Source organism: Algibacter sp. Ld11 (genome assembly GCF_045066735.1).
Taxonomy (GTDB): Bacteria; Bacteroidota; Bacteroidia; order Flavobacteriales; family Flavobacteriaceae; genus Algibacter.
Genome location: NZ_JBISHH010000011.1, coordinates 1 through 57671, shown reverse-complemented (window position 1 = coordinate 57671; position 57671 = coordinate 1). Strand labels below are relative to the sequence as shown.

Below are 57671 nucleotides of genomic sequence, written 5' to 3'. Positions count from 1 at the left end.
AGCTAATTAATTTTCCTAAAAAGCCTTCTTCGGCAGCGGCTTTAATTACCGTAGTAAAATCATCTCCTCCACCAAGTAAAGTTGCAGTTAAAATTAAGCCAACAGCGTTTGCTATTAAACCAACGAGCATGCCTATAAAAATGTCTTTTTTCATCTATTTTAAATTCCAAGTATTTAGTTGTTGTATAAAGTGATGTGCCGTTAGATCGAATTGTACAGGAACCACAGAAACATAATGGTTTGCTAACGCCCATTCATCGGTGTCTTCACCACCGTCTAGATTTACAAATTGTCCCGAAAGCCAATAATAATCTTTGCCTTGTGGGTTTTTGCGTTTATCAAAAGATTCTACCCAATTAGATTTCGCTTGTCTGCAAATCTTAATACCCTTAATATGTCCACTTTTTACATTTGGGATGTTTACGTTTAAAACAACACCTTTAGGTAAACCTGATTTTAGTACATTTTCTGCAACCGTTTTTATGTAGGGTTTAGAGGCTTCAAAACTAGCGTCCCAACTATAATCTAATAATGAAAAACCAATAGCAGGAATACCTTCAATTCCAGCTTCAATAGCAGCGCTCATGGTGCCAGAATATATAACATTTATAGCAGAGTTAGATCCATGATTTATTCCCGAAACGCAGAGGTCTGGCGTTCGTGGTAGTAGTTCTCTAATGGCTATTTTTACGCAATCGGCAGGGGTGCCAGAGCAGCTAAATTCCTTTTGCGGACCTTCGCTAATTTTAACGTTTTGGGCAAAGAGCATGGCATCTAGAGTAATGGCGTGCCCCATACCGCTTTGTGGGCTGTCGGGAGCGACTACAAAAACATCGCCTATGTTAACCATAACTTCAATTAATGCTCGAATTCCTGGGGCAGTAATACCGTCATCATTCGTGATTAAAATAAGGGGTTTGTCTGTCATAATTTGTTCTTAAATTATAATGCTAAAATACATAATTTCGGCTGTAAACGCCTTATTTCTTCTGTTTAACAAAAAATTAGTATCAAAAACAGATTGTTGGCATAGTTTTTTCTCTATTTTAGTAAAATGATATAAAATTCCCTAAAGAATTTTTAAATACAGAAGATGAAGAATATTATGAAAAAGAATTTCAAAGTGCTATCGTTGTTAATGGTTTTGGCTTTTGCCTCGTGCAGTTTCACTTCCAAGAAATTCGATAATCCAGATAAAGATAAAAAATTAATTGAACTTATAACCTTTGTTATTGAACGCGGTCATTTTGATCCTATCGCTTTTGATGATACCTTTTCGGAAGAGCTATTTTCTGATTATTTAGAGATTGTTGATCCGGTAAAAAGATATTTTTATGCATCAGATTATAAAGAATTTGAAAAATATAGAACAAGTTTAGACGATCAATTAAAATCTGTAGACATCTCATTTTTTAATTTAGTGCACGAGCGCGTATTAGAGCGTATAAGTGAGGCGAAAGTAATTTATAGAGAAATATTATCAGAACCTTTTGATTATACTATCGATGAGGATTTCGACACGGATTATGAGCATACTAGTTATGTTAAAAATAAGAGAGAGATGAAAACTCGTTGGAGACAGCAATTAAAGTTTTCGACGCTTTCTAATTACGATGATATTTATGAGGAAGAAAAACGTGCTAAAGAAAAAGATCCGGAGTACGTTATGAAAACCGATGAGGTTATAGAAAAAGAAGCTCGTGAAGCCACTTTAAAATCGATAGATATTTACTTTAATGATAGTGTTGACGATTTAGAGCGTGATGATTGGTTTGCGGTATATGTAAATACAATTGTAGAAGAATTTGATCCGCACACATACTATTTAGCGCCAAGAGGGAAAGAGAATTTCGATCAACGTATGTCTGGTAAACTAGAAGGTATTGGAGCGCGATTACAAAAAAGAATGGATTACATTAAAATTGTAGAGTTAATTTCTGGGGGACCAGCTTGGAGAAGTAAGCTTTTAGAAGTTGAGGATGTTATTTTAAAAGTAAAGCAAGAAAATGAAGATGTAGCCGTGGATATAGTGGGTATGCGTATAAATGATGCTATTAAATATATAAAAGGCCCAAAAGGAACGAAAGTTACACTTACTATTAAAAGTATGGATGGTACGGTTAAAGATGTTACCATTACTAGAGATGTAGTTGAGCTCATGGAAACTTATGCAAAATCGTCGGTTGTTGAAAAAAATGGTGGACGTTTTGGTGTGATTGATTTACCTGCGTTTTATGCAGATTTTCAAGATTATAAAAATATAAATGCAGCTAAAGATGTAAAAGAAGAAATTCTACGTCTTAAAAAAGAAGGAATTGAAGGATTAGTGCTAGATTTAAGAAATAATGGTGGCGGATCTTTGCCTACTGTTGTTGATATGGCAGGATTGTTTATTGAAGAAGGTCCAGTGGTTCAGGTGCGTTCAACAGGACAAGCAAAAGAAGTTTTAAAAGATAGTGATAAATCTATTGTTTGGGATGGGCCTTTGGTTGTTTTGGTAAACGAAATTTCAGCTTCTGCATCAGAGATAATGGCAGCAGCCATGCAAGATTATAAGCGTGCTATTATTATTGGAAGTAAACAGACTTATGGTAAAGGTACCGTGCAAAATGTAATAGATCTTAATAATGTTTTACGCAGTAATACCGGTGGAGATCTTGGTGCAATAGCATTAACCACAAAAAAGTATTACAGAATTAATGGTGGTTCGGTGCAGTTGGAAGGTGTTAAAAGTGATGTGCAAGTTCCTGGCAGATTTAGTTATATTGATGTAGGTGAAAAGGATAAAGATAATCCGTTACCATATGATGAGATTGATGCAGCCGATTATAAGCCTTGGACGGGATATTTTGATTACAATGCCATTGTAGCAAATAGTAAAGGGCGTATGGCTAATAACGCACAATTAAAACTTATTGATGAAAATGCCAAATGGGTGAAAAGTAAAATTGATGATACTAAGTTTTCTTTAAACTTCGAAAAGTACAAATCGCAATTAGATAGAAATGAAGAAGAGGCAAAACGTTTTGATGCGATTTCAGATTATAAAACCAACTTAACTTTTAATTCAACAAGGTACGAGCAATCTCTTTTTGATAATGATACTACTGATTTAAAAGAGAAAAGAGTACGTTGGCACGAGAGCTTAAGTCAAGATGTTTATGTTGAAGAAGCTTTAAACGTTTTAGAGGATTTAAAAAGCTTTCCAATAGAAAAAGTAGCGCTAATAAAACCTCAACCAAAAAATTAGAAGCAATAAAATATATGAGTTCAAAATCTAGCTCACTAAAACAGTTGGCACTCCAAAAATTTAAAAAGAATTTTTGGGGTGTTTTTAGTTTGTGCTTTATTGGTCTTGTTGGGTTCGTGTCGGTTTTTGCCTATGTGTTTGCACCCGATAATTCTCAATACGCCAACCAAATGCATTTAGCCATACATTCTAAAAAACCAGGATATACGGCAACTATGCTTACTATTCCTTCGGAGTTAGAAGTAAGTCAGAATATATTTGATCAACTATTTTTTGGAAAGAAAAATACCGATTCAGAAATTCCAATTTCAGAATATCATATAGGTGCCGAAACTTTAGTTTATACCGAATATGCATCCGATGGGTTAGAAGGGGTTAAAAAAACAATAGCCTTAAGTCGATTTTTGAACCAAGATGCTACGCCATTTATAAAAGAAAAAACGTTTCTTTTCGGAACAGATAAATACGGACGTGATTTGTTGAGTCGAGTTTTGGTCGGTGCTAGAATTTCGTTTTTTATTGGGTTTGTAGCCGTTTTTATTTCTTTAGTTATCGGTGTTTTTATGGGAAGCCTTGCTGGTTACTTTGGGGGCAAAGTAGATGCGGTTATCATGTGGATTATAAATGTAACTTGGTCTATCCCGACATTATTGTTGGTTATAGCAATTACTTTAGCTCTAGGTAAAGGATTTTGGCAAGTGTTTATAGCGGTAGGTTTGACTATGTGGGTAGAAGTGGCTAGAGTAGTGCGCGGACAAATAATTAGTGCCAAAGAAATGCAATACGTAACAGCGGCTAGAGCTTTGGGTTTCAATGATTACAGAATAATAACAAAACATATTCTGCCAAATATTATGGCCCCAGTAATTGTAATTTCGGCAGCAAACTTTGCTGCAGCTATTTTAATAGAAAGTGGTCTTAGTTTTTTAGGGATAGGAGCACAGCCACCTATGGCAAGTTGGGGTGCTATGATTAAAGATCACTATAATTATATAATATTGGGGAAGCCTTATTTGGCTTTAATACCAGGGCTTTGCATTATGAGTTTGGTGATGGCTTTTATGCTTATAGGTAATGCGTTACGCGATGCGTTAGATGTGAAGGCGTAAGTTTGTTTAAGTAAAAACTAAGAATTGCTAAATGGGTAATTAGCCATCATATTTCATGTTAGCATTTAGCTCGTCAATATAGCCTAGAACTTCATCTTTACCAATGTCTTTAGAAGATGATGTAATAAAGTAGTTCGGCATTTCTTCCCATGTCTCTAAAAGAATAGCTTTGTAAGCATCAACATGATCTTGAATGGCTTTGGGTCTTAGTTTGTCAGCTTTTGTAAAAATAATAGAAAAAGGGATGCCGTTTTCGCCTAGCCAAACCATAAAATCAGAATCTACAGGTTGAGGCGTATGGCGAATATCAACTAAAACGAAAGCTGTAACAAGCTGTTCGCGTTGTCCAAAATAATTGGTGATAAATTTTTGAAATACTTTTTTAGAGCTTTTAGAAACTCGTGCATAACCATAACCTGGTAGATCGACTAAATGCCAGTTTTTATTAATTAAAAAATGATTAATAAGTTGAGTCTTTCCTGGTCGTCCCGAAGTTTTAGCTAAGCTTTTTCGACTAGTTAACATATTAATCAACGACGATTTCCCTACGTTACTTCTGCCAATAAAGGCGTATTCTGGTAGTCTGCTTTTTGGGCATTTTTCAACTTCAGAATTGCTCATTACAAATTCGGCCGATTTAATATGCATCTATTTTTTAATATTTAAAAGTTGGGAGTGTTTTGCTAGAAAAGTAGTTAGAATTGTCTTTTTTCTAGCCAGGCATCCATGATTTTGTTGAATTCAATAGGGTGTTCCATCATGGCAGCATGGCCACATTTGTCAATCCAATGTAATTCAGAATCTGGTAAAAGTTCGTTGAATTCTTCAGCGACTTCTGGCGGTGTTACGCTATCATTTTTACCCCAAATTATACAAGTTGGAGTTTCCATGTTAGGTAAATCTTTTGCCATATTATGCCTTATAGCACTTTTTGCAATTGCTAAAGTTTTTATTAATTTATTACGGTTATTTACAGTTTCGTAAACTTCGTCTACAATTTCTTTGGTGGCAACTGCAGGGTCGTAAAATACATCTTGTGCCTTCTTTTTGATAACCTCGTAATCACTACGTTTTGGATAGCCACCACCCATGGCGCTTTCATAAAGTCCAGAGCTACCTGTTATTATTAAGGCTTTTACAGTGTTGGGAAACATTTTTGTGTGGTAAAGTCCAATGTGTCCGCCAAGTGAATTTCCTAATAAAATAACTTCATCATAACCTTTGAAAATTATAAATTCATGTAGGTATTTGGCGAAGCTTTTTACGTTAGTTTTAAGCAGTGACATGCTGTATATTGGGAGTTCTGGAATAAGAATTTTATATCCTTTTTGGCTAAAAAAATCAGTTACGGCATCAAAATTACTCAATCCGCCCATTAAACCGTGTAGCACAATAATTGGTGTACCCTCTCCGGCTTCAATATAGCTGTAATTACCTTCTTTTTTTAAACTATGCGTCATTAATCAGTGTTCATTGCATGAAAAACAAATATAGTTATTTCATTGATATTTCAAAGGTTTTAATTCCTTCACAAAAAAGAATAATTTTTATCCTTCAAGTTTAGTATTTCAAATCAAGAATTTTCTTATAAAACTAATTAAAAAGTCGTTGTGTTTGCTTACATGTTTTATTAATCTCGTCGATTCTGGAACGCATTTCATCAAAAACTTGTTAACAAAGTGGGGTAAAGTGGTAAAATGTGGTAAAATTTTCAATATATTTGAATCTTAAACGTTTAAACCATAGCGAAATACTATTGGACTTAATTACAGGGACATACGATTGTAAAGTTGATGCCAAAGGCAGACTTATGATGCCTGCTGCGATAAAAAAGCAGTTGGCCACGGTGTTGCAAGATGGTTTTGTGCTGCGAAGATCGGTTTTTCAGCAGTGTTTGGAGCTATATCCAATGCAAGAATGGCAAGCGTTAATGCAGAAAATGAATAAGCTTAATAAGTTTAAAAAAAAGAATAACGATTTTATTCGAAGATTTACTGCAGGAGCAAAAATTATTGAAGTGGATGTTAATGGGCGTTTATTGGTACCTAAAGATTTAACTGTTTTTGCTAATATCTCAAAAAATATTGTAGTGGCTTCGGCAATCAATATTATTGAAATTTGGGATAAAGATTTATATGAACAAGCCATTGATGATGCGGCAATTGATTTTGCAGATTTAGCCGAGGAAGTTATGGGGCAAGATGATGAAGATTATGGAATATCATAACCCGGTATTGTTAAAAGAAACGGTAGATGGTTTAAATATTAAGCCAGATGGTGTATATGTTGATGTCACTTTTGGTGGTGGCGGGCACAGCAAGGAGATTTTAAAGCGTCTTGGTGAAAACGGAAAACTATTCGCTTTCGATCAAGATTTGGATGCGCTTGAAAATACCATTGATGATCCTCGATTTACATTAATAAATGAGAATTTTAGATTCATAAAACGTTTTTTGCGATTTCATGGTGTGAAAAAGGTAGATGGTGTTTTGGCAGATTTTGGCGTATCGTCGCATCAGTTTGATGTTGCAGAACGTGGTTTTTCTACTCGGTTTGAAGCAGATTTAGATATGCGCATGAATCAAGAAAAAGCGCTTTCGGCATTTCATGTTATAAATGAATATGAAGAAGAACAATTGAAAGATGTGTTTTTGCAATACGGAGAGTTGCGTGCGGCTCCTGCAATGGCAAGCCTAATTGTTGCGCATCGTGAAAATGAACCTATTGTTACGAGTGAGCAGTTAAAATCGGTTTTGAGAAAGTTTTTACCGCCGAGACATGAGAATAAAGTATTGGCGCAAATATATCAGGCAATTAGAATTGAAGTGAACCAAGAAATTGAAGCTTTAAAAGAGTTTTTGTCTCAAACGCCTGAGATTTTGAACGAAAATGGAAGGCTAAGTTTTATATCGTACCATTCTTTAGAAGATCGATTGGTAAAGCGTTTTATTAGAAATGGACTGTTTGAAGGGGAGCCGGAGCGAGATATGTTTGGCAATTTTGAGGTTCCGCTAAAAAAAGTTGGTGGTTTGGTTGTGCCAAACGCTGCAGAAATTAAAATAAATAATAGAGCAAGAAGTGCAAAATTAAGAATTGCAACTAAAGCTTAATTTAAAGACGGATAAGGCGAGGTTATATAATAAAAAGGATACTGAATTGTTAAACGAAGAATCCGTGTCTTAATTAAAAGAACGGTTTTCTTGTTTTTAGGAGAAGGTAGAATTGTGTGCTATGGGTGTTAAAAACAATATATACGACATATTAAAAGGAACGTTTCTCGTTAGTGATGATTCGTTTAAAAATTGGCGTATGATTTTGTTTGTGTCTGGTTTGGCGATAGTAATGATAGCGAGCTCGCATAGTGCAGATAAAAAGGTTTACGAAATATCTAAACTTAATAATGAAGTAAAAGAAATGCGGTCGGCATTTGTGGATGGTCGCTCTAAATTACAACGATTAAAAATGGAATCGACGGTATTAGCAAAAATGAAAGAAAAAGGTTTGGCAACTTCCACAACGCCAGCAAAAAAGATAAAAGTAAAATCTCAAAATAATTAGAAAACCTTGGCTGTAAACGATAAGGGCATATTAAATAGACTATATTTTGTAGCGGGATGCATGTTTGTGTTCGGGCTTGCTGTGCTGTTTAAATTGTTTAGCATTCAGTATTTGCAAGGTGATAAATATAGAGCGCTGGTTGAAAAACGTGATGTTCAAAATATTACTATTCCTGCAAATCGTGGTAATGTGTATTCCGATAATGGTGGTTTGTTAGCAACATCGATCCCTAAGTATAATATTGCTATAGATGCAGTGGTGTCGCCAACTAAAAAGTTTGAAGAATTTGTTGGGCCTTTGTCCGATTCGCTTTCGAAATATTCAGGGAAATCATCATCGTATTACGAGAAGTCTATTAGAAAAGCACGTGCTAATAAAAATCAATATTTGCTATTAGCAAAAAATATTAATTATACAGATTATGTACGTTTTAGAGGGTTTCCCCTTTTAAAATTAGGAGCTATACCTGGTGGGCTTATAGTGAGTCAAAGAACCAAACGGGAATTCCCAATGGGCGCTATTGCACAACGTTCTATTGGTTACGAACGCTTTGATGAAGATGGAAACGTTACTCGTGCTGGAATCGATGGTGCTTTTGGCGTGAAGTATTTGCGAGGAACAGATGGTAAGCGTTTAAAACAAAAAATAGGAAAAAATAAATGGAAACCACTTACCGATTATAACCAAGTGGAACCAAAAGATGGTTATGATGTTTACACAACTATCGATGTAAATATTCAAGATATCGCACATCATTCATTGTTGGGGCAGTTAGAGTATTACGAGGCTGAGCATGGTTGTGTTGTGGTTATGGATGTTAAAACTGGCGAAATTAAAGCTATTTCGAATTTAGCAAAGACCAAAAGTGGCGAATATTACGAAAAACGAAATTATGCCGTTTGGGAGTCGCACGAGCCGGGGTCTACTTTTAAAGTTATGGCGCTTATGGCTGCTTTGGAAGATAAGGTGATTGATACTTCGACTGTTGTCGATACTAAAAAAGGTGCTAAGCGTTTTTATGGAAGAACAATTTATGATTCGCATCATGGAGGTTTCGGTAAAATTTCTGCGGCAAGAGCTTTAGAAGTGTCTTCAAATATTGGTTTAGCGACAATTATTGATGAAAACTATTCAAAAAAACCTGAGAAATTTATAGATCATATTAAGGATTGGAATTTGGATAAACCTTTAGGGGTTTCTATTAAGGGCGAGGGTGATCCAGATATTCCAGAACCAGGGGATAAAAAATGGAGTAGAAATGCTTTGCCATCTATGGCTTATGGTTACAACTTGAGTTTAACGCCGTTGCAAACATTAGCTTTTTATAATGCTATTGCTAATGATGGCGAAATGGTGAAGCCAAGATTTATAAAAGCAGTTAAGGAGTTTGATGAGGAAATTGAGGTTTTTGAAAAAGAAGTGATTAATAGAAAAATTTGTTCTGATAAGACGCTCGGTGAAATTAGAGAAATACTAAAAAATATTGTTGTTAGAGGAACGGCAAGTAAGTTGTATTCTCCAAATTTCTCAATGGCAGGAAAAACGGGTACAGCGCAAACAGAATATTGGATGGCAGATTGGAAAAACAATAAAAGATATATCTCGTCTTTTGCAGGTTATTTTCCAGCGGAAAACCCAAAATATTCTTGCATTGTAGTTATTCATAAACCAAGTACTAAAAAAGGGTATTACGGGGCCGATGTTACAGGGCCGGTTTTTAAACGTATTGCTCAAAAAATATTTACAGATACACCTTTAATAGATGAAGTGAAATCCTTAAATGTGAAAGTAGCTTCTGTAGAAGATGAGTATAATAAGTTTTACGAAACCACAAAAACATACAAAACTATTATGCCAAATGTGGTAGGCTTGCCTGCTATGGACGCATTAGCCCTTTTAGAAAATATGGATGTGAAGGTTAAGGTGAAACTTAACGGAAACGGCGTTGTGAAAGAGCAATCAATAAATAAGAGTACCAAGTTAAAAAACAATCAAACGGTTACATTAAAAGCATCATGAGTGTATTAAAAGACATATTATATAAGGTTACTTTAAATGCTGTTGTTGGAAACACGAGCATGGATGTAAACAACATTCATTTCGATTCGCGCAACATTGTTAAAGGTGATGTGTTTGTGGCTATCCGTGGCAGTGTTGTTGATGGGCATAAATATATAGATGTGGCTATTAAAAGTGGTGCTACTGCAATAGTTTGTGAGGAGACTCCAAAAAATGTTGCTGACGGTATAACTTATATTGAAGTTGATAATTCCAGCAAAGCTATGGCTATTATGGCATCCAATTTTTACGGTGTGCCGTCCGAGAATTTAAAACTTGTTGGTGTTACCGGTACTAACGGAAAAACGACAGTTGCTAGTTTGTTATTTCAGTTGTTTAAAAATGCCGGTTTTAAGGTCGGTTTGCTTTCAACAGTAAAAATCATGGTCGATACCGTGGAATATAAAGCTACGCATACCACACCAGATTCTTTAACTATTAACAAGTATTTAAAGGAAATGAATGCGGCAGGTGTCGAGTTTTGTTTTATGGAAGTTAGCTCGCATGGTATTCATCAATTTAGAACAGAAGGTTTGCATTTTGAAGGCGGGATATTTACCAATTTATCGCACGATCATTTAGATTATCATAACACTTTTGCAGAGTATCGCGATGTTAAAAAACGTTTTTTCGACGGTTTACCATCAACAGCTTTTGCGTTAGTGAATACCGATGATAAAAATGGAGCAATTATGCTTCAGAATACAAAAGCTAAAAAACAAACATATGCTTTAAAAGGCTATGCTGATTATAAAGCGCAGATTCTAGAAAATAGATTAAGCGGTTTATTGCTTAAGGTTAATGATAGTGAGGTTTGGACACGGTTAATCGGGAATTTTAATGCTTACAATGTATTGGCTATTTACGCTACAGCGGAATTGTTAGGGCTCGAAAAAGTAGAGATTCTTCGTTTAATTAGTGATTTGAAAAGTGTGAGCGGACGCTTTCAGTATTTTATTTCAGATGAAAAAATAACAGCTATTGTTGATTATGCGCACACACCCGATGCATTGAAAAATGTATTAGAAACTATAAATAGTATTCGAACTAAAAACGAAGAACTGATTACGGTTGTTGGTTGTGGTGGAGACAGAGATAAAACCAAGCGTCCAAAAATGGGGTACATCGCTTCGGCGTTAAGTACAAAAGTGATTTTTACTAGTGATAATCCAAGAAGCGAAGAACCACAAGCTATTCTGGATGATATAGAAAAAGGTGTAGAGCCTCAAAATTTTAGAAAGGCCTTAACAATTTCAGATAGAAAACAAGCTATTAAAGCGGCTTGTCAAATGGCGCAACCTAACGATATTATTTTAATCGCAGGAAAGGGGCATGAAGATTATCAGGAAATTAAAGGAGAACGTTTTCATTTTGATGATTATGAAACCGTACAAGAGTTATTAAAGCAATTACAGAAGTAGTTAAAACAATAAAGAATGCTGTATTACTTATTTGAATATTTAGAAAAACAGTTCCAGTTTCCTGGAGCCTCACTCTTTGGGTTTTTAACTTTTAGAGCCGCATTGGCTATGATTTTTGCTTTGCTTTTTTCAACAATTTACGGTAAAAAAATAATTAGCTTTTTATCTAGAAAGCAAATGGGAGAAACCATTCGTGATTTGGGTTTAGATGGTCAAAAAGAAAAAGCCGGTACACCTACAATGGGTGGTATTATTATCATTCTTGCTACGTTAATTCCTGTGTTGCTATTAGCAAAACTTTCAAATATTTATATCATTTTATTGATTGTTACTACCATTTGGATGGGGATTATTGGTTTTATAGACGATTACTTAAAAAAGTTTAAAAATGATAAAGACGGTTTAAAAGGGCGCTTTAAAATTTTAGGGCAAGTTGGTTTAGGTATTATTGTTGGGAGTACATTGTTTTTTCATCAAGATGTTACCATGAAGGAAAAATTACCTATAGAACAACAACGTGTTTTATTGGCAGAAAATCCGGATATAGCACCTTCAAAGTTATTCGCGGCCGAAATGAAATCAACTAAAACAACCATTCCGTTTGTTAAAGGTAATGAAATTGAATACGCAAAGTTAATCACTTGGATTAGTCCGGATTTAGAAAAGTATGCTTGGATAATTTTTATTCTAGTTACCATTTTTATAATCGCAGCCGTTTCAAACGGAGCTAATTTAACCGATGGAATTGATGGTCTCGCAGCAGGTACATCGGCCATTATAGTGCTTACGTTAGGCATATTCGCATGGGTTTCTGGTAATATTATTTTCTCGGAATATCTTAATATAATGTATATCCCACGTGTTGAGGAAATCACAATTTATATCGCGGCTTTTGTTGGTGCGCTAATTGGTTTTCTTTGGTATAATACCTATCCGGCGCAGGTTTTTATGGGCGATACGGGGAGTTTAACTATTGGAGGTATTATTGCTGTAATTGCTATCGCGGTGCGCAAGGAATGGTTAATACCTGTGCTTTGTGGAATCTTTTTAGCCGAAAATTTATCGGTAGTAATGCAAGTAAGTTGGTTTAAGTATACAAAGAAGAAATATGGTGAAGGTCGACGCATTTTTAAAATGTCGCCGTTACATCATCATTATCAAAAATCGGGGTATCACGAAAGTAAAATTGTAACACGATTTTGGATTGTTGGTATTTTGCTAGCTATTCTCTCAATTGTAACACTAAAAATTAGATAGTATATGTATTATTTCCGCGAAAGCGAAGGTGGTATAAAAAGTATAAAAATGGCAAAACAAAGATTAGTCGTATTAGGTGGAGGAGAAAGTGGTGTAGGAACTGCGCTTTTGGCTAAAACTAAAGGTTATGACGTTTTTGTTTCCGATAAGGGAAAAATAAAAGAAAATTATAAACAAGTTCTTGTACAAAATGATATTGAATGGGAAGATGAGAAACATTCTGAAGAAAACATTCTGAATGCTAATATCGTCATGAAAAGTCCTGGTATTCCTGATAAAGCGCCTTTGGTAAAACAGATTCGTGAAAAGGGAATTAAGGTAGTTTCGGAAATTGAATTTGCAGCCAAATATACCAACGCAACAATTATTGGTATTACAGGGAGTAATGGTAAAACAACAACGGCAACGCTGGCGCATCACATTTTAAAAGAAGAATTAAATGTAGGGTTAGCAGGTAATATTGGCGATAGTTTTGCTAAGCAGGTTTTGGAAGAAAATTTTGATAATTACGTTCTTGAAATTAGCAGTTTTCAGTTAGATGATATCATCGACTTTAAGCCTAAAATTGCTGTAATAACGAATATTACTCCAGATCATTTAGATCGATACGATTATAAATTTGAAAATTATATTGCGTCTAAATTTCGAATTGCCAAAAACCAGAGTAAGGACGATTATTTAATTTATGATGCTGATGACGAGGTGATTGTGGATTATTTAAAAAAGAACCCCGTTCAATCAACATTATTGCCGTTTTCATTAGTGAAAACAATAGAGAATGGCGCGTATTTAGACAAAGAAAATATTAAAATAACAATAGATAACACCCAAATAATTATGCCAACAAATAAAATAGCATTAGAAGGAAAACACAACGTAAAGAACGCTATGGCGGCTTCTACTGTTGCGCATTTACTAAAAATAAGAAAACAAACCATTCGCGAAAGTTTAGAGAATTTTCAAGGAGTAGAACATAGATTGGAAGAAGTTTTAAAAATAAATAAAGTACAGTACATAAATGATTCTAAGGCAACTAATGTAAACGCGACGTATTTTGCTTTGGAGAGCATGAGTGCCCCAACGGTTTGGATTGTTGGTGGTGTAGATAAAGGTAATAATTACCAAGAGTTGTTTCAGTTTGTAAACGAAAAAGTGAAAGCTATTATTTGTTTGGGTGCTGAAAATGAAAAGTTAATAAGCACTTTTGGAAATATGGTTGATATTATTGTTGAAACTCAATTTATGAGCGAAGCCGTAAAGATAGCCTACAAAATTGCTGAATCTGGAGATAATGTATTATTGTCACCAGCATGTGCAAGTTTTGATTTATTTGAAAATTACGAAGATAGAGGGCGTCAGTTTAAAAATGCTGTTAGAAATTTATAACAGACAATCTCATATAAGTTGCAAAAATAATAAAACAAAAAAAGTAAGGTAAAAGTAAATGCAAGCGTTATTTAAAAACATAAAAGGAGATCGGTTAATTTGGGCCATTGTAGCACTACTCGCTATATTGTCCTTCTTGCCTGTTTACAGTGCGGCGAGCGATTTGGCGTATAGTAGATACGACGGAAATACATTTATCTCATTTGTGAAACACTTTATGCATTTGTTTTTAGGTTTTGCAATTATGTATGGTGTACATAAAATACCATATAGATATTTTAAGGGCTTGTCTTTAGTAATGATTCCTGTGGTTTTAGTTTTATTAGGTATAACCATGGCTCAAGGAACGGTAATGGGCGGTGCAAGTGCTAGTAGATGGATAAAAATACCGGTTGTTGGGTTGTCTTTCCAAACATCAACTTTGGCTTTCGTGGTTTTAATGGTTTATGTGGCTCGATATATGTCGAAAATTAAAGACGAAGTGGTATCTTTTAAAGCATCAATTTTACCGCTTTGGTTGCCTGTGTTTTGCGTGTTAGCGTTAATTTTGCCGTCCAATTTTTCTACCGCTGCTATTATGTTTTTAATGGTTATGATTTTAGTTTTTTTAGGTGGTTATCCTATACGTTATTTAGCTGTTATTTTGGGTTCTGGCTTAGTTGCTTTAGTGTTGTTTATTATGGTGGCTAAATTAACAACAGGGCCGCTCCATGTAAAAGTAACAACTTGGGAAAATAGAATTAAAAACTACTCAAATAACGAAGATACCGATGCGGATTATCAAATAGAAAAAGCTAAAATAGCAATTGCTTCTGGTGGAATTAGCGGTGTAGGACCGGGTAAAAGTATTCAGAAACATGCTCTGCCTCAATCGTCTTCCGATTTTATTTTTGCTATAATAATAGAGGAATACGGATTAATAGGAGGTTTTTCAATCATGATTTTATACATGTGGTTATTGTTTAGAATTGTAATAGTATCGCAAAAGTCCGATACTATTTTTGGTAAACTTTTAGTATTAGGTGTGGGCTTACCAATAGTTTTTCAGGCCTTAATAAATATGGCTGTTGCAGTAGAGTTATTTCCTGTAACAGGGCAAACTTTGCCATTAGTTAGTAGTGGAGGAACATCTATTTGGATGACTTGTTTAGCGATAGGTATTATACTTAGTGTAAGTGCTAAACGTGAAGAGATGAAAGAGAAAGAAATAAATGAAGATAATCCGTTAGAAATCCTTTCGGAAGCGATATAAATATTGAATTAAAAAAGAGAAGTAACTTTCCCTTAAGGGGAAGAGTCTAAGAAGAATGAAACCATATAAAGTTATATTATCAGGAGGTGGAACAGGCGGACATATTTATCCGGCTATCGCTATTGCGAACGAATTAAAGTTGCGTTATCCTGATGCTGAGTTTTTGTTTGTTGGTGCAAGCGATCGTATGGAAATGGAAAAGGTGCCACAAGCGGGTTATGATATAAAAGGGCTTTGGATTTCGGGTATTCAGCGTAAGCTAACCTTTAAGAATTTAATGTTTCCGTTTAAGTTAATTAGTAGTTTGTGGAAAGCTAATACAATTGTGAGACGTTTTAAGCCCGATGTGGCTATTGGAACGGGCGGATTTGCAAGCGGGCCATTATTGCAAATTGCAAATTCTAAAGGAGTGCCTACTTTAATTCAGGAGCAAAATTCGTATCCTGGAATTACAAATAAATTCTTAGCTAAAAAAGCTAAAAAAATATGCGTAGCTTATGATAATTTAGAACGCTTTTTTCCTCAAGATAAAATTATTAAAACAGGGAATCCGGTACGACAAGGTTTGTTGGATATTGATACCAAAAGAGACGAGGCAATAAAATATTTCGATTTAAAACCAGGTAAAGTAACGCTTTTGGTGATAGGTGGAAGTTTAGGTGCGCGACGCATTAATCAGTTAATCGAGAAGAAATTAGATTTTTTAGATACGCAAAACGTTCAAATTATATGGCAATGCGGGAAACTATATTACCAACAATATAAAATTTGTGGTAATATAAAAAATGTTCAAGTTCATGAGTTTTTAAATAACATGGATTTGGCTTATGCTGCTGCAGATGTCGTGATTTCAAGGGCCGGAGCTAGTTCTGTTTCAGAACTTTGTATTGTTGGAAAACCAGTAATTTTTATTCCATCACCAAATGTTGCTGAAGATCATCAGACCAAAAACGCTATGGCCGTCGTAGATAAAGATGCGGCTATGATTATAAAAGAGGAAGATTTGGATGCCGATTTTCAAAATAAGTTTTCTCAACTTATTGCATCGTCAAATCGCCAAGCAGAGTTAGGTCGAAATATTAAAAAATTAGCATTAGTAAATGCAACAAAAGATATAGTCAATGAGGTTGAAAAGCTTCTAAAGAAATAAATGAATTTAAACAACATACATAACATCTATTTTATTGGCATTGGCGGTATTGGCATGAGTGCTTTAGCACGCTATTTTAATGCTAATAAGAAGCTTGTGGCTGGTTATGATAAAACACAAACTGCAATTACTGATACTTTGGTAGAATTAGGTATGCAAGTGCATTTTGATGATGATGTAAAAAATATAGATTCAGCTTTTCTAAATTCAGAAAACACATTGGTGGTTTACACACCAGCAGTGCCGAAAAATCATTCGGAATTAAATTATTTTAGAGCTAATAATTTTAAAGTCTTAAAACGGTCGGAAATTTTAGGTTTAATTACCGAGAATACGGTGTGTTTAGCTGTTGCAGGAACGCATGGTAAAACAACAACAACAAGTATTCTTGGGCATTTAATGCATGAGTGTCTTGTACCACTTACTGCTTTTTTAGGAGGGATTAGTGAAAACTATAATTCTAACTTAATTTTAAAAGGAACGGAAGTTTCTGTGGTAGAAGCCGATGAGTTTGATCGTTCGTTTTTAACGTTGTCGCCAGATTTTGCAGGAATAACATCTATGGATGCAGATCATTTAGATATTTATGGCGATGCGTCAGAATTAAAAAAGACTTTTGAAGATTTTACAAAACGATTAAAACCAAACGGCAAATTGTTTATTAAAAACGGATTGCCATTAAAAGGAATTACATATGGTATTGAAGATAATTCTGATTATACTGTTCAAAATATAAAAATTATAAATGGCGCTTATGTTTTTGATGTAAAAACACCAACTATAGTGCTGGAAAATTTGGAGTTTAACCTACCAGGAAGACATAATTTGTCTAATGCATTATTGGCTTTGGCGATGGCTGTAGAATATGGTTGCCCGTACCAACAGCTCGCCAAAGCATTAGCATCCTATAAAGGAGTGAAACGCCGGTTTACTTATCAAATTAAAACGAATAATTTGGTGTATATTGATGATTATGCCCATCATCCGGAAGAAATTAATGCGGTACATCAGGCTGTTCGCGAAATGTATCCGAATAAACGTGTATTGGCCATTTTTCAGCCGCATTTATTCAGTAGAACAAAAGATTTTATTGACGAGTTTGCTCATAGTTTATCACAGTTCGACGAGTTATTGTTGTTAGATATATATCCGGCGCGAGAATTACCTATAGAAGGTGTAACATCGGAATGGTTATTGGGTAAGGTTAAAAGTAAACAAAAACAGCTAGTGAGTAAAGCAAACTTACTTTCCGAAATTAAAAAAAGTACTGCTCAAGTTGTTTTAACCATTGGAGCTGGAGATATAGGAGAACAAGTAAAACATATTAAAAAAGAGTTAAGTTTTGAAAGTTAATTGGAATTACATAAAAATGGTAGCGTTGTTCTGCTTGGTAGTTTTTCTATTTGCTTTTGCATCGGGAAGAAACAGTGCTAGATTGGTTACGGAGCCTGCAATAACTTTTACAGGAGAAGATAACTTATTTATTACTAATGAGACTGTTAGTAAATTGTTAATACAAAATTACGGCGGTGTTAAAAACGTTGCTAAAGAAACTTTAGATTTGAATAAGTTGGAAAATACGCTCAAATCGAACCCCATGATTAAGAGTGCCGAAGTGTATGTTGCAGTAAACGGAACGCTTAACGCGGAAATAGAACAAAAAACACCAATAGCTAGAGTTAGTACAAATGCGTCTTATTATATTGATGATAGAGGTTTTTATATGCCTTTATCTAGTAATTATTCGGCCAGAGTGCCACTCGTTACAGGTTTTGTAGAAAAAAACAACTTAGAAAACATTTTTAAAATAGCGACAAAAATTAAAAACGATGAATTTTTAAAAATGAATGTTATAGAAATTCATCAAAATGCTAATAATAGATTGTTTTTAAAATTAAGACAGTGTAAGTTTTTAGTACAATTAGGTGATTTAAACTTATTAGATAAAAAAATAAATAATTTGAAGGCGTTTTATCAAAAAAACATCAAAGAAAAGACGCTAGATAATTATAGCAAAGTAAATTTGCAATTCGATAACCAAGTAGTATGTACCAAAATATAAGCCATGGAGCATAACATATCAGTAGGATTAGATATAGGAACCACAAAAATTGTGGCTATGATTGGTCGTAAAAATGAATACGGCAAACTTGAAATTTTAGGCATAGGTAAGTCTAAAAGTTTAGGCGTGCACCGTGGTGTTGTAAATAATATTACACAAACCATACAGTCTATTCAACAAGCGGTTCAAGAAGCAGAAGCAGCAGCCGAATTAAAAATTGACGGTGTAACGGTTGGTATTGCAGGGCAGCATATACGTAGTTTACAGCATAGCGATTACATAACTCGACCAAATTCCGATCATGTTATTGATGATGAGGATATTGATCGTCTAATAAATCAGGTTCATAAATTAGTAATGCTTCCTGGTGAAGAAATTATTCATGTTTTACCGCAAGAATATAAGGTAGATGGTCAAGCCGAAATTAAAGAGCCAATTGGAATGTATGGTGGCCGTTTGGAAGCTAACTTCCATGTGGTTGTTGGTCAAGTATCATCCATTCGTAATGTTGGCCGTTGTATACAAAGTGCCGATTTAAACCTAGAAGGTATTACATTAGAGCCGTTAGCTTCCGCTAATGCCGTTTTAAGCCAAGAAGAAAAAGAAGCCGGTGTTGCTTTGATTGATATAGGTGGAGGAACAACAGATTTGGCTATTTTTAGAGATGGAATTATCCGTCATACAGCAGTTATACCTTTCGGAGGAAATGTAATTACAGAAGATATTAAAGAAGGTTGTTCAATAATTGAAAAACAAGCCGAATTATTAAAAATAAAATTTGGTTCAGCGTGGCCAGGGGAAAATAAAGATAATGAAATTGTATCTATTCCTGGTTTACGCGGTCGTGAACCAAAAGAAATTACATTAAAAAACTTATCTAAAATCATCCATGCTCGTGTGGTGGAAATTATAGAACAGGTATATGTTGAAATTAAAAATTATGGTCACGAAGAGCAAAAGAAAAACCTCATTGCTGGTATTGTTTTAACGGGTGGAGGAAGCCAGTTAAAACACCTAAAGCAGTTGGTAGAATATATTACAGGTATGGATACCAGAATTGGTTATCCTAATGAGCATTTAGCAGGTGATAGTAATGAAGATGTTACGAGTCCGCTTTTTGCAACCGCAGTAGGTTTAGTTTTAGACGGATTAAAACGACAAGAACGTAAAAAGATAGAGCAGCAAGTAGAAGAGGAAGTTGTAGAAGAACAAGTGGAAAACACGACCGAAGAAGTAGAAGAAGAAATTAAAGTAGAACCGGTTAGAGAAAGACGTTCCTTTCTTGATAAATTAACCGATCGCGTTAAAGATTTTTTAGATAACGCCGAATAATAGTATAGATTAAGAAATCCATTGAATAAAAAATATTTAGTACAAAACCCCAGTAAAACAGAGTTATGAGCAGCAACAAAGAATTCGAAAACATCGCATTTGATTTACCTAAAAATCAATCAAATGTCATTAAAGTTATTGGCGTTGGTGGTGGCGGTAGTAACGCTATCAATCACATGTTTCAACAAGGTATAAAAGGTGTCGACTTTTACGTATGTAATACCGATGCGCAAGCCTTACAAAACAGTGGTGTACCAAACAAAATACAATTAGGTTTAAACTTAACCGAAGGACTTGGTGCAGGAGCAAATCCTGATATCGGGGAGCAGTCGGCAGTAGAAAGTTTTGAAGACATTTCTCAAATGTTAGATTCTAATACTAAAATGGTATTCATTACAGCCGGTATGGGTGGTGGTACAGGTACTGGTGCAGCGCCTATTATTGCTAAAATGGCTAAAGACATGGATATTTTAACTGTAGGTATTGTAACTATGCCTTTTCAGTTTGAAGGAAAAATGCGTATTGAGCAATCTCAAAAAGGTATTGAGAAATTGCGTGGGATGGTCGATTCATTAATTGTCATTAATAACAACAAACTTCGAGAGGTTTATGGAAATCTTGGTTTTAAAGCAGGATTCTCAAAGGCAGATGAAGTGTTATCTACCGCTGCTCGTGGTATAGCCGAAGTTATTACACACCATTATACACAAAACATAGATTTACGTGATGCTAAAACTGTATTAAGTAATAGCGGAACAGCTATTATGGGTTCTGCATTAGCATCGGGTCAAAATCGTGCGCAAGATGCAATCCGTAAAGCTTTAGATTCTCCATTATTAAACGATAATAAAATTACAGGAGCTAAAAATGTACTGCTTTTAATTGTGTCTGGTGTTCAAGAAATTACTATTGATGAAATAGGAGAAATAAACGATCATATCCAAAATGAAGCTGGCCATGGTGCTAACATTATTATGGGGGTTGGTGAAGACGAATCTTTAGACGAGTCTATCGCCGTTACTATTATAGCAACAGGTTTTAATATTGAGCAACAAGACGAAATTTCTAATACTGAAACTAAAAAAGTTATTCATTCTTTAAGTGAAGAAAAAGAAATAGAAGCTAAAGCCGTTAAAGAAGAAGTTAAGCCTGAAGTTGTTGCTCCGCCAGTTGTAGTAGAGAAAAAAGAAGAACCTAAAGTAGTAAAGCATACGTTGGATTTAGAAGAGGAGGAGGAGTTCACTTTTTTGGAAAAAAGCGTGATAAGAAAGGATAAATTATCATCGCCGCCACAAAATATTAACTTAATTCCTACCTCAGAAATTTTAAAAAACATCAACGTGGTTTATGACGAGGTTCGTGTAAATGTTGAAGATGAAGATGATTTTATTATTAAATCTGTAAATAATCAAATTGATGCTGTTGAAGATTTCGATGAAATTGAAGTATTAGCAGACGATTTTGAAGAAGAAAAACAAATTACCTTAACTTTTGATTTGCCAATAAGTAGTGAAGCTAAGAAAGAGCCTAAAAAGGAAGAGGTGATAGAAGAAAAGGTGACGTTTAGTTTAGATGACGATGATATTAAAGATATCGCAGTTAACGATCACGTAGAAGTTTCTGCGGCTAAACCAAATGAACATGGAGATATTAGATATACGTTAGATGATTTTTCTGAAGTTGAAGCTTCATTCAGTAAAAAACAAACGTCAAGTCAGGAGATTGTTGAAGAAATAGAAGAGGATATTGTTTTCGAAAGAAAAGTGGTTCAAAAAGAAGAAGTTGTTCAGCATAATCTTCCGGAGGAAGAGGAAGAGATTGACCCGATGAATACACCAATTTCAGAATTACTCAAAGAACGCGCTGCTGAACGTCGCCGTAAAATGAAGGATTTTAACTATAAATTCAATAATGCAAAAATTGATGATATAGAAAAAGTGCCTGCTTACAAGCGTCAAGGTGTGAATTTAGAAGACTCAAAGCATTCATCGGATAATGATTTTTCTAGAACAAGTATAGGTCTAGATGATAACGACGATTTACAAGTAAGAAGAAATAACTCTTTTTTACATGATAATGTAGATTAGTGCTTACTGCTAAACTTAACTAAATTATAAGCCCGAAAAGTTAATCATACTTTTCGGTTTTTTTTATAGCGTTTACCAATAAAACTAATCGATATTCGACTCTTTAAATACTAAGTTTTTTTTATCTTCGCATACTAAATAAATTGAAAATGGCTCTACAACAAGACATAATGACGGCGCTTAAAAACGCAATGAAATCTAAAGATCAAACAGCGCTTACAGCTTTACGTGCTGTTAAATCGGCTATTTTACTCGCACAAACAGAAAGTGGTGCGAAAGAAGAATTAAGTGAAGATCAAGAGCTTAAAATACTTCAGAAGCAAGTAAAGCAACGTCGCGATAGCGCCGCTATTTATTTAGAACAAGGAAGAGAAGATTTAGCGACTCCAGAGTTAGCAGAGGCCGATGTTATTTCTCAGTTTTTGCCAGCAGCATTATCTGATGAAGAAGTTGAAAAAGTGGTTGTTGCAACTATTGAACAAGTAGGCGCGCAAGGCATGAAGGACATGGGGAAAGTTATGGGTGTTGTAAGTGGAAAACTTGCGGGTCAAGCAGATGGTAAAACTATTTCTACGATTGTAAAACAAAAATTAAGTTAGAAAACATACCGTTTATACGGAAAATGGCTGCGTAGTTCAACTGGATAGAATATCAGATTTCGGCTCTGAGGGTTGGGGGTTCGAATCCCTTCGCGGTCACGAATGAAACAAAATCTTACATGTAAAATCAAGTTTGCTTGAATTTGTATATGTGAGATTTTGTTTTTCAAAGCGGAGCTTTAATCGTTATTTAATCCCTGCGCGTTTACTAAAAAAAAGCACCTTGCATTTTAACAATAGTTAATCTGTAAGGTGCTTTTTTTAGTTATTAGAATAGTAATTATGAATTTAAATAAGCTTCTCTTACTGTTGTTTTATTAGTTTTTATTGTTGAATAGACTAGGTTTGATTTCCTATTATAGTAAATTCAGGTCAAACCTATGTATAGGTTGGTAAACCTCTATTCTACCACTGCCAATAGTTATATATTTAGTTTCTAAACTTAACTAAGTATAATGAAAATTACATCAGCCAGTCCGAAAAGTAGAAAGCGGTTCAATATATTAACTATGGTTTTTATAACTGTAGTTATAAATTATTTAGATAGAAGTAATATATCTATAGCTGCTGTAGGAATGAGAAAAGACCTAGGTTTTGATACGGTACAAATGGGATATATTTTTTCGGCATTTGGACTTACTTATGCCATATTCCAGATTCCGGGAGGAATGATTGCTGATAAAATAAAATCACGAGTTCTATATTCAATCATTTTAATATTTTGGTCTATTGCAACTTTATTTCAAGGGCTTACTAATTCATTTCTGGTTTTAGTCGGCCTAAGAGGGAGTATAGGTGTTTTTGAGGCGCCTTCCTATCCTATTAATAATTTAGTGGCAACCCGTTGGTTTCCTGAAAATGAAAGAGCAACAGCAATTGGAATTTATACTTCCGGTCAGTTTCTAGGTTTGGCATTTTTAACACCATTACTAATTTATATTCAAGATCAATTAGGGTGGAGAGGTTTGTTAATTGTTTCTGGTGTGATAGGTATCGTTTGGGCTGGAATATGGTATTTATTTTATAGAGATCCTATGGATCATAAAAGTATTAGTAAATCGGAATTAGACCTTATAGAAAAAGGCGGAGGTCTTTATGCAGGAAAAGATAAAAACGAAGCTAAAGAGTTATTTAGCTGGAGAGACCTAAAGGAAGCCTTTGTTCATAGAAAACTATGGGGTATTTATATAGGTCAATTTTGTCTTGGAGGTACAACTTGGTTTTTTTTAACTTGGTTTCCAATTTATTTAGTTGATTACCGAAATGTTGCCTTTGCAGATGCAGGGTTCCTTGCCTCTGCACCTTTTTTAGCTGCTTTTTTTGGTGTATTACTCTCTGGTTTTACTTCAGACTTTTTAATTAAGAAAGGATTTTCTGTCGAGGTTGCAAGAAAAACACCAATTATTACGGGTATGCTATTATCCACTTGTATTATAGGGGCAAATTTTACTGATGATACTTTTTATATCATACTATTTATGTCAATTTCATTTTTTGGAACAGGGTTGGCAAGTATTGCTTGGGTGTTCGTTTCTTTAATGGCACCTAAAAAAAATATGGGTTTAATTGGAGGAACTCTTAACTTTATAGGAAGTATGTCTAGTGTAATAGTGCCATCGGTTATTGGCTTTTTAGTTTTAGATGGTGATTTTAGTCCAGCTTTATATTTTATTGGTGGAATTGCATTGCTAGGCTTCCTTTCTTATACTTTTATAGTTGGAAAAGTAGAACGGATTATTGTTAAATAGTAAATTTTAAGTTGTGAAAATTACAGATATAAAATCATACCCCATCAATATAAAAGGTGGAGGAGTACAGTTAGTTGTAAAGGTAGAAACAGATTCAGGTATTTATGGTTGGGGTTGTTCTGGGCTTTCCGGTCGAGAACTCGCAGTAGTAGGGCTTTTAAAACATTTTAAGAGTTTATTAATTGGCAGTGATCCAAATCAAATTGGAGCTATTTGGCAAATGCTATATAGAGGACAGTATTTTGAAGGAGGCCGTGTGTTTACAGCAGCTATTTCTGCTATTGATATTGCACTTTATGATATAAAAGGTAAGGCGTTAGGTGTTCCGGTATACGAGTTGTTAGGAGGGAAGCAACGTGATTTTGTTGAATGTTTTGCCTCGGTTAGATTTACAACAGAAGATGAGTTATTAAATTATTCTAAAATATGTGTGAATGAAGGTTGGAAGGTTTTGCGATTGGCTCCAGCCGAATTTGAATCACAAAAAGATAAAACTAGATTTGAGCCTAGAGAATCTATTAATCAATTAGCAATGTGGATAACTCGCTTAAGAAAGGAAGTTGGACCTGAAATTGTTATCGGGTTAGATTATCACACAAGGTTAAATGCAGCCGAGACCTATTCATTCATGAAACGAATGCCTGAAGGTACTATAGATTTTCTAGAAGAACCTATAAGGGATGAAAATCCAGGGGCGTATCAAGCTTTACGAAAAATGATTGACGTACCGTTTGCTATTGGGGAGGAATTTTCTAGTAAATGGCAATTTATGCCTTTTATAGAGAATGATATTGCGCAGTATGCAAGAATAGATGTTTGCAACCTTGGTGGAATTACGGAATCAATGAAAGTGGCAGCAATGGCCGAAACTCATTATATTGATTTAATGCCGCACAATCCCTTAGGTCCAATTTGTACAGCCGCAAGTATTCATGTGGCAGCTGCATGTCCTAATTTTAGTTATTTAGAAGAGGTCAATACACCAGCACAATATATGGGTACTAATGCTCCCGAATTCTATCCCGTTCAGCCAAAATTGGAAGGAGCTCGTTACAGAGTATCCGATGCACCTGGTTTAGGTGTAGAATTCAATGAAGAATTGGCCATGGCTCAGGAATTTAGAATGGTCGATATTCCAAAGTTATATAAAAGTGATGGTTCGTTAACAAATTGGTAGTGTTATGAGTTTTATAAGTTTTGGAGAAATTATGTTAAGACTTACCCCAACCGAGCATGCGGGTAAGATTAACTCAGCAGAATCCTTTGGAGTAGGCTATGCAGGTTCAGAATCTAATGTAGCGAGTTCATTGGCTGTTTTAGGGAATAATGTGCAGTTTGTTACAAAACTGCCTTTAAACGCTGTCGGAGACGCATGTATTATGTCTTTACAGCATTTTGGAATATCCACAAAAAATATTTTGAGAGGCGGAAAAAGGATTGGTACTTATTTTATTGAAATAGGCTCTTCTATTAGACCATCTAGTGTTATCTACGATCGGGCTGGTTCTGCTATTAGTGATATAGATAGTAATGAGTTCGATTGGGAATCTATATTAAAAGGGCAATCACATCTTTTTATTTCAGGAATTACTCCGGCAATATCAAAAAACTGTGCAGATGAAACTATAAAGGTTGCCAAAATTGCGAAAAAATTAGGTGTCAAAGTTAGTTTTGATATGAATTTTAGAAGAACCCTTTGGGAAGATAAAACCGAAGCTAGAAAAATATTCGATGCTGTTTTAGAACATACAGATTTATTATTCGGAAACGCAGGTGTACTCGAAGATATTTATGGAATTAAAGAAAAAGGAATTGGGCAAGCAGAAATTACGCTACGAGCTTTAGAAAAAGCAAGAAGTCAATTTGGTTTAAGCGAAATTGCATTTACGGTTAGAGAACACAATTCGGCAAGTGAAAATAAGTTGTCTGCAGTATGTTTGTCTGCAGGTAATTTTTTTGAATCTAATGCATATACAGTTCAAATTAAGGATCGATTTGGAACTGGAGATGCATTTGCAGCAGGTTATTTGCATGGAATTGGAAAAAACTGGGATATAGAAAAAACCTTAGGGTTTGCAACAGCAGCTTTCGCATTAAAGCATACCATTAAAGGGGATCAACACACAAGTACAGAAAAAGAAATTTTATCTATAATGGATGGAAATACATCCGGACACGTATTACGATGAATAAAGAAATAATATTAAGTAAAATAAAAAAAGAAAAATTAGTCGTTGTTATTAGATTGCAACAACAAAGATATATACCAGAGGTTATAAATGCTTTAGTCACTGGTGGTGTTGAGGTTTTAGAAATAACATCTAACACACCTGGATTTTTAGAAGAAATAAAAAAAGCGCGACGGAATCATCCTAATATATTAATTGGAGCAGGAACTGTAATTAACTCATCAATTGCTGAGAACGCAGTAAAAGCCGGAGCACAATTTATAGTAACACCAAATACAAATGTAGATGTTGTAAATGTCGCTCATAAAAACGATGTTCCTGTGTTAATGGGAGCGCTTACTCCAACCGAAGTATGCAATGCCGTAGATGCTGGTGCTGATGTTGTTAAAATATTTCCTATTGCTAACCTTGGTGTTGGGTATTTTAAAGCTATAAAAGGGCCTTTGAGTGATGTTGACTTTTTTGCTGTTGGAGGTGTATCTATAGATGATATCCAAGAATGGAAAAATGCCGGAGTTTCAGGTTTTGGTTTAGGAGGGAATTTAGTAAAACCAATAGAAAATCAACAAGACTTTGATGAAATTGTTGAATTGGCAAAACAAATATTGAAAACTATTCATAGTTAAACTTCAATTAAAATAGTTGTTTTTTTATCTAAAAGTCATCTGAATTTTTAGGTAGGTTTGGATGCGTCTTGTAAAAAATCGAGTAGCAATAGAATACAAATGATGTGTTTTTTAGGTATCACGTGAAAAACAACTTAAAACCAATTATAATTCTTAAAATAAAAGTTTTGTATGGCTTTTGGTTAGGATATCCAATTAAATGAACAGTATATTCATAAATCCATAAAAAAACATCAACTCGCTTTATGTATATTTAGCTCATTAAAATAATTCAAATGCGCAAAAGATATACCACCCGTTTTAAAAACTTTAGTTCTATTTTTTTATTAATGTTTTTTATGATTTTTGGTGTGAGTTGCGAATCTTCCAAAAGAGATAGTAATGACAAACAGCCTAATATTATTTTAATAATGGCCGACGATTTAGGTTTTGAGTGTATTGAAACCTATGGAGGAACTTCGTATAAAACACCAAATATTAATAAGCTATCAGAAACGGGATTACAGTTTAATAATGCCTATGCGCAGCCATTATGTACTCCTACAAGGGTTGAATTAATGACGGGGAAGTACAATTTTAGAAACTGGAAGGCCTTTGGTATTTTGGATCCTAATGAGAAAACATTTGGACATTTAATGCAAGATGCGGGCTACAATACCTGTATTGTTGGTAAGTGGCAATTACAAAGTTACGACACTATTGGGCATCCCGGAGCGCAATATAGACGAGGTTCCGGAATGAAAGTTGACGATGCTGGTTTTGATGAGTATTGTTTATATCACACAGGGCATCAAGAAGACAAAGGTTCGAGGTATCCTAATCCTAAAATTTTACAAAACGGAGCCTTTTTAGAAGATACTAAAGATAAATATGGACCAGATATATTTTCTGATTATGTTAATGAATTTGTAAGTAAGGAACACGATAAGCCCTTTTTTGTGTATTACCCAATGGCTTTAACACACGATCCCTTTTCTCCAACACCAGATAGTAATGAGTGGTCGGAATACAATCAAAGATTCGAAGATGACCCAAAACACTTTGGCGGCATGGTGGAGTATATGGATAAAATAGTTGGAAAAATTGTTAAGAATTTGGACGATAAAGGACTGAGAGAAGAAACGGTTATTCTATTTTATTCGGATAATGGTACACATCAAAAAGTAACATCGCTTTTAAACAATAAACCATATAAGGGCGGTAAAGGCTTAACGATTGAAGCTGGAGTTAAAGTACCGTTTATAGCAAACTGGTTAGGTAAAATTAAAAAAGGCACAAAAACAGACGAATATGTAAGTCCTGTAGATTTTTTACCAACAGTTTTAGATATTGCAAATACTGATGTTTCAAAAATATCTCAAACCGATGGACAAAGTTTTTTACCTGTTCTAAAAGGAGAATCTACTAACAGAAGAGATTGGGTTTATATCGGTTACAATCCAAAACCAGGAATTGGTAAAGAAAAATTCGATTTGCAAGAGTTTGTTTTAAATTCTAAGTATAAAATGTATAGTGATGGACGTTTTTATAATACACAACAAGATGTTTTAGAACAAAATGCATTGGATATAAAAACAGTTTCAGATACAGATAAACCTATTGTAAATAAATTTAAAAAAATTCTAGATTCACTAAATAAATATCCGCCTTATGGATATATTGATAGGCTAGATCCTGCTTTAGACGAGGTTTTATCAAAAGACGTGAAAATTGAACTTGTAGCACGAGGTTTTAATTGGTCTGAAGGACCAGTTTGGTTACCAAAAGAAAAGAAACTTATTTTTTCTGATGTTCCAGAGAATAAAATTTATGAATTGAGTGAAAAAGATGGTTTAAAAATTTATATGTTTCCTTCGGGTTACACGGGCTTAAATAGAAAAAAAGAAAAAGGTTCTAATGGTTTAGTGCTAGATGAAAATGGAGATTTAGTTCTGTGCCAAGTTGGTGATCGAAACATTAGTAAGCTTAAAAGTTTGGTGAGCTTTAATAAACCTGAGTTCGAAACTATTGTGACTCATTATAACGGAAAAAAATTTAATTCCCCTAACGACTTAGTTTACGATAAAAAAGGAAATTTATATTTTACCGACCCTGCTTTTGGTTTAGGAAAAAAGAAAAGTGATATAGGCTTTAATGGCGTTTATTTTTATGGTAAAAAGGGAAATCTTGTTTTACTAGATAAAACGATAGATAAGCCAAATGGTATAGCCGTATCGAATGATGGTAAAATACTTTATGTAGCAGATTCTAATTTTGAGAGACCATCCATTTGGGCTTTTGATATAATTTCTGATGGTAAAATAAAAAATAAACGACGGTTTTTTGATGCTACAAAAGCCTTAAATAGTAGCATTGATAAGCAGCGAGCAGATGGAATGAAGTTGGATAAAAATGGAAATATATTTCTAGCAGGTCCAGGAGGTGTTTTAATAATAAATCCACTTGGGAAACACTTAGGAACCATAACACTAGATAAAAAAACAGGAAATTGCGAGTTTACAGACGATGAAAAATATCTTTTTATAACTTGTGATAATTATTTAATACGTGTTGATTTAAAACCTTAATAGCCATAATTTAAATAAATGAGTAAAATAACCCATATCCTTTTTTGTGCTTTAGTTTTTGTTTTGTTTTCATGTGAAAAGGAAAATAATACAGCAGTTAAAAGTTCAACTTCTTTCAGTTCTTTATCAAATTTAGATACAGGAATAGATTTTTCAAACACTATTATAGAGAACGATACTCTAAATTATTTTGAGTTTCCATATATGTATATGGGTGGAGGTGTCGCCATTGGTGATATAAATAATGATGGACTCTCGGATGTGTATTTTACAGGAAACATGTCTGATAATAAGTTATACCTTAATAAGGGTAACATGAAATTTGAAGATATCACTAAATCGGCAAAGGTTTCTGGAGATAATAGATGGTATACAGGAGTTACAATGGCCGATGTAAATGCCGATGGTTGGTTAGATATTTATGTTTCTGTTTCTGGAATTTATGGAACTACAAAAAATCAATTATTTATTAATAATCATGATAATACATTTACCGAAAAAGCAGAAGCGTATGGGTTAGATGATGAAACTACTTCTATACAAGCCACTTTTTTCGATTATAATAGCGATGGATTACAAGATGTCTTTGTGGCAAATTATCCTACGGTCAAAGTCAGTATGGGCAATAAATATTATCATCAAAAAATGCTAGAAAATAAGCTAGAAGATTCTGGTCATTTATATAGAAATAACGGTGATAATACGTTTTCAGATGTAACAGCAGAATCTGGAGTTCAAAATTTTGGGATGACACTTGGTGTTGTTGCTTCCGATTATAATAATGATGGTTTTCAAGATTTATATCTTTCTAATGACTTTAATGTTCCCGATTATTTTTATTTGAACAATGGAGATGGAACTTTTAAAGAAGTTGTGAAAGATGCTACAAACCATACCGCCATGTTTGGAATGGGGATTGATGTAGCCGATTTTAATAATGATAATTTGCTAGATATTATTCAGTTGGATATGACGCCTGCCGATTATAAAAGATCTAAAACAAACATGGCAAGCATGAACCCCGAAACGTTTTATGAGGCGATAGATTTAGGGCTACATTATCAATACATGCAAAACGCACTACAGGTTAATAATGGAATAAACAAACAAGGGATTCCTATGTATAGTGATATTTCTAGACTTACCAGTTTAGCCACAACAGATTGGAGTTGGGGAACACTATTTGCCGATTTTGATAACGATGGTTTAAAAGATGTCATTATTACAAACGGCATGAAAAGAGATGTTAATAATAACGATGTTAACCAACGTACTAAAACGACAAGTTTTGCCGATTTTAATAAGGCCATCGATTATAAGCAATACCCTAGTACACCAATAGATAATTATGTTTTTAAGAACGATGGAGATTATGGGTTTTCTAGAGCAAATGATATTTGGAATATAAGTTATAAAGGCTTTTCTAATGGCGTGTCTTATGGTGATTTAGATAATGATGGTGATTTAGACATTGTAATAAATAACCTTGGAGACATGGCGTCTGTTTTTGAGAATGAAAAAAACAACCAACTTGAGAATAATTATTTTAAAATTAAACTAAACGGAACTGCTGAAAACGCTTTAGGATTAGGGGCGAAAATTTACTTAACATCTAAACAAGGGAAGCAGTTTCAGGAATTTACACTTACAAGAGGTTTTCAATCTAGTGTGGAACCTGTTTTACATTTTGGTTTAGGTAAAGATACCACTATAGATACACTTTTTATTTCTTGGGCAAACGGAAAAGGGCAAAAATTAACTAGTATAAAAGCAAATCAATTATTAGAAATTGATATTAAAAATGCTGAAAAAATATCAGAAATAAAATCGAGTAAAACTCAAATATTTAAGGATATAACCGAACGTTCCGGAATAGCATTTAAACATACTGAAGATAGTTATGATGATTTTGAACTTGAGCCATTATTACCACATAAAAATTCTCAATTAGGAGCTGCGTTAACGGTAGGAGATATAAATGGAGATGGATTAGAAGATTTTTTTGTTGGAAATGCAGCAGGAAGTAAGTCGGAAATGTATATTCAAAATACATCGGGAAGTTTTGAAGTTTTAGACGGTCCATGGTATGAAGATTTTCAAAATGAAGATACTGGAGCGCTTTTATTTGATGCAGATGGCGATGGAGATTTAGATCTATATGTTGTAAGCGGAGGAAACGATCCAACAAAACCTGCCAAATATTACCAAGATAGGTTATACGTAAACACAACAAATGGTTTTATAAAGTCGACAAAATCTTTACCTAAAGTTAACTCAAGTGGATTAGTTGTTATTTCTGAAGATTATGATAATGATGGCGATTTCGATTTATTTGTTGGAGGTAGAATTTTTCCGGGAAAGTATCCGTTTCCTGCTAAAAGCTATATTCTAAGAAATGATGGTGGAAAAGATGAGTTTATAAAATATACGGATGTAACTAAAGATGTTCTGCCAACACTTACCGAGACTGGTTTAGTAACATCTGCACTTTGGGATGATTTTAATAATGATGGTAAAGTAGATTTAATAGTTACGGGCGAATGGATGCCTATTCGATTTTTTGAAAATACTGGTAAATCTTTTAAGGAAGTAACAAATCATTTTGGATTCGAAAATAAAACAGGATGGTGGAATTGTATAGAAAAAGTAGACTATGATAATGATGGAGATTTAGATTATCTAGCAGGAAATTTAGGATTAAATTATAAATACAAGGCAAAAAAAGAAGCACCATTTGAAGTTTATGCTAACGATTTTGATGAAAATGGTAGTATGGATATTGTGTTAACCTCTAAGAAGAAAGGAATTCAATTGCCATTAAGAGGTAGAGAGTGCTCTTCGCAACAGGTGCCAGCTATTAAAAAGAGATTTGAAACTTTTGAATTGTTTGCAAATGCTACACTGGCAGATATTTATGGGCAAGCAATGTTAGATAAGTCTCTTCATTATCAGGTAAATACGTTTGCGAATTCATGGATTGAAAACAAGGGAGACGGCAATTTTACATTGCACGAGCTACCTACTAGAGTTCAGTTTTCTTCAATAAACGATTTGGAAGTATTCAAATTTGGCGATAGTGGTGTGTCTGATATTTTAGTTGGAGGTAATTTATACCAGTCAGAAGTTGAAACTCCTCGTAATGACGCTAGTTATGGATTACTATTTTCTGGTAGCTCGAACCCAAAAGAGGTTGTTTTACAAAATAATTATGAAAATGGATTGTTCATTAAAGGAGAAATAAAAAGTATTCAAACAATTCGTATCGAACATCATAAAACCCAAGCAGTTTTATTTCTAAAAAATAATGATAGTTTAAAACTTCTTGAAATTAAACTAAAAGAATAAGTTGCTTCATTTTTTTAATGTAAGTAAATTCTTTTTACTTTGGGTTTTTCTAAAATTTCACAAGGATAATTTAGTAATTACATTATTTAAAGGCGGTTTGAATGCGTATTCCTAATATTTGATACGATATTCCCATTTTAAAACTTCATAAAGTAGTTACTTTGAAACTGGTATAGTTAAACTAGCTTACCGATTAAACTAATTAAACTTAAACTTTATGAAAGAAAAACTATTTTCTAGATTTTTTAAGAGTGGCGCATTGCTTTTGTTGTTTTTTACAATATTAAGTATGCAGCACTTAAATGCTCAGACCGTTAAAGGTTCTGTTGTAGATGAAACAAGTATTGGGATACCAGGAGCAAATATTGTAGTTAAGGGGTCCTCAGCTGGAGCAGTTACCGATTTTGACGGTAACTTTAGTATTGCAGCGAAAAAAGGCGATGTCTTAATTGTTTCCTACATAGGGTATACTTCTCAAGAAATTTCAATTGGATCACAGACAAATTTAAAAATTACTTTAGCGCAAGACTTAGAGAGTCTTAATGAAGTTGTAATTGTAGGTTACGGTTCTCAAAAGAAATCAGATTTAACAGGTTCTGTTGCTACAGTAGGATCTAAAGATATTGAAAAGTTTACCTACAATGATGCATCTCAAGCCTTACAAGGTAAGATGGCAGGTGTAAGTGTACAAGCGCAAGGTGGAGCTCCAGGAGCTGGTTCGGTAATTACTATTAGAGGTACTGGTACATTTAGTAACGCTGGTCCATTATATGTAATTGACGGCATGATTACTGGAAGTATGAGTTCTCTTAACCCAGGAGATATTGCTTCTGTATCGGTATTAAAAGATGCATCTGCAACAGCAATATATGGATCTAGAGCTGCAAATGGTGTTGTTATTATTACAACCAAAAAAGGTAAAAAGGGACAAGTTACTATTAACTTAGATACTAGTTTTGGATATCAAAATGTTATTAATGAACCACAATGGGCAAACGCAACTCAATATGCCACTATTGTAAATAGAGCTAATGATGCAGATGGATTAAATAGGTATCCAGCCAATGATACAGAATTTGACCCAAGCTACAGTAGTAATTTATATGAAGACTCTTTCCAACAAGCTTCAGTAAGTAACACAAACCTTAGGCTTTCTGGTGGAGGTGAGAACAGTGTTTTTAGTTTATCATTAAATCAATTTGATCAAGATGGTATAATCAAGTTTTCAAAATTTAAAAGAACCACTATTAGAGGTAACTTTGGTTTAGAAAAAGGGAAATTTAAAATGGAAAGTACAGTGGGTTTAACACGAACTGTAGATAATCCAAACCCTTATTTTAACAAAGAAAGAAACTTACTACCAACTATTCGTTTAAAAAACGATGCTGGAGAATGGAGCGCAGATGATAGAGCAGATAGAGGAATAACTACAGCTTATGGAGCCTTTTATGGACCAGGAACTATTGCAAACGAATTAGGTATAGCTGCATTAGAAACTAGAAGAAATACAACAAATAATGTATTAGGTAATATTTCTGCTACCTATGAGATTTTAGAAGGGTTCAATTACAAACTTAATTTAGGGATGGAAGCATTCTCAAGAAATAACTTCACATTTACACCAGAAGAACAAGTTATTTTTGATGGAAGTAATAATGCAACTTCCAGATTAGTTGAAACAAACACTAACGGTCTAAACACTCTGGTTGAGCATACATTAAATTACAGTAAAACCTTTGGTAAGCATAAAGTAAATGCTTTAGTTGGTTTTACCGATCAAAAGAACAATACTAGATCTTTAGGTATAGATGCTATTAATGCTACTAACGGAATAAGCGTTGCAGGAGCCTACCCTAAAGAAAACTTACAGTCTGCTCCTGGTAGAGACAACACAACAACTATTCAATCATACTTTGGTAGAATAAACTATGTGTTTGACGATAGGTATTTGCTTACGGCTAGTTTACGTCGTGATGGGTCTTCATTATTTAGAGAAGAATTAAGGTTTGGAGAATTTCCTTCTTTTGCCATTGGTTGGAATTTAAGTAACGAAAAATTCATGGAAAACTTCGATGCTTTAACAAATATTAAATTAAGAGCAGGATATGGAGAAATAGGATCTAATAATATTTCTGCATATGATATTGATCCTAGAATCAACTTATTTAGCACTTATGTTTTAGGTGATAATAATGTAAGAGTTAGTGGGAATGCTGTTACCAGAGGTGTAAACGCAAATGCCTTCTGGGAAACTACAAAAACTACAAACTTCGGGTTAGAGTTTAACGCTTTTGACTCTAAATTAAGCGTTACTATGGATTATTTTATTAAAAAATCTGAAGATATCTTAGTAAGCATCCAATTACCTTTATACACTGGATTTAATAATCAAATTCCATTTAACAGAGGAACCATAGAAAACAAAGGTTTTGAATTTTTAGCAACATACAGAGATCAAATAGGTGATTTAAACTTTAGTGTTACAGGAAACTTCTCTACACTAGATAATGAAGTAACTTCTTTAGGCGGGCAAGCCCCAATAATAGGAGGTGGATTTACATCTAACGGATTAAGAGGAACAAGAACTGAAGTAGGACAACCAATTGGCTCTTTCTACGGATATACTACAGATGGAATATATCAAACAGATTTAGAAGCTACCAATGCGAATGATCAAGAAGGGAATCCTGTAGCGGGAGATTTAAAATTCAAAGATTTTGACGGTGACGGTGTTAATCCAGATGATAGAAGACACCTAGGAAGTCCAATTCCTAATTTTGAATATGGAATTAATTTAACTGCAGATTATAAAAACTTCGATTTAAGTTTATTCTTTAACGGTGTTTCTGGAAACAAAATATTAAACTCTACTAAATACAGAGGTTTCTTTGACTTTAACGGAAACTATTTGGCAGAAGCAGCAAATGCATGGACACCAACCAATACTAATACAAACATACCTAGAAACACTCAGGTAGATCCTGGTTTTAACCGTAGAATGTCAGATTTCTATTTAGAAAACGGAGCCTATTTTCGTTTAAGAAATGCACAAGTAGGTTATTCGTTGCCTGATGATGTATTAGAAAAAATTAAGCTTCAAAAAATTAGACTTTACCTTTCTGCGGCCAATTTATTTACAATAAGTGGATATTCAGGCTATTACCCAGAAGTGGGGAGAAACAGCAGAGGAGGAACTAGTTTATTTAATGCAGGTGTAGATGAAGGAAATTACCCTACTCCAAAAACATTTCAACTAGGTTTACAAGTTTCTTTTTAAAAAATAAAAATGATAAAAATGAAAAATATTAAAACTTCAATAATAGGCATACTAGCTATGCTAACGGTATTGGTTGTTAATACAAACTGTTCAGATGATGTATTAAACCAAAGTAATCCAAACGACCTAGTACCATCTTCTTTTTGGCAAACACCAGAAGATGCCAATAAAGCAATAATAGGTGCGTACAGCCCTTTTTTAGCAATTACTTACTACTCAAGATTTGAAATATTTCTTTCAGATTATCGTGATGATGTAGTAAATGGTTTCAATACATCAGACAGAACTGCGGCTGGAGCATTTAACGCAACAGCAGACCGTAATGCACCTAGATGGATGTGGGAAGCTCAATTTAGAGGAGTTGCAAGATCTAATGATGTACTATTTTATGTTCCAAATATAGAAATGGAGGCAACAGAAAAAGATAATATTTTAGGTGAAGCTTATTTTATTAGAGGATTTAACTATTTCAATCTAGTAAATAACTTTTTGAATGTACCAATTATTACTTTACCAACTACTGAAATACCAAATTTAGATTTACTTCCACAAGCGCCACCTGCTGAAACATGGGCTCAAATTGAAGCAGATTTAAAAATGGCTCAATCTAAATTACCAACATCATGGCCAGCAACACAAACAGGAAGAGCAACATATGGAGCTGCAACTGGTATGTTAGGAAAAGTCTATTTATACCAAGGTAAATATGATTTAGCTAAAATAGAATTTGCAAAAATTATGGATGGTAGTTACGAACTAACAGATGATTATGCGCACAACTTTACTGAAGAATTTGAAAATAACAAAGAGTCCTTATTTGAAGTTCAATTAATATCTGATGGAAATCAAGGTTGGGGAGCAGATGATGCAAGTAGTGGCTCGGGCTCAGCTTTTCAAGCAGATTTAGCTCCAGTAGGTTATACAAACCAAAACACAATGCGCGTTAATCAATGGGCATTAGATTTGTTTTTAGATGAACAAACCACAAATGGAGAAATTGATCCTAGAGCATATGCTACATTCTTTTGGAATACTCAAGACTCAACTCAATACAAAGGAAAATCATTAAAGTCAAGAACATACCTAAACGTATCGTATCCAGATGCATATTCAGCAACAGGAACAAATATTTATGGTAATAAATATGCTGATTGGGAATTTAACGGTAAAAAGGAATCTAGAGATGGTGGATGGCATAGCTCTGGTAACAACCTAAGAATTTTAAGATATGCAGATGTGTTATTAATGTTTGCAGAAGCGGAAGTAATGGCTAACGGTGGAAACTCTACACAACCTGCCGTAGACGCTGTTAATGAAGTTAGAAGACGTGTTGATATGGCAGAATTTACAAGTGTTACTATGCAAGATATAGAAGACGAACGTGTAAAAGAATTAACATTTGAGCGTACTCGTTATTTCGATTTATTAAGATGGGGAAGGGTTAAATCTAGAATTGTAGACAATCCAGATTTAAAATCAGAAAGCGGAGGAACATCTTCATATAAGCCTGGTAGAGAATATTTGGCGATTCCGCTTACGGAGTTAGATGGAAATAATAATGATGAAGAGTTTAAACAAAACGAAGGTTATTAATTAGTTTTTATCTATAGCGTTGTTTTAGTTTAGTTTGAAAGGGCGACTCAAGATTATTTCGGGAGTCGCTTTTTCTATTTTGTTGACAGCTTAATATAAAGTTTGTGTAAATTATTTGGTAATTGTATTTTTTGCTTTAATTTATCAATTATTTCATATCTTTTTGTAGAGCACTATCTGTAATACAATAAAATTTTCATTAATGAATTTAATAATAAACAAATTGTTTAAGTACTGCTTTTACATGGTGATATTTTTTTTGAGCTCCAATTTAGATGCTCAAAATTCAAAGTTACAATTTGAACATTTTATAGATGATAAAGGGTTAACTCAAAATTCAATCATCGACCTTTTACAAGATAACGAAGGTTATTTATGGATAGGAACAGCAAATGGATTATATAAATATGATGGTCAACGATTTGTTTTATATAGAAATGAACTTAATAACAATAAAAGTTTAATTAATAATATAATTAATAAGTTAGTAATTGATAGTAAAGGTGATTTATGGATTGGTACTGGTAGAGGTCTGTGCAAGTTTGATATAAAAAAGCAAGCGTTTTTTAGACCACATCTAAGTTTAATTAATAAAGAAATTACGGCAATTTATCCAGATGTCGATGGCTCCGTTTGGGTCGGGACTAGTAATTCTGGATTGTACAATATAAAATTTAATAATAAGTCGCACGAGTTGGTAGAGCACTATTTTTATGAGCCAAATGAACTAAATGTAATTAATGACAATAAAATACTTTCAATAACAAAAGACTTAAACGGGAGTTTGTGGGTGGGAACAGCAAAAGGTTTAAATGTAATTTATCTTTCTAAAACTTCAACTAAAAAAGTTTTTAATATTGATGGTGTAAACAATGCTGTTAATGCTTTGCTTATTGATAAAAAAGGTAATTTATGGGCTGGCGAGAAAGGTAAAGGTGTCTTGTTTTTAGACCAACCAAGAGATATTAATTCTATAAAATATGAGAGCTTTAAGAGTTTTTCATTGGGAATTAAAAAACCATATGACAATTTTGGATTTGTTAATGCTATAAAAGAAGATAACAAAGGTAAAATATGGATTGGTGTTTATGGTTATGGATTGGTTAAGCTTAATCCAGAGACTGAAGCTTATTCATTATTTACACCAAACGATCAAGATAGCAAAAGCTTGAGCAGTAGGCGGATAATGACAATATTGTTCGATAATACAAATGTACTTTGGGTAGGGACAAAAGTTGGAGGTTTAAACAAATGTGATTTAGAAAAAAAAGAGATTGGTTTTTTAAATCATAGTTCTATAAATCCAAATTCTTTAACTAATTCGTCCATTAATGCCGTATTAGAAGATGATAATAATTTACTTTGGGTTGGTACAGAGAATGGATTAAATCAAATTAAGTTTAAAGATGAAAACTACAAATCTCCAATCATAAAAAAGTATTTTTTTGATGGAAATGAGGAGGTTGCTCAGTCTTTGGTTGAACAGCCAATAAGATCTATTTTGAAAGATAGCCGTGGAGATTATTGGATTGGCGGGAAAGAAATTATTCATATGCAATTCAATCCAAAAACAGAAACAGCAACATTTAATGAAACAGGGTTAAAGTTGCCAGATGTGTTTTCTATGGTTGAAGATAAATATGGTGATATCTGGTTTGGTTCGTTTTCACAAGGGTTAATTAAATGGGAAAAGAAAAAAATAGCCAACACTAACTCATTCGATTTTTCGAGCATTACTTATTATAGATCTGATATAAATAATGAAAATAGTATTAGTGATAACTTAATTAGCTGCCTATACAAGGATAGCAATCAAGATTTATGGGTTGGTACGCTACAAGGTGGGATAAATTTAGTAATACCTAGCGAAAATGATGAGCCCGAAAAGTTTGTGTCTTTTCAAAATAACCCTAAAGACTCCAATAGTTTAAGCCATAATTCTGTGTTTTCTATAATTGAAGGAGAAAAAGATAATTATTGGGTTGGTACATTTGGTGGAGGCCTTAATAAAATGACTTTTACTTCAAGAGCGCCTAATGAAAACAAGGTAAAGTTTAAAAATTATACAGAAAAAGACGGCCTGTCTAATAATGCCATATACGGTATTTTAAAGGACGATAAAGGAAACTTATGGATGAGTACTGATAAAGGTATCTCATTTTTAGACATAGATGCAGAGCGCTTTAAAAATTATAATAAAGAAGATGGTCTTCAAAGTAATAACTTTAGAAAAAACGCCTATTATAAAAACGCCGAGGGTTATCTTTTCTTTGGAGGGTTGAAAGGATTGAATATTTTTCATCCTAAAAATATTAATGAGAATACGTTCCCGTCCTTGGCAAAAATAACGGGAATAAAAGTGAAAAATGAAGATGTAGCTGTTGGTAAAAAATACAATGGTAGGGTTTTATTTGAAAATTCACTGTCATCTTTAAAAAAACAAGTTGAACTCAAGCATGATGAGAACAACATAACTATAGAGTTTGCTGCTTTACATTTTGCTGCGCCAGAAAAAAATCAATTTAAATACAAGTTAGAGGGTTTTGATACCGAGTGGGTTAATTCTAAAGGGTTGCCTTTTGCTCACTATACTAATCTTTCTCCTGGTAAATATAATTTTAAGGTTATTGCATCAAATAATGATGGTTATTGGAATGAAAATCCTTCTGTCATTAAGTTTAAAATAGAGCCGCCATTTTGGTTAACGGGTTGGGCTTTTTTGTTTTATATATTTGTTTTATTAGTGATTTTGGTTAGTATTCAATCTCATTTTAATTTACGTTCTAAACAAAGAGCTGCTTTAAAAGTACAGAAAGAGATAGAGCAAGTTAATAGATTTAAACTTCAGTTTTTCACAAATATTTCTCATGAGTTTAAAACACCAATAACATTAATTTTAAATCCAATTGAGGAAATTTTAGAATCTATTGGGGAAAACTTAGAATTAAAACCAAAGCTAAAAATTGTAGAGAGAAACGCTAATACACTGCTACGTTTAGTAAACCAATTGATGGATTTTAGAAAAATAGAAGTTGGTGAAACTAAATTAGGAGCAACCAAAGCAGACATAGTAAGTTTTATTCGCGAAATTACATTTGCTTTTAGAGCATCGGCAAAGAAAAATAACGTTAAAATTGCTTTTGAAAGTGAATTGTATACTAAGGATGTTTGGTTTGATTGGGATAAATTAGAGAAAATATTAAATAATTTAATCTACAATGCTATAAAATTTACGCCCTCTGGAGGACAAATTAATATTAAAATAAGTAAGTCTAAAAATAAAGATGTTTTAAATATTATAGATCGAGGTGTAAATGTAGATTATATAAAAATTGAAATTGAGGATACTGGTATGGGAATAGATAAGGATCAGTTGCCTTATGTGTTTCAACGTTTTTATCAAGTAAATCAATCAAAAGAAACAATGGATATTGGCTCAGGTATTGGGCTTGCGATAACTAAGGATTTAATAGACCTGCACCATGGTGTAATTGAAGTTAACTCCAAGAAGGGTATAGGTACTTCTTTCCTAATAAAATTACCTATTGGGAAATTGCATTTATTACCAGATGAAATAATTGAAACCAAGTTACCTGAAAGTTTAAGTGAAGAAGAAATGGATTTGAATTTTGTGCAAGAACATTCGAATTTGGAGGATGATGCGCAGGGCAATCAACTTAAGAATACCATATTGGTTGTAGATGATAATTTAGATATTCGCGAATTAGTGAAGAATGGCTTACTTAAGCAATATAATATAATTCAGGCAGAAAATGGAAAGGAAGCTTTAAGCATAGCTTTAAAAGAGATACCAGATTTAGTAATTAGTGATGTATTAATGCCTGAAATGGATGGTGTAGAATTTTGTAAGGAATTAAAAACTAATATCAGAACCAGCCATATTCCAATAATCTTACTTACCGCATTAAACTCTGTAGAGCATAGAATAAAAGGTTTAGAATCTGGTGCAGACGCCTATATTCCAAAACCATTCAAAATGAAGTTGCTATCCGTAAGGGTGGAGAAGCTAATTGAATCTAGAAATTTAATGCGTAAATATTTTCAAACGGAAAAAGAATTGTTGCCCGAGAGAATTGCATTAAATTCCATAGACCAAGAGTTTTTAAAGAAAATTATGAACTTCATGGAAGCTAATATGGGTAATGAATTGTATTGGGTAGATCAATTGGCTGCAGATATGAATACCAGTCGATCAACATTCTTCAGAAAGCTTAAAAAACTTATTGGTCAATCTCCAAATGATTTTATGAGAATTATAAGATTAAAACGTGCCGTACAATTGTTAGAACAAAATGAATTAACAATTTCGCAAGTAAGTTATAAGGTGGGATTTAGTGATCCAGGTTACTTTGGTAAATGTTTTAGAAAAGTATATGGAGATTCGCCATCTAATTTTATTAAGAAAAAACAGAAAGCTTAGAAAGTACAGAGCATTTGTTTGTGCCTTGAAATATTATTCATAGCCTTAATTGTTAATGGCAAAGGGCTTATTGGAAAGTTGAACTATACAGACTTACATAGATTAAGCATTGCTGATAATGTTACTAATGACGAAACTTGATTAGATATTTAGGTTTATAGTATGTTTAGTGTAGAGAAAGTAATGAAAAGTGCTATTGTTTCCGTACTTCCTTTTAATTCAATTAAATAGTTAGCGCTTTACCAATTATTGATAATAACAAGTGGATTTGTATAGTAACACCAACAGTGTTAATAAGCTACTCGTTATAATAATTTTAAATTTAATTTTTGAATCAATATTTTTAGGATACGTGATAAATGTCATAAAATAAGCGGGAGGTCTTCTGTAAATTTACTTTAGTAAATAAAACAGGAAACCATGAGAAAGCACACGCCTATATCTTCTATTATGACAAAAACAATTATTGGTTTAACTCTCGAAGATGATTTAAAAAGAGCAGAAATGCTTTTTAATAGACATAGGATTAAGCATATTCCTGTAGTTTCTGACGAAGCTATTATTGGCATGATAAGCTATACGGATTTAATGCGAATTAGCATTCCTGAGCGTATTGATGGTGATAATTATAGCTTAAATAGTGTCGTACCAAATAATTTTACCATAGAGCAAGTTATGCAAAAGGACATTGTTACAGTAACGCCAGAAACTAGTATCAAGGATGTTGCTTTAATATTGGCAAACAAAGCCTTTCACTCCTTACCAATTGTAAAGGATGGTTGTTTACTAGGTATTGTTACAACAAGAGATTTACTAAATTATTTTATAAGAGAATGTTAAGAATTAGCAAGTGCTTTTAGTCGTTTAATCGTTTCTGTTTGGTTTTCGCTTTTAAATACGTGACTTCCTGCAACAAAAACATCAGCGCCAGCCTCAACTAGCTTCTCTATATTTTTATCAGTAACACCACCATCAATTTCAATTCTGGTATTTAGACCTTGTTCGTTAATCATTTTACGAAGTTTTTTTACCCTATTGTAAGTCATGTCTTCAAATTTCTGACCTCCAAAACCAGGGTTTATAGACATTAGTAAAACCATATAACATTTAGGTAGTATATCTTCTAAAACAGAAATAGGAGTAGTGAGGTTTAAAACAACACCTGCTTTACAGCCGGCATCTTCAATTTGAGTAAGTGTGCGGTGTAAGTGTACTGTAGACTCGTGGTGTACTGTAATTATATCTGCACCTACCTTTGCAAATTCTTCAATGTAGCGTTCTGGTTTTTCAATCATTAAATGTACATCTAAAGGCTTTGTAGCGTGCTTTTTGATTGCAGCAATTACAGGCATGCCGTATGAAATGTTCGGTACAAAATGCCCATCCATTACATCGATGTGGAACCAATCGGCTTCACTATTGTTAACCATTTCTGTATCACGTTGTAAGTTGCCAAAATCGGCAGCAAGCATTGAAGGCGCTATTAATTTAGAAGACATTTTTTTGAAATTTTAATGTTTTCGCAAAGCTAAGGCTTTTTATTAATCAGAGCTTAATAGCTCTTCAATAATTTCTAAAAAGAGATCACCGTTTTCAAAGTTTGTTTGATCTAGTGCTGTGATGTATTTTTGTAATCCATAAAGGGCCTCAATGTTTTCAATTACAGTGTAGCCTGCATCGAACGCTTCAAAACTTAATTGCGAGATAGGTGCATTTAATATTTCTATAATATTGGAATGCCTGGTATCTTCTTGAATTTTTTGATAAAGCTTATCTATTACAGTTTCAGTTCCTTCTATTATTTGGAAAAAAATCTTATCTTTTTTTACTAAAACACCTGTAATATTGTTATTATCGTTTTTGCTTTGAGTTTCGTTGAGTATAGCTTCAAACTCCAAAATATTTAGAGTTGTTTTTGCTTGGCTTTTGTAGCATATAGTCTTTAGCATAAATCAAATATAATATTATATTAGTCTAATAATATAGAAAAAGAGATTTTTCTGTCATTATTAAAATTTCACTTATTTGTAGCAATGTATATTCTAAAATATTTGAAAGCAAGAAGGAAGCTGTATTTGCTTACTGGTAGAATATGATGTGTTTTTTTTGAAAAAAATAAACCCGCGGTAATCAGCCGCGGGTTCTTTCATCAATCAAAAAACGAACAGTTATTTTTGTAACTGTTTGTAGTTGTAATTTAGTCGTAATACTATGTAATTACTAACCTAAATATGTTTTTAATATTTTACTTCTAGACGTGTGTTTTAATCTACGTATAGCTTTTTCTTTAATTTGGCGAACACGCTCACGTGTTAAATCGAAAGTTTCTCCAATTTCTTCTAAAGTCATTGGGTGTTGGTTTCCTAAACCAAAGTATAAACGAATAACATCTGCTTCACGAGGTGTTAATGTTTCTAAAGCACGTTCAATTTCTGTACGTAAAGATTCGTGTAATAATTCACGATCTGGATTTGGTGATTCTCCTGAGTTTAAAACATCATATAAGTTAGAGTCTTCACCTTCAACTAAAGGCGCATCCATACTTACGTGACGTCCTGAGTTCTTCATAGACTCTTTAACATCATTAATAGTCATATCCAATTCTTTTGCAATTTCTTCAGCAGAAGGTGGACGTTCATGACTTTGCTCTAAAAAGGCAAATGTTTTATTAATTTTATTTATCGAACCAATTTTATTTAAAGGTAAGCGCACAATACGAGATTGTTCTGCTAATGCTTGAAGAATAGATTGACGAATCCACCATACCGCATAAGAAATAAACTTGAAACCACGTGTTTCATCAAAACGTTGTGCGGCTTTAATTAAACCTAAATTTCCTTCATTAATTAAATCGGGTAGTGTAAGTCCTTGGTTTTGGTATTGTTTAGCAACCGATACAACGAAACGTAAATTAGCTTTTGTTAACTTTTCTAAAGCGATTTGATCTCCCGCTTTAATACGTTGTGCTAATTCAACCTCTTCGTCTGCAGTAATTAAATCAACCTTTCCAATTTCTTGAAGATATTTATCCAGCGATGCGGTCTCTCTATTGGTAACCTGCTTGGTAATTTTAAGTTGTCTCATTATAAAGTATGTTGTTTAGGTTCTCTGTTAAGGTATTCAGTAGTTATACGTTAATATACTAATAAATGTTACAAAACTTTCGAACTATTTTTTTTGGTTGTCTCTTTTTAGACTCAAAAACTTCTTAAAAGTCACATGATACAACCATAATTAATTAAAAAGGTTTGCACAGCGTTTAGAAATAAAAAGATTATAAGGCACAAACGAAGGTTCTATATATCATGCTTAAATTGAAGAATAAGTGTTTTATGGCCTAAGTGTTATTGGTAGAGTTTTAAGAGTTCACTTTGTCTGTTTTTTTGCCAAAATTTAACAAAGAGGATCATAAATTTCATGAGATTTTCATACATTACGCTTCTATGTATTTATGTGGAAAATAAAGAGGTTTTTATTAGAAAGAGAAAATCTTTTAATGATACGAGGGAACGCTTTATATTTGCCGCCAAATCAATCAAAAGTTCTAATATTATCTAGAGCCTAAATAAAATTCTAGAGCTTAGAAAAAAAAGAAATAGCTCTGAGAGAATAACGTTAGTAAAAACGTTTTAAATTAATGCACCAATGAAGAACAATATACTTATTGAAGATCAGTATAAGAGAACTAGTTTGTTTGAAAAAGAAAATGTGAATTATTTAGTTCATGTTTTAAAAAGATTTAACACGGTACCGAAAATAAACAATATCAATATTATTACGTCTAATAGTGCGCCAGATGTGTTTAAAATTGTGCCGAACAAATCTATAATAATAGGATCTTTATTTTTAAGTAAGCCGGTTTTGGCTTTGGTTTATTTAAGATATGCCATTGAGTGGCAACTTTGGTACAAAGCCCTAGGTACAGAAAAAAATGATACCGTTTTATGTGATATCGCTGCGCTAGAAGTCGCTAGAATTTTCTATCAATTGTTGCCAAAAGAAGATAAAGGGAAATTGAAACCTTTTAATTATTTTTTGATTGATTTAATTAAGAATGATAAAAATTTAAGTGTAGAAGATTCATTAGAAAATGGACAATTACAGGCCTTACATGGATTAAATACCAACGATAAAATATTTAAAGAATCTTGGAAACCTATTGTTGAAAACTTAGCGAAACCAACAGAATACTTGTTAATGGCTGGTGGTGATCTTAGGTTAAATATAGATGAAATTGATTTGCTTAATAAATATGGTTGCCGACCATTTCCAAGACCCGATGCTTTTACTTTTGCATCATCTACAGCAACCAGTGTTTCTAATTTTGCATTTGATAAAACCGATAAAACGAGGAGTATTTTAATCGGAAATAGCTTAAAAAATGGGTTTGAAGGCACAACTATTGAGTTTTCGGAATTACTAAAAGATAAACTCAAGACTATATTTAAATTGAATGAAGCTTGTGAAATTATATTTTCGCCGTCAGGAACAGATTCTTCATTGCAAATAGCAGCCATAACTCAAATTATTTCCAATAAAGATATTACTCATGTTTTAGTAGCATCAGACGAAACGGGTAGTGGTGTACCTGGTGCATTAAAAGGCTGTCATTTTGAAAATACAACCGCTTTAAATTACCCGGTTACCAAAGGAGATAGAATTGAAGGTTTTAGAGATATAGACTTAATTAAGGTCACGTTAAGAGATGGAAATGGTGAGTTAAAATCATCTAGTGATTTAGATAATGAAATTTTTAATGCTATATCTAAAACAAATGAATTAGGAAGGCATGTAGTTTTGCATACCATGGATCATTCTAAACTAGGCTATCGATCACCTAGTGAAGATATGATGGCGAGATTAGAAACACTAAACAATTTATCTATACAGGTTATTGTAGATGCTGCACAGCTAAGGTTAGATCCTAAAGACATGCAGAATTATTTAAATAAAGGCTATATCGTTACCGTTACGGGAAGTAAATATTTTACAGGTCCTCCATATTCTGGTGCATTAATTTTGCCGGAAAGCGTTAGTGATTCAATTCAATCTGCTAAAAATAAGTTTCCAAAAGGTTTAACAAAATACTATAATAGTTCCGAATGGCCGGCATCTTGGTTTTGCTCACAAGATCTCCCAGATGGTTATAATTTTGGCTCTTATATGCGTTGGAATGCGTCTATAGTTGAAATGGAAAGGTATTATAAAACTCCTGTTTTATATCGAAATATGGCTATCGAAATGTTTTGCGATTTTGTTGACGATTCGGTAAAAGATGCTTCTTTTTTAGAGCCTCTGTACGGAGAACTTCCAAATGCTAATGCTTATAATAGTGAAGAGTTTGGGATACGTAATATCCGTACCATTTTTCCTTTCTTTATTCTTAAAGACGATAAAGCTTTATCGGTTGAGAATGTTAAGAAACTTTACATTTTGTTAAATTCAGATTTATCCGATAAATTTAAAGACGCATCTTTAGAAATTATTAGACTTGCAGCTCAAAAATGCCATATTGGTCAGGCTGTGAATGTGAAGTATGGGAATGATTTTCAAAGTGCTGTGCTTCGGATTAGTTTGGGAGCACGTGTAATTTCAGAAAGTTGGGTGAATAGAGATATTAGTTTGTTCTTTAGAAATATAGAATTACAAATGAATCAAATTACCGTGATTATAAAAAAAATAGAATTGATTTTAAGCAACCCGGAATTGCTAGATTAGTATCTAGATGCTAAGTATAAAAAACGTATCTGTTTTATAAAGTTAAAAAAGCCCAGTAAAATCAATTACTGGGCTTTTTATATTTTAAAGAATGAAATAGAATTTAATATTTAATTTCATTGTTAGTGCAATCCTATTATTATATTTTTGATGTAATAAATTTCCCGTTATTTTCTTCAGCTAAAGTTTTCATGAAATCTAAATCTGCATCATCACCAAAGGCAATAGTGTGAATAATAATATTGTTAGTGTTTACTTTGCTTATTTCGTCCAGCACAACTTTAGGACCGCTGTTTGGTAGTCCGTCACTCATAAGTACTATTTCTTGTACGTCGTGCATAGATAACGCCTCTAAAAGCCCTTCTAGAGTGTTTGTGCCTCCACCAGCTTTTAGATTTTTTACGAAAACATTAGAAGACGTTCTTGATACATTATCGGCTACTTTAAATTCTGTAGATTGTTTTGTAACATCGTTGTTAAAAGTGAAAATAATAAACTTTTTACCGTCAGGTAAGCCTTTTATAGCAGGGATAAGGTTGCGTTTTACTGCGCCTAGCTTGGTAGCTTCATTAGCGACTTGTTTCCCTAATAGACTCCCAAATTTGCCACCTATAATTTTGCTAACTTGGTTGCCTGCCGTGTCTCCAACTTCTCGCATAACTTGGTCTTTTACAGATCCTTCGTCTATACCTTCCATACTCCCAGAAATATCAATAAGGTAAAGCGTGTTGAGGTTCGATGTTTCTATTTTATAAAAATCATCAGATTTCTTCATGACATAGCAAGATTGAAATAGGGTACAAATGGTAATTAAAGCAACTGCGATTAGGTTTTTTTTCATTTCGATTATTATTAATTAGTTTTTTTAGTTCTATTTTAGGTTGATAATAGATTTGAGAAGTTTTAATTTGTTTTTACCATGTCCTAAAAAAAAGGATAGAGTAGAGGGCTTTTACAAATTTTAGAGTAAAGTTAGTTTTATTAAAGATAAAAATGTTCATAAATGAGAATTTCACGCAGTGCATTTAGAAATGAGGCTGTTTTATAGAGAATTCTAGCAATTACATTTTTTAGTTAGTAAAATACAAGAGGACTTTAGTATAGATTATCAATGTACATCAGTAAATTCTTTTTTCTACTTTGAGCTACAGGAATAGCATGATTTTCGTTCAGAATAACCTCTTCATTACGTTTATTAAAAGACGTTATGTAGTTTAGGTTTATTAAAAAGCTTTGATGGACACGAAAAAAATTATGGTTACTCAGTTTTTCATCAAAGGATTTAAGGGGTTTAGAAACTAATATACTTTTATCGTTTGCTAAAAGAAAAGAAGTGTAATTATTGTCTGATTTAGCATATAAAATATCTTTTGTATCTACAACATGAATATCGTCGGTTGTTTTTAAAACAAGTTTTTTAGGTAATTCCTTATTAGAAACATTATACATTAATGTGCTTAACTGCTCTTGGTAATTTGTTTTTTTTATATCATTAACAACTTTATTTATAGCCACGATTAGTGCATTTTTGTCATAAGGCTTTAATAGGTAATCTAAAGCGCTAAACTTAAAAGCATCGATGGCAAATTTAGCATACGAGGTTGTGAATATAATTTTAAAATCAATTTTATCAAATAAAGGAAGAAACTCAAAAGCATTTCCATCCATAAGAAAAACATCTAGAATTATAAAGTCCGGCTTTAAGGTCTTAATGCGCTTCGCAGCTTCTTTAATTGTGTTAGAGTTACCAACTAGTTTTATGTGCTCTTGGCTTTCTATAATAGAGGAAGCATAGGCTAGTGCCTGCGGATCGTCTTCTACAATAAAACAAGTTATGGTTTCCATATAAATACAAAGATAATTTATTTAAATTGTTATAAAACTTAAAATAACTTGGGTGCCATTCGAGGTTGTTTTTACATCAATATCACCCTTGAAGTCTTTAGCTGTTTTATTAAGATTTTTTAATTGTTCTTTTATAATGTCCATACTCATAGACTTATGTAATCGGTTAGAATCGTCTTTTTTTACCTCAAAACCTTTGCCATTGTCCTTTATGGATACATATAAAATAGAGTCTCGTTTATAATATTCTACACTAATAACACCTTGGTCATTATCTTTTAAACCATGCAATATGGCATTTTCTACAAAAGGTTGGGTAATTAATGTTGGTAACATATCAAAATCTTCATTTACTGAGTCTGCAATGTCTATTTTGAATGAAAACTTATTGTTGTAATTCAGTAATTGTAGTGATAAATAGGATTCAATGGCAATTTTATCATCTTCAACGGTAATAAAATCATCGTCAGATTTTTCTAAAACCAATCGGATTAATTTTGAGTAACTTGTAAGATAAGAACTGGATTTTTCCTTATCATTTTGGTAAATGAAATTTTGTATACTCTGCAAAGCATTAAATAAAAAGTGCGGGTTTAGTTGCATTTTTCTCAAGCGCTGTTGGAGTAAAACCTTGTCTAGTTGTTGCTGTACTTTATAACTTTTAAAACCAAAATAGGCGAGAGTTGTAATGAGTATAACAAAAATAATTAATGCTAAAAGTAGATAGTTTTGCTGTTTTATAGTAAGAGCTTGTAGCTTGTTTTTGGTGTTTAAGATATTAATGCGTTGCTCTTTTTTCTCCGATTCATATTTTTCGGTTAACTCAGCTACACTTTCTTTTTGCTTTTGGTTAGTAATGGAATCTTTTATTTTATCTTTTAAATCGGCATAATGCAGGGCCGTTTTGTATTGTTCTAAACCGAGGTAAGATTCTTTAAGGTTATTGAATATGTAAGATTTTAACAGGCCTTGGGCTCCAATGCTAGCGCTATCTAAATAACTAATAGCTTTTTTGTAATCTTTTCTTTTAAGATAAGCATTGCCTACATTATTGTATGTTACATCAAGAGTGTTGGTACTATTGAGTTCTTTTTTTAATAAAATGGCCTTTTCTCCATATGTAATAGCTTTGTTATAATCTGCTCCATTGTTTGTGAAATAGATTGCTAAATTATTATAAATGGTAGCTAATGTGTTTTTGGAGTTGTACTTTACAGCAAGTTGCTCGGCTACATAAATACTTTTGGTATATTTTTCAAACTGTTTTTCGTTTAAATAAATATTACATAAGTTCACTAATATTTGAAGTTTTACAACTTCGTTAGAATCACTTATTTCTAAAGCTCTCTCCAAATATATTTGAGCATTTTTATAGTTTTTTAATGAAGCATTAATAGCGCCAATATTGGAGTAGGTGTTTACAAGTTGTTCTGTTTTTTTTGTTTGTTCTAAAATATTTGCAGCTTGTAGATAAAGAGTTAGTGCTTTTTGAAAATCTTGTTTGTAATATTCTATAGTCGCTAGATTATGTAGCGTTAAGCCCTTAATATGTTTGGGTAATTTTTTATTGAGGTTCTGTTGTAGTAATGAGTCTGACTTAGAGAATTCTTTTTTGAAAATTAAAAGACTACTTTGTTGTAAGTGAGATTTAGCAATTAGTGAATCGTTTTTTATTTGTTTCGAATCTTTAACGGCTTGCAAAGCATAGAAATAAGAGCTATCAATATTTGTTTGTGCTAAAACTTTCGATTTTAATAAAAGAGCTTCTATTTGCTGAGGTTGGTTAATCGCTTCTTGAGCATTTGTAATTGAAACGTTAAAAGCTATTAAAACCCATAGTATAAATTGGTATAGCGTGCTGGGAGTAGGGGGTAGAGTGTTTTGTTTAAGGTGATGACTTAACATAGATGTTTAAACTTAATGCAATATAGAAAAAGCTAGTTGAATTTTAAGAATTTGATATTGTATGTTTGGCAAAATTGTAATATCGATTTTTAATAATAACCACTTTGGATGATAGTATAGGGCAAAAAAAAAATCACAAACTTTATAGTTTGTGATTTTTTTTAACTCGGAAATAAATTTATTTTTTTAAGATATAGAAGTAAGATCGTCTGTTTAATTGATGTTCTTCTTGAGAGCATCTAACCCCATTGCTACATTTGTTTAGTAGTTGTGTTTCTCCATACCCAATAGCACTTTCTATGCGCTCTGGCGCTATACCTCTAGAGAGTATATAGTCTCTAGTAGATTTTGCACGTCTATCAGATAGGCTTAAGTTGTATTTATCTCTTCCTCTACTATCAGTGTGCGATTCAATTTTTATAATCATTGTTGGGTTAGCTCTTAATACATCTACAATATTTTCTAACTCGTATTGTGCATCAAGTCTAATGTTCGATTTATTAAAATCGAAATAAATAGGGTTAATTACAATTTGATTACCTACAATTAATGAACTTAAAAATAAATCTTGTTCAATAGCAACTTCATTTTTATCGCTAGTTATTAGGTCTGCTTGATCATCTAAATATCCACTTTTACTTCCTAGAAGACTGTAGGTTTTATTACATTCTATAGTAAACTCGTAAGTTCCATTTTCGGTAGTGACTATTTCTTCAATTATTTTTCCTGTTTCATCTATAAGTTTAACATTAGTGTTGCCTAAAACTTCGTTGGTGTTTTTATTTCTAGTAGTACCTGTTAAGGTTTGAAAACATACTTTGGAATATACGGTGTAAATATCATCATTACCATTACCACCTGGTCTGTTCGATGAAAAATAGCTGCGTTTGTTTTCGTTAGAAGGATCTATAAAATAAGCAAAATCATCATAACCACTATTGTAAGGTGCACCTAAATTTTGAGGTTGAGACAAACTGTCTTTAATAATGTTTGATTTAAATATATCTAATAATCCAAGATTTAAACGTCCATCAGAAGAGAAGTAAAAGGTACTGTCTTTACTTACAAAAGGAAACATTTCTCGTCCTTCTGTATTTATTTTTGAACCTAAGTTTCTTGGTTCGCTAAATTTATTATTCTCAAGAATATCAACTTCATAAATATCCGTTTGTCCAAATCCACCTTCTCTATCTGATACAAAATATAATTTTTTATTATCAGCACTTAAACTTGGATGACCAGTTGAATATACATCATCATTAATTGGTAACTCTAATATGTTTGACCACTGACCTCCAATTAGAGATGCTCTGTATATTTTTAGGTGAGTGGTGCCTTTCTTATCAAAATTTAATTCGTTTCTTCTTGTTACATTATCTCTAGTAAAATACATGGTTTTCCCATTATTAGAAATAGTGACAGTAGCTTCGTGATAATCTGTATTAACGTTTGAAGCTTTAATTAAATGCGGATTACCAAATTCTAATTCATATCCATTTTCTTTAACAGCAACTTCAAATAAATCTAAAAAGGGTTCTTTATTCCAACCATATTTTTTGTTTTCATCAAGCCTTCTCGAAGAGGCAAAGTAGAGCGTGTTATTTTGTACAAATGAACCGAAATCTGAAAATTTAGAATTGATAGACAAATTCTCTATTGTAATATATAACGATTTATCAACGGTGTTAAGCTCCTCATAATTTAATAAGTCTTCTGAGTTGTTCTCGCTAATTTTGGTATCATCATTTTGAAGTTTTAAATATTTTTTCAACCAAACATCGGCTTCAGCATAGTGACCAATACTTTTTAATGATGAAATGTATTTAAACAAATAAAGTGAAGAGATGTCGTCGTATTTGTTTACTGCCTTTCCATACCACATAGCCGCTTTTTCCGAATTGGAATTGTTATAATAACAATCACCTAAACGTGTTAAAACATGCTCACTATCATCACCGCTTTCAACAGCTTTTTCGTAAAGTTCACTTGCTTTTACATAACCGTAGTTCTCAAAAAATCTATCGGCTAGCTTTACTTGGCCAAACATTATAGAACCGTAAATAGTAAATATAATTAGTAATAAATTTGATTTCATAATATATTTTTTAGAAGAATCTAGGAGATTTAATACGTTTACTTTTAAATACTTCGAACATGAGTATGACCTCGTGAGTTCCACTTGTGTAAGTGTTTAATTCTGATAGTGGATATTCATAAGCATAACCAATACGCAATTGTTTCGAAACTTGTAAATCGGTTATAAAACCAAGAGCAGCTGCAGATTCATTAATTCTATAAGAACCACCTAACCAGAATTTATCATTAAACAAAAAGTTAGCAGTCATGTCGAAAGACAAAGGTGCACCATTTGTAGCTTTAAGTAAAACCGCTGGTTTGAATTTTGTAGTTTCGCTTAAATCGAAAACATAGCCACCAGTTGCATAGTAACTAATACGTTCTAAAGCTACATAATCAATTGTGCCATTTCCACCGTTGTTATAATCCGTATTTAAAACTCTAGGAGCAGACAAACCAACGTACCATTTGTTAGTGTGTAAATAAAGACCTAAACCTACGTTTGGGCTCCATCGATTTGAAACATCATCAAAAAACTGATCATTAACAACCGTTGGGTCATTTAAAATAGTTTGGTCAATATGGTATTGAGTAAAACCACCTTTTATACCAAATGCTAATTTAGCTTTTTCGCCCATTGGAATAGTGTATGAAAAATCGCCATATAAATATGAGAAATTTTCATAACCAAGTTCATCATTGATAAATGATACTCCTACACCTATACGGTCGTTTCTTAGAGGCGTATGGATAGATAGTGTTTGTGTTGTTGGAGCACCTTCTATGCCAACCCACTGACTTCTATGTAAACCTACACCGCTTAATGTTTCTCGACTACCTGCATAAGCAGGATTTATTGAGATTGTATTATACATATACTGTGTGAATTGGGGTAGCTGTTGCGCTACTCCAATCCAACTATTGGCCAGTATAAAAATAATGAGTTTTAATTTTAATGATTTCATAATATATCTGGGTTTATTTAGTGCCTACGTAAAATGCTTTCGCTATAGGTTCTAATCCACTGTTTTTTAAATTGATAATATAGTAATAGGTTCCGTTTGGTACTTTATCTGCATTTCCTACAGACGATTTATGAGCAAATCCATTCCAGTTATTTTGGTAATTAGAGTTCTCATAAATTTTAGCACCCCATCTATTGAATATTTTTAAATCGACAACGAAGCCACAAGTTTCTACTCCGGTAATTGTAAAGAATTCATTCTGAGCATCACCATTAGGAGTTACTACTTTAGAAATGATTACATCATCTTTTCCACATGGAAGAACAATACACTCATCGTGAATTTCTAAAACAACTTCAGTTGTATTTAAACATCCATTATTAGCACTAGTATAGCTAAATGTATAATTACCTAATTCTACATTTTCAGGGTCAAATATGTTTACATCTAAGTTAGCATTACCTTGTGTAATGGTCCAGGTACCACCCGTTTGGTCGTTTTCTAAATAATCATCAAGATCTATTACTCCATCATCAGTACACGCTTTATCGTTAACGGTTGTAATTAAATCGCTAAGAGTAACTGAAACTGTTTGTGTATAAGTTTCAGTGTTATCACAATCATCATTAACAGTCCAAGTTCTAATGATTTCGTAGTCTGAAGGATTATTCTCGTCAAAAGAACTCGTTTCTTCAAAAACAACATTAACATTCGAAGAACAATTATCAGTAAATTCAATTGTTGGAATTTCTGGTAAGTTATCACAGTTTGCTAACAATGAAGCTTCAATAGTAGATGTTGGCTCAGGAGCTACTGTATCTTCAATTGTAAGTGTTGCAACAAGCTCTGTGCTATTGTTGTTTCCGTCAGTGATTGTGTATGTTACTGTTATTGTCCCACTCGCACCACATGTAGAAACTAAGTTGTCAAAACTGTAGTCTGAAGTTACTTGTCCACTAAATGTTGAATCACAAGCATCAGTAGCGCAAAGTTCTAAAGCTGCAATATTTGCATCGTTCCATGCTGTAGCAGTGCTTTCGTTATCCGTTCCAGCACACTCAATAGTTTCATCACTGATAGAACAGTTGATAATGCTTGGAGGTGTTGAATCTGTTATTGATAAATAAACTGTCGCTTGATCACAAGCTTGGTTTGTATTATTATCACAAACAGTATAAACAAAAGAGTCATTTCCTATAAAGTCTGATGAAATAGGAGTGTAGGTGAATTCACCAGTGTTAGCATCAATAATAACGGTAACACCTTCAGTAGTTGTTACTGTGGTTGTTGTTATTGTTTGATTATCACCTTCTATGTCATTATCATTTAAGAATACATTTCCTGAAAGGCTACCACAAGTTGAAGCGAAATACGCATCATCATTAGCATTAGTAGTATTAGGAGCATCTTCAGGTTGCACCGTTACTGTAACAGTAGCGGTATCACAAAGCGCAGGATTCGCATCATCACAAATAGTGTAAGTGAAGGTGTCCTCACCAATAAACCCATCATTAGGCGTATAGGTAATTGTACCATCAGGATTCAGAGTTACTGTACCGTTATTAGGATCAGTAGTTTCTGTTACAGTGATTGTATCACCATCAGGATCAAAATCATTCGCAATAGTAGGAATAGAAATAGGAGTTCCTTCAGGAGTTGTTGCCGTATCAGCATTTGCGATAGGTGCTTCATTCTCAGGGCCACTTACCGGTAATACTTCAATAAATACAGTCGCAGTATCACAAGCTTGAGGATTCCCATCATCACAGATTGTATACTCGAAAGTATCTTCACCTGTGAAACCAGGATTAGGGGTATAGGTATAAGATCCATCAGGATTCATTACCACTGTACCGTTATCCGGTTGTGTATTCTCAGTTACTGTTTGTGCATCACCTTCGAAATCTTCATCGTTTGTTAATACATTTCCAGTTACAGGTTGATCAGCAAAAGTGTTATTGATATCAGCGATAGCATCGGTTGTATTTTCAATACCACCCACAGTAATAAATACAGTAGCAGTATCACAAGCTTGGTCAGCATTATCATCACATATTGTGTAAGTGAAGCTATCCGTTCCAGAGAAACCATCATTAGGAGTGTATGTAAAGTCTCCGTTAGCCTCTACAGTTACACTACCATTATTTGGTTGTGTATTCGCCGTTACAGATTGGTTATCACCTTCGACATCATTATCATTTACTAATAGATTTTGAGTGACATCAGCACCCGGAGTGGTTGTGTACGCATCATCATTAGCATTAGTAGTATTAGGAGCATCTTCAGGTTGCACCGTTACTGTAACAGTAGCGGTATCACAAAGCGCAGGATTCGCATCATCACAAATAGTGTAAGTGAAGGTATCCTCACCAATAAACCCATCATTAGGCGTATAGGTAATTGTACCATCAGGATTCAGAGTTACTGTACCGTTATTAGGATCAGTAGTTTCTGTTACAGTGATTGTATCACCATCAGGATCAAAATCATTCGCAATAGTAGGAATAGAAATAGGAGTTCCTTCAGGAGTTGTTGCCGTATCAGCATTTGCGATAGGTGCTTCATTCTCAGGGCCACTTACTGGTAATACTTCAATAAATACAGTCGCAGTATCACAAGCTTGAGGATTCCCGTCATCACAGATTGTATACTCGAAAGTATCTTCACCTGTGAAACCAGGATTAGGGGTATAGGTATAAGATCCATCAGGATTCATTACCACTGTACCGTTATCCGGTTGTGTATTCTCAGTTACTGTTTGTGCATCACCTTCGAAATCTTCATCGTTTGTTAATACATTTCCAGTTACAGGTTGATCAATAAAAGTGTTATTGATATCAGCGATAGCATCGGTT

Annotated in this window: 40 protein-coding genes and 1 tRNA gene (1 of these 41 running past the window's edge); 28 read left to right on the top strand and 13 right to left on the bottom strand. The window is 33.4% G+C overall.

Going from position 1 to position 57671, the window contains the following annotated elements; translation table 11 throughout:
* Positions 1 to 154: the 5' portion of a hypothetical protein gene (locus tag ACJJV4_RS05645; RefSeq protein ID WP_405292489.1), read on the bottom strand. 128 nt of this gene lie to the left of the window's left edge; only the first 154 of its 282 coding nucleotides appear in the window; its start codon is at positions 152 to 154; the stop codon falls past the left edge of the window.
* Positions 155 to 928, bottom strand: a complete 774-nt coding sequence (gene surE / locus ACJJV4_RS05640; RefSeq protein WP_405292487.1) for a 5'/3'-nucleotidase SurE — start codon at positions 926 to 928, stop codon at positions 155 to 157. It abuts the gene before it with no gap.
* Between the two features lie 177 nt (positions 929 to 1105).
* On the opposite strand from surE, the gene ACJJV4_RS05635 reads away from it, so the two are divergent.
* Together ACJJV4_RS05635 and ACJJV4_RS05630 are read left to right on the top strand one after the other, a co-directional pair.
* Complete coding sequence (locus ACJJV4_RS05635; protein WP_405292654.1) at positions 1106 to 3250, top strand: carboxy terminal-processing peptidase; 2145 nt, start codon at positions 1106 to 1108, stop codon at positions 3248 to 3250.
* Positions 3251 to 3264: 14 nt separating this feature from the next.
* Positions 3265 to 4359, top strand: a complete 1095-nt coding sequence (locus tag ACJJV4_RS05630; protein ID WP_405292486.1) for an ABC transporter permease — start codon at positions 3265 to 3267, stop codon at positions 4357 to 4359.
* Positions 4360 to 4398: 39 nt separating this feature from the next.
* Here the strand turns inward: ACJJV4_RS05630 and yihA are convergent, their stop codons facing one another.
* Positions 4399 to 5007, bottom strand: a complete 609-nt coding sequence (yihA, locus tag ACJJV4_RS05625; protein WP_405292485.1) for a ribosome biogenesis GTP-binding protein YihA/YsxC — start codon at positions 5005 to 5007, stop codon at positions 4399 to 4401.
* 47 nt (positions 5008 to 5054) lie between these two features.
* Complete coding sequence (locus ACJJV4_RS05620; RefSeq protein ID WP_405292484.1) at positions 5055 to 5819, bottom strand: alpha/beta fold hydrolase; 765 nt, start codon at positions 5817 to 5819, stop codon at positions 5055 to 5057.
* Positions 5820 to 6115: 296 nt separating this feature from the next.
* On the opposite strand from ACJJV4_RS05620, the gene mraZ reads away from it, so the two are divergent.
* From mraZ to ACJJV4_RS05495, 25 genes are all read left to right on the top strand, one after another.
* Positions 6116 to 6586 carry a division/cell wall cluster transcriptional repressor MraZ gene (gene mraZ / locus ACJJV4_RS05615; RefSeq protein ID WP_405292653.1) on the top strand — a complete coding sequence of 157 codons (471 nt, stop codon included), beginning with the start codon at positions 6116 to 6118 and terminating at the stop codon, positions 6584 to 6586.
* On the top strand, positions 6573 to 7469 hold the full coding sequence (gene rsmH, locus ACJJV4_RS05610; protein WP_405292483.1) for a 16S rRNA (cytosine(1402)-N(4))-methyltransferase RsmH: 897 nt from the start codon (positions 6573 to 6575) through the stop codon (positions 7467 to 7469). Before mraZ ends, rsmH begins: the two co-directional genes overlap by 14 nt.
* Positions 7470 to 7590: 121 nt before the next feature.
* Positions 7591 to 7917: an FtsL-like putative cell division protein gene (locus ACJJV4_RS05605; RefSeq protein ID WP_405292482.1), complete on the top strand. Its 327-nt coding sequence runs from the start codon at positions 7591 to 7593 to the stop codon at positions 7915 to 7917.
* Positions 7918 to 7977: 60 nt separating this feature from the next.
* Positions 7978 to 9936: a penicillin-binding protein gene (locus ACJJV4_RS05600; protein ID WP_405292652.1), complete on the top strand. Its 1959-nt coding sequence runs from the start codon at positions 7978 to 7980 to the stop codon at positions 9934 to 9936.
* A complete protein-coding gene (locus ACJJV4_RS05595; RefSeq protein ID WP_405292481.1) occupies positions 9933 to 11396 on the top strand; it encodes a UDP-N-acetylmuramoyl-L-alanyl-D-glutamate--2,6-diaminopimelate ligase in 1464 nt (487 codons plus the stop codon). The genes ACJJV4_RS05600 and ACJJV4_RS05595 overlap by 4 nt, the downstream gene beginning before the upstream one ends.
* A 15-nt stretch (positions 11397 to 11411) precedes the next feature.
* A complete protein-coding gene (mraY, locus tag ACJJV4_RS05590; protein WP_405292480.1) occupies positions 11412 to 12653 on the top strand; it encodes a phospho-N-acetylmuramoyl-pentapeptide-transferase in 1242 nt (413 codons plus the stop codon).
* A gap of 48 nt (positions 12654 to 12701) precedes the next feature.
* Positions 12702 to 14039 carry a UDP-N-acetylmuramoyl-L-alanine--D-glutamate ligase gene (gene murD, locus ACJJV4_RS05585; protein ID WP_405292479.1) on the top strand — a complete coding sequence of 446 codons (1338 nt, stop codon included), beginning with the start codon at positions 12702 to 12704 and terminating at the stop codon, positions 14037 to 14039.
* 58 nt (positions 14040 to 14097) lie between these two features.
* Positions 14098 to 15291, top strand: a complete 1194-nt coding sequence (locus ACJJV4_RS05580) for an FtsW/RodA/SpoVE family cell cycle protein (protein ID WP_405292478.1) — start codon at positions 14098 to 14100, stop codon at positions 15289 to 15291.
* A 55-nt stretch (positions 15292 to 15346) separates the two neighbouring features.
* Positions 15347 to 16441: an undecaprenyldiphospho-muramoylpentapeptide beta-N-acetylglucosaminyltransferase gene (gene murG, locus ACJJV4_RS05575; protein ID WP_405292477.1), complete on the top strand. Its 1095-nt coding sequence runs from the start codon at positions 15347 to 15349 to the stop codon at positions 16439 to 16441.
* Positions 16442 to 17794, top strand: a complete 1353-nt coding sequence (gene murC / locus ACJJV4_RS05570) for a UDP-N-acetylmuramate--L-alanine ligase (protein ID WP_405292476.1) — start codon at positions 16442 to 16444, stop codon at positions 17792 to 17794.
* Positions 17784 to 18503 carry a cell division protein FtsQ/DivIB gene (locus ACJJV4_RS05565; protein ID WP_405292475.1) on the top strand — a complete coding sequence of 240 codons (720 nt, stop codon included), beginning with the start codon at positions 17784 to 17786 and terminating at the stop codon, positions 18501 to 18503. The genes murC and ACJJV4_RS05565 overlap by 11 nt, the downstream gene beginning before the upstream one ends.
* A 3-nt stretch (positions 18504 to 18506) precedes the next feature.
* A complete protein-coding gene (gene ftsA / locus ACJJV4_RS05560; RefSeq protein ID WP_405292474.1) occupies positions 18507 to 19835 on the top strand; it encodes a cell division protein FtsA in 1329 nt (442 codons plus the stop codon).
* A 65-nt stretch (positions 19836 to 19900) separates the two neighbouring features.
* Positions 19901 to 21922: a cell division protein FtsZ gene (gene ftsZ / locus ACJJV4_RS05555; protein ID WP_405292473.1), complete on the top strand. Its 2022-nt coding sequence runs from the start codon at positions 19901 to 19903 to the stop codon at positions 21920 to 21922.
* A gap of 149 nt (positions 21923 to 22071) precedes the next feature.
* Positions 22072 to 22521: a GatB/YqeY domain-containing protein gene (locus ACJJV4_RS05550; RefSeq protein ID WP_405292472.1), complete on the top strand. Its 450-nt coding sequence runs from the start codon at positions 22072 to 22074 to the stop codon at positions 22519 to 22521.
* Between the two features lie 25 nt (positions 22522 to 22546).
* Positions 22547 to 22620: transfer RNA gene (locus tag ACJJV4_RS05545), tRNA-Arg, on the top strand.
* 356 nt (positions 22621 to 22976) lie between these two features.
* The gene (locus ACJJV4_RS05540) at positions 22977 to 24269 is read left to right on the top strand and encodes an MFS transporter (RefSeq protein ID WP_405292471.1); all 1293 of its coding nucleotides are present in this window, start codon (positions 22977 to 22979) and stop codon (positions 24267 to 24269) included.
* 13 nt (positions 24270 to 24282) lie between these two features.
* Positions 24283 to 25446: a mandelate racemase/muconate lactonizing enzyme family protein gene (locus ACJJV4_RS05535; RefSeq protein WP_405292470.1), complete on the top strand. Its 1164-nt coding sequence runs from the start codon at positions 24283 to 24285 to the stop codon at positions 25444 to 25446.
* Positions 25447 to 25450: 4 nt separating this feature from the next.
* Entirely contained in the window at positions 25451 to 26458 is a 1008-nt protein-coding gene (locus ACJJV4_RS05530; RefSeq protein WP_405292469.1) for a PfkB family carbohydrate kinase, read from the top strand.
* Positions 26455 to 27084 (top strand): bifunctional 4-hydroxy-2-oxoglutarate aldolase/2-dehydro-3-deoxy-phosphogluconate aldolase, encoded by a 630-nt coding sequence (locus tag ACJJV4_RS05525; RefSeq protein WP_405292468.1) that lies wholly within the window; start codon positions 26455 to 26457, stop codon positions 27082 to 27084. The genes ACJJV4_RS05530 and ACJJV4_RS05525 overlap by 4 nt, the downstream gene beginning before the upstream one ends.
* Positions 27085 to 27359: 275 nt before the next feature.
* Positions 27360 to 29651 carry a sulfatase-like hydrolase/transferase gene (locus ACJJV4_RS05520; protein ID WP_405292467.1) on the top strand — a complete coding sequence of 764 codons (2292 nt, stop codon included), beginning with the start codon at positions 27360 to 27362 and terminating at the stop codon, positions 29649 to 29651.
* An 18-nt stretch (positions 29652 to 29669) separates the two neighbouring features.
* Positions 29670 to 32996 carry a VCBS repeat-containing protein gene (locus tag ACJJV4_RS05515; protein ID WP_405292466.1) on the top strand — a complete coding sequence of 1109 codons (3327 nt, stop codon included), beginning with the start codon at positions 29670 to 29672 and terminating at the stop codon, positions 32994 to 32996.
* Between the two features lie 217 nt (positions 32997 to 33213).
* The gene (locus tag ACJJV4_RS05510; RefSeq protein ID WP_405292465.1) at positions 33214 to 36273 is read left to right on the top strand and encodes a SusC/RagA family TonB-linked outer membrane protein; all 3060 of its coding nucleotides are present in this window, start codon (positions 33214 to 33216) and stop codon (positions 36271 to 36273) included.
* Between the two features lie 18 nt (positions 36274 to 36291).
* A complete protein-coding gene (locus ACJJV4_RS05505; RefSeq protein WP_405292464.1) occupies positions 36292 to 37866 on the top strand; it encodes a RagB/SusD family nutrient uptake outer membrane protein in 1575 nt (524 codons plus the stop codon).
* Between the two features lie 244 nt (positions 37867 to 38110).
* Positions 38111 to 42307 (top strand): two-component regulator propeller domain-containing protein, encoded by a 4197-nt coding sequence (locus ACJJV4_RS05500; protein ID WP_405292463.1) that lies wholly within the window; start codon positions 38111 to 38113, stop codon positions 42305 to 42307.
* A 420-nt stretch (positions 42308 to 42727) separates the two neighbouring features.
* Positions 42728 to 43147, top strand: coding sequence for an HPP family protein (locus ACJJV4_RS05495; protein WP_405292462.1), 420 nt, complete (start codon positions 42728 to 42730; stop codon positions 43145 to 43147).
* Here ACJJV4_RS05495 and rpe read toward each other — a convergent pair.
* From rpe to ACJJV4_RS05480, 3 genes are all read right to left on the bottom strand, one after another.
* The gene (gene rpe, locus ACJJV4_RS05490) at positions 43144 to 43806 is read right to left on the bottom strand and encodes a ribulose-phosphate 3-epimerase (protein WP_405292461.1); all 663 of its coding nucleotides are present in this window, start codon (positions 43804 to 43806) and stop codon (positions 43144 to 43146) included. The genes ACJJV4_RS05495 and rpe overlap by 4 nt on opposite strands.
* A 42-nt stretch (positions 43807 to 43848) precedes the next feature.
* A complete protein-coding gene (locus ACJJV4_RS05485; protein ID WP_405292460.1) occupies positions 43849 to 44256 on the bottom strand; it encodes a BLUF domain-containing protein in 408 nt (135 codons plus the stop codon).
* 271 nt (positions 44257 to 44527) lie between these two features.
* A complete protein-coding gene (locus ACJJV4_RS05480; protein WP_034041378.1) occupies positions 44528 to 45391 on the bottom strand; it encodes an RNA polymerase sigma factor RpoD/SigA in 864 nt (287 codons plus the stop codon).
* A 561-nt stretch (positions 45392 to 45952) separates the two neighbouring features.
* Between ACJJV4_RS05480 and ACJJV4_RS05475 the strand changes: the two genes are divergently transcribed.
* Complete coding sequence (locus tag ACJJV4_RS05475; protein WP_405292459.1) at positions 45953 to 48025, top strand: hypothetical protein; 2073 nt, start codon at positions 45953 to 45955, stop codon at positions 48023 to 48025.
* 139 nt (positions 48026 to 48164) lie between these two features.
* Here ACJJV4_RS05475 and ACJJV4_RS05470 read toward each other — a convergent pair whose 3' ends face one another.
* From ACJJV4_RS05470 to ACJJV4_RS05445, 6 genes are all read right to left on the bottom strand, one after another.
* Complete coding sequence (locus ACJJV4_RS05470) at positions 48165 to 48866, bottom strand: VWA domain-containing protein (RefSeq protein WP_405292458.1); 702 nt, start codon at positions 48864 to 48866, stop codon at positions 48165 to 48167.
* Between the two features lie 254 nt (positions 48867 to 49120).
* Positions 49121 to 49870 carry a LytR/AlgR family response regulator transcription factor gene (locus tag ACJJV4_RS05465; RefSeq protein ID WP_405292457.1) on the bottom strand — a complete coding sequence of 250 codons (750 nt, stop codon included), beginning with the start codon at positions 49868 to 49870 and terminating at the stop codon, positions 49121 to 49123.
* 21 nt (positions 49871 to 49891) lie between these two features.
* Entirely contained in the window at positions 49892 to 51775 is a 1884-nt protein-coding gene (locus ACJJV4_RS05460) for a tetratricopeptide repeat protein (RefSeq protein ID WP_405292456.1), read from the bottom strand.
* Positions 51776 to 51953: 178 nt separating this feature from the next.
* Positions 51954 to 53870: an OmpA family protein gene (locus tag ACJJV4_RS05455; RefSeq protein WP_405292455.1), complete on the bottom strand. Its 1917-nt coding sequence runs from the start codon at positions 53868 to 53870 to the stop codon at positions 51954 to 51956.
* A gap of 10 nt (positions 53871 to 53880) precedes the next feature.
* Positions 53881 to 54816, bottom strand: a complete 936-nt coding sequence (locus ACJJV4_RS05450; RefSeq protein WP_405292454.1) for a type IX secretion system membrane protein PorP/SprF — start codon at positions 54814 to 54816, stop codon at positions 53881 to 53883.
* 13 nt (positions 54817 to 54829) lie between these two features.
* Positions 54830 to 57671: Ig-like domain-containing protein (locus ACJJV4_RS05445; protein WP_405292453.1), on the bottom strand; the 2842-nt coding region annotated here is incomplete at its 5' end.

What these genes read in the sequence shown, in the direction of transcription:
- surE (WP_405292487.1), bottom strand. Translation starts at nt 928, where the DNA reads ATGACAGACAAACCCCTTATTTTAATCACGAATGATGACGGTATTACT.
- ACJJV4_RS05635 (WP_405292654.1), top strand. Translation starts at nt 1,106, where the DNA reads ATGAAAAAGAATTTCAAAGTGCTATCGTTGTTAATGGTTTTGGCTTTT.
- ACJJV4_RS05630 (WP_405292486.1), top strand. Translation starts at nt 3,265, where the DNA reads ATGAGTTCAAAATCTAGCTCACTAAAACAGTTGGCACTCCAAAAATTT.
- yihA (WP_405292485.1), bottom strand. Translation starts at nt 5,007, where the DNA reads ATGCATATTAAATCGGCCGAATTTGTAATGAGCAATTCTGAAGTTGAA.
- ACJJV4_RS05620 (WP_405292484.1), bottom strand. Translation starts at nt 5,819, where the DNA reads ATGACGCATAGTTTAAAAAAAGAAGGTAATTACAGCTATATTGAAGCC.
- rsmH (WP_405292483.1), top strand. Translation starts at nt 6,573, where the DNA reads ATGGAATATCATAACCCGGTATTGTTAAAAGAAACGGTAGATGGTTTA.
- ACJJV4_RS05605 (WP_405292482.1), top strand. Translation starts at nt 7,591, where the DNA reads ATGGGTGTTAAAAACAATATATACGACATATTAAAAGGAACGTTTCTC.
- ACJJV4_RS05600 (WP_405292652.1), top strand. Translation starts at nt 7,978, where the DNA reads ATGTTTGTGTTCGGGCTTGCTGTGCTGTTTAAATTGTTTAGCATTCAG.
- ACJJV4_RS05595 (WP_405292481.1), top strand. Translation starts at nt 9,933, where the DNA reads ATGAGTGTATTAAAAGACATATTATATAAGGTTACTTTAAATGCTGTT.
- mraY (WP_405292480.1), top strand. Translation starts at nt 11,412, where the DNA reads ATGCTGTATTACTTATTTGAATATTTAGAAAAACAGTTCCAGTTTCCT.
- murD (WP_405292479.1), top strand. Translation starts at nt 12,702, where the DNA reads ATGGCAAAACAAAGATTAGTCGTATTAGGTGGAGGAGAAAGTGGTGTA.
- ACJJV4_RS05580 (WP_405292478.1), top strand. Translation starts at nt 14,098, where the DNA reads ATGCAAGCGTTATTTAAAAACATAAAAGGAGATCGGTTAATTTGGGCC.
- murG (WP_405292477.1), top strand. Translation starts at nt 15,347, where the DNA reads ATGAAACCATATAAAGTTATATTATCAGGAGGTGGAACAGGCGGACAT.
- murC (WP_405292476.1), top strand. Translation starts at nt 16,442, where the DNA reads ATGAATTTAAACAACATACATAACATCTATTTTATTGGCATTGGCGGT.
- ftsA (WP_405292474.1), top strand. Translation starts at nt 18,507, where the DNA reads ATGGAGCATAACATATCAGTAGGATTAGATATAGGAACCACAAAAATT.
- ftsZ (WP_405292473.1), top strand. Translation starts at nt 19,901, where the DNA reads ATGAGCAGCAACAAAGAATTCGAAAACATCGCATTTGATTTACCTAAA.
- ACJJV4_RS05550 (WP_405292472.1), top strand. Translation starts at nt 22,072, where the DNA reads ATGGCTCTACAACAAGACATAATGACGGCGCTTAAAAACGCAATGAAA.
- ACJJV4_RS05540 (WP_405292471.1), top strand. Translation starts at nt 22,977, where the DNA reads ATGAAAATTACATCAGCCAGTCCGAAAAGTAGAAAGCGGTTCAATATA.
- ACJJV4_RS05530 (WP_405292469.1), top strand. Translation starts at nt 25,451, where the DNA reads ATGAGTTTTATAAGTTTTGGAGAAATTATGTTAAGACTTACCCCAACC.
- ACJJV4_RS05525 (WP_405292468.1), top strand. Translation starts at nt 26,455, where the DNA reads ATGAATAAAGAAATAATATTAAGTAAAATAAAAAAAGAAAAATTAGTC.
- ACJJV4_RS05520 (WP_405292467.1), top strand. Translation starts at nt 27,360, where the DNA reads ATGCGCAAAAGATATACCACCCGTTTTAAAAACTTTAGTTCTATTTTT.
- ACJJV4_RS05515 (WP_405292466.1), top strand. Translation starts at nt 29,670, where the DNA reads ATGAGTAAAATAACCCATATCCTTTTTTGTGCTTTAGTTTTTGTTTTG.
- ACJJV4_RS05510 (WP_405292465.1), top strand. Translation starts at nt 33,214, where the DNA reads ATGAAAGAAAAACTATTTTCTAGATTTTTTAAGAGTGGCGCATTGCTT.
- ACJJV4_RS05505 (WP_405292464.1), top strand. Translation starts at nt 36,292, where the DNA reads ATGAAAAATATTAAAACTTCAATAATAGGCATACTAGCTATGCTAACG.
- ACJJV4_RS05500 (WP_405292463.1), top strand. Translation starts at nt 38,111, where the DNA reads ATGGTGATATTTTTTTTGAGCTCCAATTTAGATGCTCAAAATTCAAAG.
- ACJJV4_RS05495 (WP_405292462.1), top strand. Translation starts at nt 42,728, where the DNA reads ATGAGAAAGCACACGCCTATATCTTCTATTATGACAAAAACAATTATT.
- rpe (WP_405292461.1), bottom strand. Translation starts at nt 43,806, where the DNA reads ATGTCTTCTAAATTAATAGCGCCTTCAATGCTTGCTGCCGATTTTGGC.
- ACJJV4_RS05485 (WP_405292460.1), bottom strand. Translation starts at nt 44,256, where the DNA reads ATGCTAAAGACTATATGCTACAAAAGCCAAGCAAAAACAACTCTAAAT.
- ACJJV4_RS05480 (WP_034041378.1), bottom strand. Translation starts at nt 45,391, where the DNA reads ATGAGACAACTTAAAATTACCAAGCAGGTTACCAATAGAGAGACCGCA.
- ACJJV4_RS05475 (WP_405292459.1), top strand. Translation starts at nt 45,953, where the DNA reads ATGAAGAACAATATACTTATTGAAGATCAGTATAAGAGAACTAGTTTG.
- ACJJV4_RS05470 (WP_405292458.1), bottom strand. Translation starts at nt 48,866, where the DNA reads ATGAAAAAAAACCTAATCGCAGTTGCTTTAATTACCATTTGTACCCTA.
- ACJJV4_RS05465 (WP_405292457.1), bottom strand. Translation starts at nt 49,870, where the DNA reads ATGGAAACCATAACTTGTTTTATTGTAGAAGACGATCCGCAGGCACTA.
- ACJJV4_RS05460 (WP_405292456.1), bottom strand. Translation starts at nt 51,775, where the DNA reads ATGTTAAGTCATCACCTTAAACAAAACACTCTACCCCCTACTCCCAGC.
- ACJJV4_RS05455 (WP_405292455.1), bottom strand. Translation starts at nt 53,870, where the DNA reads ATGAAATCAAATTTATTACTAATTATATTTACTATTTACGGTTCTATA.
- ACJJV4_RS05450 (WP_405292454.1), bottom strand. Translation starts at nt 54,816, where the DNA reads ATGAAATCATTAAAATTAAAACTCATTATTTTTATACTGGCCAATAGT.